Annotated in this window: 51 protein-coding genes, 1 pseudogene and 1 riboswitch (1 of these 53 running past the window's edge); of the genes and pseudogenes, 20 read left to right on the top strand and 32 right to left on the bottom strand. The window is 52.6% G+C overall.

The features are described from left to right. A protein-coding gene (fhuB, locus tag THS27_RS11850; protein WP_085591086.1) for a Fe(3+)-hydroxamate ABC transporter permease FhuB crosses the window boundary here: on the top strand, positions 1-102 show its end. The gene continues 1899 nt to the left of window position 1, outside the view; only the last 102 of its 2001 coding nucleotides appear in the window; the start codon falls outside the window, past its left edge; it ends in the stop codon at positions 100-102. 52 nt (positions 103-154) lie between these two features. On the opposite strand, the gene THS27_RS11845 is transcribed toward fhuB, so the two are convergent. Further along, on the bottom strand, positions 155-877 hold the full coding sequence (locus THS27_RS11845; protein ID WP_139835559.1) for a Crp/Fnr family transcriptional regulator: 723 nt from the start codon (positions 875-877) through the stop codon (positions 155-157). Positions 878-1036: 159 nt separating this feature from the next. On the opposite strand from THS27_RS11845, the gene THS27_RS11840 reads away from it, so the two are divergent. The 3 genes from THS27_RS11840 (at position 1037) to THS27_RS11830 (ending at position 3527) form a co-directional block, all read left to right on the top strand. Further along, entirely contained in the window at positions 1037-1468 is a 432-nt protein-coding gene (locus THS27_RS11840) for a pseudoazurin (RefSeq protein WP_085591084.1), read from the top strand. Between the two features lie 68 nt (positions 1469-1536). Continuing rightward, entirely contained in the window at positions 1537-2760 is a 1224-nt protein-coding gene (gene nirK, locus THS27_RS11835) for a copper-containing nitrite reductase (protein ID WP_085591083.1), read from the top strand. Between the two features lie 20 nt (positions 2761-2780). Next, positions 2781-3527: an SUMF1/EgtB/PvdO family nonheme iron enzyme gene (locus THS27_RS11830; RefSeq protein WP_085591081.1), complete on the top strand. Its 747-nt coding sequence runs from the start codon at positions 2781-2783 to the stop codon at positions 3525-3527. 117 nt (positions 3528-3644) lie between these two features. Here the strand turns inward: THS27_RS11830 and THS27_RS11825 are convergent, their stop codons facing one another. The 6 genes from THS27_RS11825 to THS27_RS11800 form a co-directional block, all read right to left on the bottom strand. After that, a complete protein-coding gene (locus THS27_RS11825; protein ID WP_085591079.1) occupies positions 3645-4439 on the bottom strand; it encodes an NAD(P)-dependent oxidoreductase in 795 nt (264 codons plus the stop codon). 43 nt (positions 4440-4482) lie between these two features. Beyond that, positions 4483-5769: a TRAP transporter large permease gene (locus THS27_RS11820; RefSeq protein ID WP_085591077.1), complete on the bottom strand. Its 1287-nt coding sequence runs from the start codon at positions 5767-5769 to the stop codon at positions 4483-4485. Further along, on the bottom strand, positions 5770-6315 hold the full coding sequence (locus THS27_RS11815; RefSeq protein ID WP_085591076.1) for a TRAP transporter small permease: 546 nt from the start codon (positions 6313-6315) through the stop codon (positions 5770-5772). An 86-nt stretch (positions 6316-6401) separates the two neighbouring features. Continuing rightward, positions 6402-7397 carry a TRAP transporter substrate-binding protein gene (locus tag THS27_RS11810; RefSeq protein ID WP_085591074.1) on the bottom strand — a complete coding sequence of 332 codons (996 nt, stop codon included), beginning with the start codon at positions 7395-7397 and terminating at the stop codon, positions 6402-6404. A 209-nt stretch (positions 7398-7606) separates the two neighbouring features. Continuing rightward, positions 7607-8527, bottom strand: coding sequence for a 5-dehydro-4-deoxyglucarate dehydratase (kdgD, locus tag THS27_RS11805; protein ID WP_085591237.1), 921 nt, complete (start codon positions 8525-8527; stop codon positions 7607-7609). A 487-nt stretch (positions 8528-9014) separates the two neighbouring features. After that, positions 9015-9917, bottom strand: a complete 903-nt coding sequence (locus THS27_RS11800) for an SMP-30/gluconolactonase/LRE family protein (RefSeq protein ID WP_085591072.1) — start codon at positions 9915-9917, stop codon at positions 9015-9017. Positions 9918-10206: 289 nt separating this feature from the next. On the opposite strand from THS27_RS11800, the gene THS27_RS11795 reads away from it, so the two are divergent. Continuing rightward, the gene (locus THS27_RS11795) at positions 10207-11130 is read left to right on the top strand and encodes a dihydrodipicolinate synthase family protein (RefSeq protein WP_085591070.1); all 924 of its coding nucleotides are present in this window, start codon (positions 10207-10209) and stop codon (positions 11128-11130) included. A gap of 164 nt (positions 11131-11294) precedes the next feature. Here THS27_RS11795 and THS27_RS11790 read toward each other — a convergent pair whose 3' ends face one another. Next, on the bottom strand, positions 11295-12011 hold the full coding sequence (locus THS27_RS11790) for a FadR/GntR family transcriptional regulator (protein ID WP_085591068.1): 717 nt from the start codon (positions 12009-12011) through the stop codon (positions 11295-11297). Positions 12012-12223: 212 nt separating this feature from the next. Between THS27_RS11790 and araD the strand changes: the two genes are divergently transcribed. Then, a complete protein-coding gene (araD, locus tag THS27_RS11785; protein ID WP_085591066.1) occupies positions 12224-13951 on the top strand; it encodes an L-arabinonate dehydratase in 1728 nt (575 codons plus the stop codon). A 124-nt stretch (positions 13952-14075) separates the two neighbouring features. Here the strand turns inward: araD and THS27_RS11780 are convergent, their stop codons facing one another. Beyond that, the gene (locus THS27_RS11780) at positions 14076-14999 is read right to left on the bottom strand and encodes an aldose 1-epimerase (RefSeq protein WP_168184877.1); all 924 of its coding nucleotides are present in this window, start codon (positions 14997-14999) and stop codon (positions 14076-14078) included. A 121-nt stretch (positions 15000-15120) separates the two neighbouring features. On the opposite strand from THS27_RS11780, the gene THS27_RS11775 reads away from it, so the two are divergent. Then, positions 15121-15852, top strand: a complete 732-nt coding sequence (locus tag THS27_RS11775; protein WP_085591062.1) for a FadR/GntR family transcriptional regulator — start codon at positions 15121-15123, stop codon at positions 15850-15852. Positions 15853-16075: 223 nt separating this feature from the next. After that, positions 16076-16870: an alpha/beta fold hydrolase gene (locus tag THS27_RS11770; protein ID WP_085591060.1), complete on the top strand. Its 795-nt coding sequence runs from the start codon at positions 16076-16078 to the stop codon at positions 16868-16870. 110 nt (positions 16871-16980) lie between these two features. On the opposite strand, the gene THS27_RS11765 is transcribed toward THS27_RS11770, so the two are convergent. Beyond that, positions 16981-17700: an HAD family phosphatase gene (locus THS27_RS11765; protein ID WP_085591058.1), complete on the bottom strand. Its 720-nt coding sequence runs from the start codon at positions 17698-17700 to the stop codon at positions 16981-16983. A 214-nt stretch (positions 17701-17914) separates the two neighbouring features. Here THS27_RS11765 and THS27_RS11760 point away from each other — a divergent pair, with 214 nt between their 5' ends. Continuing rightward, positions 17915-19504, top strand: coding sequence for an FGGY-family carbohydrate kinase (locus tag THS27_RS11760; RefSeq protein WP_085591056.1), 1590 nt, complete (start codon positions 17915-17917; stop codon positions 19502-19504). An 88-nt stretch (positions 19505-19592) separates the two neighbouring features. Here THS27_RS11760 and THS27_RS11755 read toward each other — a convergent pair whose 3' ends face one another. The 4 genes from THS27_RS11755 to THS27_RS11740 form a co-directional block, all read right to left on the bottom strand. Further along, the gene (locus tag THS27_RS11755; protein ID WP_085591054.1) at positions 19593-20288 is read right to left on the bottom strand and encodes a dienelactone hydrolase family protein; all 696 of its coding nucleotides are present in this window, start codon (positions 20286-20288) and stop codon (positions 19593-19595) included. A 258-nt stretch (positions 20289-20546) separates the two neighbouring features. Continuing rightward, positions 20547-22298, bottom strand: coding sequence for a glycosyltransferase family 39 protein (locus THS27_RS11750; protein WP_085591052.1), 1752 nt, complete (start codon positions 22296-22298; stop codon positions 20547-20549). Between the two features lie 27 nt (positions 22299-22325). Beyond that, positions 22326-22652 carry a lipid-A-disaccharide synthase N-terminal domain-containing protein gene (locus tag THS27_RS11745; protein WP_085591050.1) on the bottom strand — a complete coding sequence of 109 codons (327 nt, stop codon included), beginning with the start codon at positions 22650-22652 and terminating at the stop codon, positions 22326-22328. A 9-nt stretch (positions 22653-22661) separates the two neighbouring features. Continuing rightward, positions 22662-23471, bottom strand: coding sequence for a glycosyltransferase family 2 protein (locus THS27_RS11740; protein WP_246832942.1), 810 nt, complete (start codon positions 23469-23471; stop codon positions 22662-22664). A 416-nt stretch (positions 23472-23887) separates the two neighbouring features. On the opposite strand from THS27_RS11740, the gene THS27_RS11735 reads away from it, so the two are divergent. Next, a complete protein-coding gene (locus THS27_RS11735) occupies positions 23888-24544 on the top strand; it encodes a response regulator transcription factor (protein WP_085591048.1) in 657 nt (218 codons plus the stop codon). 6 nt (positions 24545-24550) lie between these two features. Beyond that, a complete protein-coding gene (locus tag THS27_RS11730; protein ID WP_085591046.1) occupies positions 24551-25972 on the top strand; it encodes a histidine kinase dimerization/phospho-acceptor domain-containing protein in 1422 nt (473 codons plus the stop codon). A 35-nt stretch (positions 25973-26007) separates the two neighbouring features. On the opposite strand, the gene THS27_RS11725 is transcribed toward THS27_RS11730, so the two are convergent. Together THS27_RS11725 and THS27_RS11720 are read right to left on the bottom strand one after the other, a co-directional pair. Further along, positions 26008-27564, bottom strand: a complete 1557-nt coding sequence (locus THS27_RS11725; RefSeq protein WP_085591045.1) for a cell wall metabolism sensor histidine kinase WalK — start codon at positions 27562-27564, stop codon at positions 26008-26010. Continuing rightward, positions 27561-28277 (bottom strand): response regulator transcription factor, encoded by a 717-nt coding sequence (locus THS27_RS11720; RefSeq protein ID WP_246832941.1) that lies wholly within the window; start codon positions 28275-28277, stop codon positions 27561-27563. The genes THS27_RS11725 and THS27_RS11720 overlap by 4 nt, the downstream gene beginning before the upstream one ends. A gap of 221 nt (positions 28278-28498) precedes the next feature. On the opposite strand from THS27_RS11720, the gene THS27_RS11715 reads away from it, so the two are divergent. The 3 genes from THS27_RS11715 to THS27_RS11705 are packed head-to-tail and all read left to right on the top strand — an operon-like array spanning position 28499 to position 33093. Beyond that, positions 28499-29701, top strand: a complete 1203-nt coding sequence (locus THS27_RS11715; protein WP_085591043.1) for an efflux RND transporter periplasmic adaptor subunit — start codon at positions 28499-28501, stop codon at positions 29699-29701. A gap of 2 nt (positions 29702-29703) precedes the next feature. After that, a complete protein-coding gene (locus THS27_RS11710; RefSeq protein ID WP_085591041.1) occupies positions 29704-31662 on the top strand; it encodes a MacB family efflux pump subunit in 1959 nt (652 codons plus the stop codon). Positions 31663-31677: 15 nt separating this feature from the next. Continuing rightward, positions 31678-33093: an efflux transporter outer membrane subunit gene (locus THS27_RS11705; protein WP_085591040.1), complete on the top strand. Its 1416-nt coding sequence runs from the start codon at positions 31678-31680 to the stop codon at positions 33091-33093. A gap of 28 nt (positions 33094-33121) precedes the next feature. Here THS27_RS11705 and THS27_RS11700 read toward each other — a convergent pair whose 3' ends face one another. After that, on the bottom strand, positions 33122-33934 hold the full coding sequence (locus THS27_RS11700; RefSeq protein WP_139835557.1) for a TIR domain-containing protein: 813 nt from the start codon (positions 33932-33934) through the stop codon (positions 33122-33124). 271 nt (positions 33935-34205) lie between these two features. On the opposite strand from THS27_RS11700, the gene THS27_RS11695 reads away from it, so the two are divergent. Next, positions 34206-34535, top strand: coding sequence for a hypothetical protein (locus THS27_RS11695; RefSeq protein WP_246832940.1), 330 nt, complete (start codon positions 34206-34208; stop codon positions 34533-34535). A 62-nt stretch (positions 34536-34597) separates the two neighbouring features. Here the strand turns inward: THS27_RS11695 and THS27_RS11690 are convergent, their stop codons facing one another. The 6 genes from THS27_RS11690 to THS27_RS11665 form a co-directional block, all read right to left on the bottom strand. Next, complete coding sequence (locus tag THS27_RS11690) at positions 34598-35440, bottom strand: fumarylacetoacetate hydrolase family protein (RefSeq protein WP_085591034.1); 843 nt, start codon at positions 35438-35440, stop codon at positions 34598-34600. 56 nt (positions 35441-35496) lie between these two features. Further along, on the bottom strand, positions 35497-36231 hold the full coding sequence (locus THS27_RS11685) for an SDR family oxidoreductase (protein WP_085591032.1): 735 nt from the start codon (positions 36229-36231) through the stop codon (positions 35497-35499). A 65-nt stretch (positions 36232-36296) separates the two neighbouring features. Then, the gene (locus THS27_RS11680) at positions 36297-36620 is read right to left on the bottom strand and encodes an L-rhamnose mutarotase (protein ID WP_085591030.1); all 324 of its coding nucleotides are present in this window, start codon (positions 36618-36620) and stop codon (positions 36297-36299) included. A gap of 137 nt (positions 36621-36757) precedes the next feature. After that, a complete protein-coding gene (locus THS27_RS11675; RefSeq protein WP_085591028.1) occupies positions 36758-37618 on the bottom strand; it encodes an amidohydrolase in 861 nt (286 codons plus the stop codon). Continuing rightward, positions 37618-38673: an aldo/keto reductase gene (locus THS27_RS11670; RefSeq protein WP_085591026.1), complete on the bottom strand. Its 1056-nt coding sequence runs from the start codon at positions 38671-38673 to the stop codon at positions 37618-37620. Before THS27_RS11670 ends, THS27_RS11675 begins: the two co-directional genes overlap by 1 nt. A gap of 147 nt (positions 38674-38820) precedes the next feature. Beyond that, positions 38821-39600, bottom strand: coding sequence for an IclR family transcriptional regulator (locus tag THS27_RS11665; RefSeq protein WP_085591024.1), 780 nt, complete (start codon positions 39598-39600; stop codon positions 38821-38823). A gap of 117 nt (positions 39601-39717) precedes the next feature. Here THS27_RS11665 and THS27_RS11660 point away from each other — a divergent pair, with 117 nt between their 5' ends. Next, positions 39718-41022: an L-fuconate dehydratase gene (locus THS27_RS11660; RefSeq protein WP_085591022.1), complete on the top strand. Its 1305-nt coding sequence runs from the start codon at positions 39718-39720 to the stop codon at positions 41020-41022. Positions 41023-41070: 48 nt separating this feature from the next. Here the strand turns inward: THS27_RS11660 and THS27_RS11655 are convergent, their stop codons facing one another. The 3 genes from THS27_RS11655 to THS27_RS11645 all read right to left on the bottom strand — a co-directional run bounded on the left by THS27_RS11655 (position 41071) and on the right by THS27_RS11645 (position 44371). Then, entirely contained in the window at positions 41071-42249 is a 1179-nt protein-coding gene (locus THS27_RS11655; protein WP_085591020.1) for a CmpA/NrtA family ABC transporter substrate-binding protein, read from the bottom strand. A 3-nt stretch (positions 42250-42252) separates the two neighbouring features. Beyond that, positions 42253-42840, bottom strand: coding sequence for an ANTAR domain-containing response regulator (locus THS27_RS11650; RefSeq protein ID WP_085591018.1), 588 nt, complete (start codon positions 42838-42840; stop codon positions 42253-42255). 139 nt (positions 42841-42979) lie between these two features. Continuing rightward, positions 42980-44371 carry an MFS transporter gene (locus tag THS27_RS11645; protein ID WP_246832939.1) on the bottom strand — a complete coding sequence of 464 codons (1392 nt, stop codon included), beginning with the start codon at positions 44369-44371 and terminating at the stop codon, positions 42980-42982. Positions 44372-44393: 22 nt separating this feature from the next. Here THS27_RS11645 and THS27_RS11640 point away from each other — a divergent pair, with 22 nt between their 5' ends. The 4 genes from THS27_RS11640 to THS27_RS11625 all read left to right on the top strand — a co-directional run bounded on the left by THS27_RS11640 (position 44394) and on the right by THS27_RS11625 (position 50597). Further along, entirely contained in the window at positions 44394-44651 is a 258-nt protein-coding gene (locus tag THS27_RS11640) for a hypothetical protein (protein WP_085591015.1), read from the top strand. Positions 44652-45062: 411 nt separating this feature from the next. Then, entirely contained in the window at positions 45063-47531 is a 2469-nt protein-coding gene (gene nirB / locus THS27_RS11635) for a nitrite reductase large subunit NirB (protein ID WP_085591013.1), read from the top strand. A 5-nt stretch (positions 47532-47536) separates the two neighbouring features. Further along, a complete protein-coding gene (gene nirD / locus THS27_RS11630; protein WP_085591011.1) occupies positions 47537-47887 on the top strand; it encodes a nitrite reductase small subunit NirD in 351 nt (116 codons plus the stop codon). Then, entirely contained in the window at positions 47877-50597 is a 2721-nt protein-coding gene (locus THS27_RS11625) for a nitrate reductase (RefSeq protein ID WP_085591010.1), read from the top strand. Before nirD ends, THS27_RS11625 begins: the two co-directional genes overlap by 11 nt. 175 nt (positions 50598-50772) lie before the next feature. On the opposite strand, the gene THS27_RS11620 is transcribed toward THS27_RS11625, so the two are convergent. The 6 genes and pseudogenes from THS27_RS11620 to THS27_RS11595 form a co-directional block, all read right to left on the bottom strand. Further along, positions 50773-51573 (bottom strand): acyl-CoA thioesterase, encoded by an 801-nt coding sequence (locus THS27_RS11620; protein ID WP_085591008.1) that lies wholly within the window; start codon positions 51571-51573, stop codon positions 50773-50775. Beyond that, positions 51570-53912, bottom strand: coding sequence for a 5-methyltetrahydropteroyltriglutamate--homocysteine S-methyltransferase (gene metE, locus THS27_RS11615; RefSeq protein WP_085591006.1), 2343 nt, complete (start codon positions 53910-53912; stop codon positions 51570-51572). The genes THS27_RS11620 and metE overlap by 4 nt, the downstream gene beginning before the upstream one ends. Before the next feature lie 105 nt (positions 53913-54017). Then, positions 54018-54241: riboswitch (cobalamin riboswitch) on the bottom strand. Positions 54242-54474: 233 nt separating this feature from the next. Next, positions 54475-55212 (bottom strand): amino acid ABC transporter ATP-binding protein, encoded by a 738-nt coding sequence (locus tag THS27_RS11610; protein ID WP_085591004.1) that lies wholly within the window; start codon positions 55210-55212, stop codon positions 54475-54477. Continuing rightward, positions 55209-56276, bottom strand: coding sequence for an amino acid ABC transporter permease (locus THS27_RS11605; RefSeq protein WP_139835556.1), 1068 nt, complete (start codon positions 56274-56276; stop codon positions 55209-55211). The genes THS27_RS11610 and THS27_RS11605 overlap by 4 nt, the downstream gene beginning before the upstream one ends. A 4-nt stretch (positions 56277-56280) precedes the next feature. Beyond that, positions 56281-57378, bottom strand: a complete 1098-nt coding sequence (locus THS27_RS11600; protein ID WP_210402890.1) for an amino acid ABC transporter permease — start codon at positions 57376-57378, stop codon at positions 56281-56283. A 48-nt stretch (positions 57379-57426) separates the two neighbouring features. Next, positions 57427-57671 (bottom strand): annotated as a pseudogene (locus tag THS27_RS11595) (amino acid ABC transporter substrate-binding protein); the annotation flags it as partial.

Below are 57671 nucleotides of genomic sequence, written 5' to 3'. Positions count from 1 at the left end.
CTGGCCCGCAACATGCTGTACCCCCAGCAATTGCCCACCGGGCTTATTGCCGCATTGATTGGCACGGCCTATTTCCTGATTTTATCTGCCCGCCGCCAATAACACAGGCCCAATGCCCATGCGCACGGCCACGGCCCCTAATGCCTGATCCGATTTACCCGTGATCGCGCGCCAACGCGACCAGGCCTTGGGGGTTACTAACAACAATATGTTTACGACGGCTTTTCACCAGACCGTGCTTTTCCCAGGCACTTAACAACCGGCTGATCGTGTGCAAGGTGGTTGCCGTCATTTCCGATAGATCCTGGCGGGTAATGGAAAAATCAACTTCGATTCCGTCTGCCACCTTGCGCCCGGTCTGGTTCACCAGCCGCAACAGCGTATTGGCCACGCGTTGTTCAACCTGTTGTGTTGCCATTTCAACCACGCGCATATTCAACTCGCCCATCCGCAGACCCAAAATTTTATACGTCTCGGATGAAAATCCGGGATAACTGACGACAAAATGGTCCCAGACGGTTGTGGGCCAGCTTAGAATAATTGCTTCCGACGCGGTAATGGCTGTTGCCGGATAGGTTTCGCGGCCAATCGCCCGGGCAATGCCGAACAACTGCCCACTGGGAATATGCAGCGAAATAATCTGTTCACCCGCCGGTGTTACCCGCACAACCCGAATATAACCATCCAGCACCATAAAAAAACGGTCGGCGGGGTCTCCCTCGTTAAAAACCGTTATGCCTTCGCCGTAACGACGCACCGTGGCCTGATCAAGGATTTCGCGAATCTGCTCATGTGAAAGCAGCGAAAACGGCGGAATATGGGTAAGCAGGCTTTCATCAAGCCGGGTCAGTGACCTCTGCGCAATATAATCGTCCATGACCTGTCCATCGCCCCCTTGCGAAATGGAAACTCTCATAAGCTGTTGTAACTGTCGCCACAAATTTCGCAACAAAGGTTGTGCTAGCGCAAAGTTTATATCCGTCCACAGCGTATTTTCACCCCAGGAAACGAAAAATAACTCCGAAAGGGTCTGAAAATGCTTCGAACAATTACCGCAGCAGTTCTTTTTACTGCATTCATGGGTGGAACCGCACTGGCCGACACCTTTGAGGTCAAAATGCTGAATAAAAACGGCGACCAAACCATGGTTTTCGAACCCGACTTTTTGCGGGTTGCGCCTGGCGACACGGTTAAGTTTGTCCCGACCGACAAAGGCCATAACGCCCAAAGCATCAAAAACATGACCCCGGCTGGCGCAGAACCATTTGCAGGACGCCTGGGCAAGGAACTTGACGTTACATTTGATACTAGCGGGGTCTATGGCATCGAATGCAAACCCCACTATGCAATGGGCATGGTGATGACAATCGTTGTCGGCGACGTCGCAAACGCCCCCGAAGATTTCCTGGCTGGTCGTATTCCGCCCAAGGCGAAGGCACGGTTCGAAGCCCAACTTGCAAAATTCTGATACGGCCCCTTTCACATACCACCATCACGTTGCACTCGCGCTGCAAAATTGAATTACTGGAGGCACCAATGCGTAAACTGTTTGATCCTGAAGTCCTGAAAATCAACCGTCGCAACATGCTGCGAGGCGGGTTTCTGGCAGGGGCCGCTGCTGCCACACTTGTGACAAGTGCCAACGCCCAACCCATCGCCGCCCGTCCCAAACTGGTAACCCCGCGCAATGTGCCCTTGCATCTGGCAAAAGCCGAAGCCAACAGCCAGGCGAAAGCAAAACCTGCCGACCTGACCGGCTATACCCGCGTCAAACAGGAACTTGTCGCCCCGCCCTTTGCCCCCAAACACGAACAGGTCGCAACCGGGAACCCGAAAATCATTGAAGTCACGATGACGATTGATGAAAGACTGCTGACTGTTGACGAAGACACCGGGGCCAGCATTTGGGCCCTAACCTATAACGGATCGGTCCCCGGCCCCATCATCATTGCCCATGAAGGGGATTATATCGAACTGACGCTGCGCAACCCTGCCAGCAGCGCAATGGAACATAACATTGATTTCCATGCCTCAACTGGTGCCCTTGGCGGCGGCGGGCTGACCCACGTTTACCCCGGCGAAGAAACCGTTTTGCGCTTTAAGGCAACAAAACCCGGTGTTTTCACTTATCACTGCGCACCCGGCGGTGCGATGATCCCCTATCACGTCACACATGGCATGAACGGTGCCGTGATGATTTTACCGCGCGACGGCTTAAAGGACCGCGATGGCAAGGCGCTTCGCTATGACAGCATTGCCTATGTCGGCGAACAGGATTTTTATCTGCCGCGCGACGAAAACGGTGATTATAAAACCTATAAGGCCGCAGGCGATGATTATGCGGACAGCATTGATGCGATGCGCACCCTGACGCCAACCCATTCTGTTTTCAACGGGGCGGTTGGGGCATTGACGGGCGATCATGCCTTGCGTGCCAAGGTCGGCGAAACGGTTTTGATCATTCATAACCAGGCAAACCGCGACACCCGGCCGCACATGATTGGCGGGCATGGTGATTATGTGTGGGAAACCGGCGCGTTTGGCGATGCCCCGCAAACCGGGCTTGAAACATGGTTCATCCGCGGCGGCAGTGCCGGGGCGGCCATGTATACGTTCAAACAGCCCGGCGTCTACGCCTATGTCAACCACAACCTGATCGAAGCCGCCCTTCTGGGCGCAACCGCACATTTTGTTGTCGAAGGTGAATGGGACAACAATTTGATGGAACAGGTTATTGCGCCACGCCCGATTAAGGCCTGAAAAACAGAACGGTATCACAGATGAAAACCGCCGCCAGCCCCCCTGGTTTCCTTGCAAAACGCATCGGCATTGCCGGGGTGCTGGCGGCCTTCATGTTGGTTGGCGCCGCCTGTAAAGATTACAGCATCGATTTACGATATGTTCCGCAAATGGCTGAACAGCCGGTAACCTTGCCCGACGGGCATAAAATTTATGTTCAGAAATACGAAATAACCATCGCTGAATGGAATGCCTGTCACAGCGATGGTGCCTGCAGCGAAAGCCTGCGTCCACCTGCCGGGCGCGACCCGGAAAAAGTGCCTGCAACCGGTTTGAACCACCTTGATATCGCACAATATCTTGATTGGGTGAATACCAGTTCCCGGCACATTTTTCGCCTGCCGACAAAACCGGAATGGGAATTTATGGCAAGCAGCGCCCTGCCAAAAAAGCACGACCCGATTTTTACCAATCCTGATTTAAGGTGGGCTTCGGCCTATCTCACTGAAGGGTTAACGCCGCGCTTTTTACGCGATCAGGGCAGTTTTTCAACAACTGCCGAAGGCATTGTCGACCTTGATGGCAGTGTATGGGAATGGACCAACGATTGTTATGCAGGCAACAACGCCCCAACAAATAATGACCGATGCCCCGCCTATATTGTGGCCGGGGAACATATCGCCGTTATTCCCTATCTTGTCAGGGACCCGGCACGAGGTGGATGTGCTGTTGGTGCGCCGCCAGCCCACCTTGGTTTCCGTCTGGTGACAGATACAAAACCCGAATAAATCACCCCCGCTATGAAATATTTGGGACACATACAGCTTGGGGCCTGCCATGGATTAAGGCAGGCCCCGATTTGTTTTGGCATTTAACACGCACGCCAGGTGCAAACCCTGTGGTGATCAATCCTCGAAATGGCCACGGGCGGCAAAGCCCCCGCCCTGATAAATCACAGCAGCATCGTGGCGGTCTTCTTCGGGGAATTTGGCCTCGACATCGGCGCGGAATGCTTCCGAGCTATCCTGCGGTTGCCAGCCGATAAATGCCGCATGATCATTTTTCCACCACACGGTTTTATTGGGCGAAACGCCGTACATCACAGTATGGCCGGTCATCGGCGCATTAAAAATTGCTTCAATCAACGAAATAAAATCACGCGGGCTCATCCAGGTGGACAGCATTCTACGGTCTTTGGGTTCAGGAAAGCACGAACCGATGCGCACGCTGACCGTTTCAACATCAAACTTGTCGTAATAATAACTTGCGAGGGCCTCGCCATAACATTTGGTTACGCCATACAGGCTGTCTGGCCGCAATTCAGCCTTTTCATCCAACATTTCTGTACGCTTGTGAAACCCGATAGCATGGTTGGAACTGGCAAACATAATGCGTTTTACACTGTGTTTGCGTGCCGCTTCGTAAATATTATAGGTGCCAAGGAAATTGGCCTGAAGCAAATCATCAAATGCGGCTTCAATTGAAATGCCACCCAAATGCACGATGCCATCGCAATCCCTGACCAGTTCATGCACAGCAGCGCGGTCTGACAGATCACATTTGACGATTTCTTCATTTGGCCCGGCATCGCCCATATCGACAATATCAGACAGACGCAGCACATCGGCATAACCCTTAAGGCCGTCGCGCAAAATTTTACCCAGATTACCAGCTGCACCGGTGATGAGAAGCCGTTTCATAACGATCCCCTGTTCGTAAATTTCAGTCAAATATCGGCAACAATCAGTTACCAAAAACCAGATTGGGCAATGTCATCGACACGGCAGGAACATATGTCGTCAATGCCAGCGCCACGAGAATTGCCAGATAAAACGGCCAGATCGTTAAAACCGCTTTTTCAATTTTTACTCCGCCAATGGCGCAGCCCACAAACAGGCACGATCCAACAGGTGGTGTACACAGACCAAGCCCCAAATTCATCATTAAAACCATGCCGAACTGGATCGGATCCATACCAAACTGCACCGCCAAAGGCAAAAAGATCGGCGTGCAAATCAGGATCAGGGCCGCCATATCCATGACCATACCTGCCACCAGCAACATAACGTTGATCAAAAGCAGGATCATGGTCGGGTTCTGGGTATAGCTGGTGATAAAACCGGCCAATGCCTCGGGCACCTGATAAAACGCCAGCATATAACCATAGGCGGCGGCACACCCCACCAGGATCATAACCAGCGCGGTTGTTTTCGATGCCTGGCGAACCGCAGTAACAAAACCTTCCCAGGTGAGTTCCCGATAAACAAGCCCGGTAACAACCATGGCATAGGCTACGCCAATCGCACCTGATTCTGTTACCGTGAAAATACCGCTTAACACACCGCCAACAATAATGACGGCGGTAAAAAAGCCCGGCAATGCGCGAATGGCGGTTTGGCCGACCACTTTCCAGCCGGGAAACGGCACTGATGGATACCCGTGGCGCACCGCGACAATCCAGGCGGCAAACCCCAACAACACGCACATCAGCACGCCAGGCACAACCCCGGCCATAAATAGCCTGGATATCGAAATACCGCCACCAGCCGCCACGGCATACAAAATCATATTGTGACTAGGCGGGATCATGATGCCTGCGATTGACGATGTTACAGTGACATTCACGGCATAATCAGCACGGTAGCCTTCTTTTTTCATGATCGGAATAAGGATCGATCCCAGCGCCGAGGTATCAGCAACAGCCGAGCCCGATATACCGCCAAACAGCATGGACGAAAACACGTTCACAATGCCAAGCCCGCCACGGCGACTGCCGACAAGGGCCGTGGCAAATTGCACCAGACGGTTGGCTATGCCCCCGTGCAGCATCAATTCACCGGCAAAAATGAAAAACGGAATAGCGAGCAATGAAAAAGTACCAACCCCGGATGACAGGCGCTGGAAGGCGACGAAATGCGGCAAACCTTCGTAAAAGAACGCCGAAAGGGCCGCCAGACCGAGCGCAAAGGCCACCGGCATACCGATGACAATACCCAGCGCAAACAGCCCCAAAAGAAGTGTCATGCCCATTTAATTCGCATCCTCGTCAAGCAGGTCGTCACTGTAAAAGGTACTTTCGGAAATTTTCTGCCAGCCACACAAAATGCGCAAGATGTGGACAATTGAAAAAAACACCATGCCGCAGCCGCATAAAACCATCGGGGTAAAACGCCAACCGTCCGAGATATGGATAATTGGAATGCTTTTGGTCCAGTTGAAACTGGCCAGTAAAAGGCCGCTATCAACCATGAAATACCCAAACACCGCCATACCGATATAACTGATGATGGCCAAAACAGCCGAAACCCGCGGCGGCATGGAATCCCGAACATAGGAAACAGCAAGATGGTTGTTTGCCCGAACCCCGGCAGCCGCCACAGGAAAGGTAATAAACACCATCAATAACAGGGAAACCTGCTCAACCCAGGTTGGCGTTGAATTCAGGACATAGCGCCCGAACACAAGCCAGGCAAAACTGGGGATCAGCAAAACCAGCGCGATACCGCCGATCAGATTAAGAATTTTTGCCAGAACCGCGCCAAGGCGATCAAGCATTCGGGTACATTGCGTCAGCATTGCGCCGCCATCTGGAAATGATAATTAATCAGGGAAGGAACAAAAGGGGCGGCGAATATTTCGCCGCCCCGGTTAATCAGACCATCTTATTTCTGGGCATCCTGGATCGCCTTGACCAGCGGAGCCACATCGGGATTTTCTTCCATGAACTTGTCATAGATCGGCTTCATTGCCGCCTGAAAAGCCGATTTATCCTTGATCTCGTTGATTTTCACGCCCGAAGCTTCAACTTCCTTGCGGGACTTTTCAGCCCCTTCCGCCCATGCAACGCGCTGAACTTTCGCTGATTCCATAGCGGCATCATTGACGATTTTCTTGTCTTTATCCGACAGACCATCATACAGCTTTTTGTTCATGCACAGGCATTCCGGCAAGATCAGATGCTGGGTGACCGAATAATATTTGGCCGCCTCATAATGCCCCGAGGAATCATAAGACGGATAGTTGTTTTCCGCACCGTCGATCACACCAAGTTTCAGGGATTGAAACACTTCCCCATACGGCATCGGTGTTGCGTTGCCGCCCAGGGCATCAACCATCTGCACATAAAGATCGTTGCTCATGACCCGAAACTTCAGGCCCTTCATATCCGCCGGAGTTTCGATCGGATGTTTGGTATTATAAAATGACCGCGCCCCTGAATCATAATATGCCAGCGGCTGCAAACCGACCTTTTCAAGGCCCGCCGAAATTTTTTCACCAACCGGTCCATCCATCACCTTATGCATGGAATCCATATTGTTAAAAATAAACGGCAGCGAAACGACGTTTGCTTCCGGTGCAACTTCGCCAAGCGGCCCAAGGTTAAATTCCGCCCAGTCCAGCCCCCCAAGACGAACCTGCTGAATCGCATCGGGCTGATCGCCCAGAACGCCGTTATTATATACCTTTGCCGACAGTTCCCCGCCCGACTTTTCCTTGATAATTTCAGCAAATTTTTCCATGCCGATGGTTACCGGGTATCCCGGCGGGTGGATATTCCAGCCGCGCCATTCACCGGCATAGGCCGAACCAGCAGCAAGTGATGCGCTAAACGCGCAAGCAGCAAGGGTCAGGGTCGTGGTCTTCAAGAATTTATTCATTATAGGAATCCTCCCGTGACGTTAATCGTCGGATAAACCTTCCCCGTGTTCGGGGCCTTCTTGTTGTGAGAAAAGCGTACAACTTGTAACTTGTAATTACAAGACAGTGTTTATACGTTTTCAAAACAAATGACGGGCCGGGTTTTTATTGTGGCACCGTCGGGGGGCAAACGGCAGCAAAACAGCCATTTAACCAATCTGGCAGCCTGTTAGTTCACCACCTCTGTGCCAAAGGCTGTCGCGATAACATCAGTCAGCATGGCTACTTCTTGCGCGCTTAAGTCTGTTAAAGGGGATCGTACTGGCCCGGTATCGCGGCCGATAACTTTCATTCCTGCCTTCACAATCGAAACAGCATATCCTTTGCCGCGATCGCGGATGGCCAGATATGGATAGAAAAACTCGCGCAACATTCTGTTCATCGTTGCATCGTCGTCGGCACATAGCGCATCGTAAAAGGTCAGGGCCTGTGCCGGTAAGAAATTGAAAATTGCAGATGAATACGTCGTCACACCAGCCGCCTTATAGGCCTTGGCATAAACTTCTGCCGTTGGCATCCCGCCAATGTAACTAAGCCGATCCCCCATCAGGGTGCAAATACGGGTTACAAGTTCCACATTCCCGTGCCCGTCTTTAAAACCGACAAGGTTTGGGCATTCCTCGCACAATTTCGCCAGCGTTTCCGCACTCAGGATCGAATTGTCACGGTTATAAACAATCACGCCAATATCAACCGACTGACAAACCTTTTTCACCCGGTCATAAAGCCCGGCCTGCTCTGCCCCAATCAAATATTGTGGTAGCAGCAACAAGCCGTCCGCGCCGGCAGCCTGACAGTCCCGCGCCAGTTCAATCGCCATTGCCGTTCCATATCCACACCCGGCAATGATCGGCGTTTTACCGGCAACATCCTTTGCTGCCTTTACGGTTTCAACCACTTCGCGATGGGTTAACGAAAAAAACTCGCCAGTGCCCCCTGCCGCAAACAACGCCGCCGCAGGGTACTGCGCCAACCATGAAACATGGGCGCGATACCCTTCAATATCCAGGCGTTGTTCCGCGTCAAACGGCGTGACTGGAAAGGACAACAGCCCCTGCCCGATCGCTGACTTTAATTCGGAAAAATCCATTTCCATCCCCAAATTTCTTGTTTCGTATTCTTGTAGGGAAATTTAACAACTCATCATATCTTTATGTCAATTGTTATATTATAGAACGATCTTTCCATAACCTGACAAATTTCACATAAAATAACTTTATATCAATTAGTTAAATGGAATTTATGCTTTGAAAGAACCCTGCATAAAGATTTCATCTTGTTAAATAGTATGATGATGAATCATTAACAACTACCCAGCCTACGTTTTTTCATCCCAGGCATTTCTCGCATAAATCCACACCAAAAAGCCGATTACACCACACAAACCACACTGTCCGACCGCATTGAATCATGCGTGATAAGTCCCCGCAATCGAACTGCCCCCAAGAAGGGGGCAACTTCTGCACAAAAAAGGCAGCAACCCGACAATTTTTGTCCGGTTGCTGGCCTTAACCATTGCAAATCCGCCCTGCATTCCCGGCAAAACCGGGTCTGGATAGGCAGACCTGTTTCAAAGATTATGCTTCGCGAAATTTAGTGACTGGCACACCTGCCACGTCGACACGTAATGAAAACACCATGCCTGCTTCGGGATAAGCGTCCAGCTTTTGCTGATCATAATTCTCCGTCAGGCTGGTCAGAAAGATTGTCTTCATATCCGGCCCGCCAAAACAGGGCATTGTCGGGCTAGGTGCCGGAACAGGTATAGACATCAACAATGTACCGTCAGGGGAAAAACGGTTCAGGTTTCCGGCGGAAACCCCTGCACTCCAATAACATCCCTCTATGTCGGTTGCCGCCCCATCTGGCCGCCCCAATGTGTCATCAAGGTCGAGAAACCGGGCACATTTGGCAATATCCCCTGTTTGCGGGTCAAACTCCCATCGGTTAACCCACGGCCCGCGCGAATCGGAATGATACATCGCACGTCCATCGGGCGACCACGCCAACCCGTTGGATATTTTAACACCGCCAACTTTATGCTCGACGGTGCCATCGCCCGTTACCCGGTACAACCCGGCCACAGGTTTCTTTTCTGCATTCTGATCCATCGTGCCAATCCAGAATGCCCCGTCTGGCCCGATTTTTCCATCGTTTGTCCGGCTCATCGGGTTATTCCCATCAACCGAAGCAATCTTTTCGCGCGCCCCGGTTTCGGGATCAAACAGGATAACGTCGCTTTTCAGCGCCACCACCCAACGTCCCTTGTCAGTCAGGCCAAAACACCCGACTTCACTTTCAAAACCCCAACTTTGCCGCGCACCATCGACCAACGACAAAGCATGGATTTTTTGATCCATGATATCAGCCCACAACAACCGGTTATTTTCCGCATCCCAGTTCGGGCATTCCCCCAGGACAAAACGTTCGCGCACAGCAATATCCACATCGGGTAGTTGCTGCTGTTTATGTACTGCCATTCCGCGCTCCTGTTTTCATCACATGTCATTACAATATATTTGCTTCTGTCATGCCCCCCGCACCGAAACTTGTCAATGTTGTTAGTTTATTTGAAACAACGTTCCGGTTCACAACCGGGTATCACCCTTACAAACGTCACGTTCCCAACAACGATCCTTCATTTTTATCTTAAACAAAATCAACAATATAACACTCGTTCTTTCGGCATATGCCGTCCTCCCGGGGAAAAGAGATTGCCAAGCGCAAACTTGTAATTTAAAAATACAACTAGACATCACGGAGGTAACAATGAAAACAAGTGCCGTCACCTCGGCAGATCTGGGGAAATCGATCCTTTCCGTCCCACCACTGGCGCGCGCTGCCGATTTCAGTGTGCCGGACGGAGAAAACAAAAAACTGGTCAACCACTTGAAAAAAGGCGGTGTCAGTACCTTCATGTATGGCGGCAACGCCAATTTTTACAACATATCGGTTGGCGAATACGATGGAGTTCTGACCCAGCTCGAAAGCTGGGTTGGCGAGGATGACTGGGTTATCCCATCCATTGGTGCCGATTACGGCAAGGCACTGGACCAGGTCAACATCCTGAAACATCGTGACTTTCCAACAGCCATGGCACTACCTTTAAATTTCCCGTCGACACCAAAAGGTGTAAACGAGGGTATCCGCCACCTTGCCGATGCGTATGGCAAACCGCTGATTGTATATGTAAAATCCGACAATTACCTGACACCGCGTCTGGTGGCCGATCTTTTGGCCGATGGTGTTGCCTGTGCGGTAAAATACGCCGCTGTGCGTGAAAACCCGTCAATTGACGCTTTCCTGACCGAACTGGTTGGCTATGCCGGTACAGATCGCATTATTTCCGGCATTGGCGAACGCCCGGCGATTGAACATTTGATGGAATTTAAATTAACCGGCTTCACATCCGGTTCGGTTTGTGTCGCGCCAGCACTGTCAACCGCAATGCTAAAAGCTCTTCAGGCCGGTGACGTCACCACAGCCGCCAGCATTCGCGATAAATTTATTGCACTGGAGGATCTACGCGACGGATTTTCGCCCTTGCGCATCCTGCACGAAGCTGTCCGCCTAGCTGGTATTGCTGATACAGGGCCAATGTACCCGTATCTGTCAAACATCGACGATCCCAAGGTATTGGCAGACCTTGAAGTTGCGTCAAAAGAACTTCTTGCTGCAAATAACGCTGCCTGAGCAAAATGCAGGCGTGCCAGGCCACTTTATCTGGCACGCCATGTTTACCAGGCACTTAACATGACCTTATGCACGGCGACAAAATGGCGTTACCAATAAAACCCGATGACCGCCCCTTCGGGCAAGCACCGGAGTAACGACCGGCTTTAAGCGCAACCTGTAAATTAACGGTCCCGTGCATGATCGGTAACGCGCTGACGGGCCTGCATCAAATGATACCGCATCAGCAAATCTGCCGCGGCAGAATCCCGACTTAGAATGGCGTCGAAAATTTGCTGATGTTCACTAAACACTTTTTGCATCCGTTCTTTTGAGCCCGTGCGCGTAATGCTCAGGGCGACCCCCATTGAACTGGCGATGATGGTATGAAGCGAATTCAGCATGGTAACAAAAATATCGTTGCCACTGGCCCGGGCAATAGCAAGGTGAAAGTCAAAGTCGGCCTCATTGGCAATACCGCCACTGCCAATGCCCTGCTCCAGCGTACGCAGGGCATATTCGATTTCCTTATGGTGGCGCGTTCCGGCACGTTCAGCGGCAAGGCGCGCCGTTTCCCCTTCAATGGCAATTCGGGCTTCAAAACAGCGCAACAAACCCGCAACATCACTGGCCTGGGCAAATTCTATCAATCCCTGGGGTGGACGCTTTTTAACAAACGAACCAACCCCCTGACGGGCAAATACCAGACCATCAGTTTGCAATTTGCGCAGGGCCTCGCGCACAACCGGGCGCGAAACCCCAAACGATGCGCAAATTTCGTTCTCCGATGGCAACTTTGCCCCTTCGGCAAGGTTGCCCGATACAATCTGTTCAAGAATTTGCCCGTAAAGCTGATCTGCCAGCTTTTCGCGTTTCTGAATTTTAAGTTTCAATCCCGCCATGGCGTGCCCCTGAACCAACTTGTCATCTTGTAAATTATCGTTGCAGGAAGTTAACGCCAAATGACAGGCGGGTAAAGCCCGACAATCAGAACAACGCCATCAAATACACGGATTTAAATTAATTTTGCCCGCACATAGCGAGTTCTGCTTGAACCATACCGCATTGACGATCACCATCCTGTTATAAAATTTTACAAGAATCGAGAGGGATCATGGAGAGGAAAAAAACGCCCGAGCAGCTGAGAAGCCATCGCTGGTTTGGTGTGGAGGACCTGCGCGCCTTTGGCCATCGGTCACGCATGTTGCAAATGGGATATTCGATTGACGACTTCAAAGGCAAGCCGATTGTCGCCATCGTCAATACCTGGAGCGACATAAACCCCTGCCACGCCCATTTTAAAAACCGGGTTGAAGATGTTAAACGCGGCATCTTGCAAGCAGGTGGTTTCCCGGTCGAACTTCCGGCAATTTCACTTGCCGAAACCTATGTTAAACCCACCACCATGTTTTACCGCAACCTGCTGGCAATGGAAACAGAGGAGCTGTTGCGATCCCACCCGGTGGACGGTGTTGTTTTGATGGGTGGTTGCGATAAAACCACCCCCGCCCTGCTCATGGGCGCCATCAGCATGAATTTACCCGCTATCCTGATGCCTGCCGGGCCAATGTTGCGCGGCAACTGGGGTGGTAAAACCCTTGGCAGCGGATCTGACGTCTGGAAATACTGGGCGGAAAAAGAAGCTGGCAATATCAGCCAGGCGCAGTGGGAAGAAATGGAAGCCGGTATTGCCCGGTCTTATGGCCACTGCATGACAATGGGCACCGCCTCCACCCTGACATCTCTTGCCGAAACACTGGGCTTTACCCTGCCCAATGCATCCTCTATCCCGGCACCGGATTCCGGCCATCCCCGGATGGCGGCCAATACCGGCAAACAGATTGTTGAAATGATCTGGCAGGACCGCAAACCATCGGACGTCTTAACCCGGGGTTCATTTGAAAATGCCCTGACGGTGCAAATGGCACTGGGCGGGTCAACCAATGCCATCCCGCATCTGATTGCCATGTCAAAACGGGCAGGTCTTGATATTGGCCTGAAAGATTTTGAAGCCGCATCGCGGCGCATGGGCGTAATTGCCAATTTGCGCCCATCTGGCGAATTTCTGATGGAGGATTTCTTTTATGCCGGCGGGCTGATCGGTTTGCTTAAAAACATCAGAACCCACCTTGATACCGATTGCATGACGGTCAATGGCAAAACCCTGGGCGATAATATTGCAGGGGCCCCGATTTATAATGCCGATGTCATCCGGAGTACGGAAAACGCCATTTACAGTGCTGGTGCCACTGCCGTTTTATATGGCAACATCGCCCCACGTGGCTGTGTGATGAAACCCAGTGCCGCCGATCCGCGCCTGTTAAAACACACCGGCCCGGCCCTGGTTTTTCGCGATTACAACGACATGAATGCCCAAATCAACCGCGATGACCTGGACGTTACCGCAGATCATATTCTGGTATTGCAAAATGCCGGGCCCGTTGGCGGGCCAGGGATGCCCGAATGGGGTATGTTACCCATTCCCAAAAAACTGTTGAAAGAGGGTGTCCGCGATATGCTGCGCATATCCGACGCCCGCATGAGCGGCACCAGCTATGGTGCCTGCATCCTTCATGTCGCCCCTGAAAGCTATATTGGCGGGCCGTTGGCTGCGGTTCAAACTGGCGACATGATTTCGGTCGACATTGAAAATCGCAGCATCCATGTCGAATTAAGCGATGATGAAATCAAATCACGGCTGACACAGTGGAACCCGCCCAGCCGCGATTATGGCAGGGGTTATGGCCGTATGTATGCCAACCATATCACCCAGGCCGATGAAGGATGCGACTTTGATTTCCTGACCGGGACTGCCCCGATTGAAGACCCTGAAATTCACTAACCCTGTGCTGCCACCCGATAAGCGTTACGGCACAGATTTTATCCGGCCTGAAACAGCAAACGGGCCCGTATCAACGGGCCCGTTTATCATTTCAACCCAATTAGCCAGCACTTATCAGGCACCTTCACACACGCGCTAGCAATTCAGGTGCCAACGTTACGGTGCCGATCAGGTTTTGGCCTTTTGCCAGCACCAGAACATCACCAAATTCTTTAAAATCCACCCGGTTATGAACATTTGGCACATGCGACACCGGCTCCAGGCACACAGCCCCGCCATCCCTGGGTAAATAAAGCTGCATATTGCGCAGCGTTGTTGACGCGCCAAGTGACAAAACCATACCAGCTTCGGGCCACAAAATTCGCGCGGCCCCATCCCAACCACTATAATGACAATCCAGCCCCCGATGGCGACGGGCGACCCTGGGCGCAGAAAAGTCACGACTTAAATCAACAACAGTGGCCGCAACCGGCAGCATATCGTCATCAGTGTTAAAGCACCCTTCGGCAATAAATTCGATTTCAACATCTTCCGTCGCATAAAACCATGGATGAAGGCCAATCCCATAGGGCATCGCACCTTGCCCCAAATGCTGCACGCCCAGTTCCCATTCCAGGAAACCATCCCGAACCCGAAATTCCTGCCAGGCCGCATAATCAAATCCGTTATTGTGAATGTCGGCATGGCGAGTTTCCAACCGCAAGGTCGTTTCGCCGCTTTTGCCAACCACCCATTCCTCGCGCGATGAAAAACCGTGAATGGCGTGCGGCCCCGGCGGACGATTTGCCGGTACGCCAATAACACGGTTATCAAACTCGAACTGCGAAAAGGCCATACGGTTGGCAAACGGCACCATTGGAAAACAGCCAAGATATGATGGATTACCCGATTCCAATGCAGATTGATCAGACGGGCGCAACAAATGCGCGTAACCGGCCCCATCTGGGCGGCACCATTCCAACCGGGTAATTGCCCCGCCAAATGGCAGAAAACCCAGTCGAAAATCACCGCTTTCCCAAAACATTTCCTGTATTGGCTTTTTTTGCATGGTAATCAGTCCCATATATCGTTAAATCATACTATGACTTTAGCCATAAACGATTTATCGCGTTTAAGCAAAAGGCCGCCTGTCAATTATATGGCATGCAAACGTCAGTTAAAGAGATTCCATGAACAATACCGCCCCGCAAAAAGCACAACGTAAAGTTTCACTGACCGAAAAGGTTATTTCCAGCCTGCGTCGTGAAATTGAAAGTGGCAATCTGACGCCAGGCTCGAAACTGCCGACCGAACCGGCCCTGACCGAACAATTTGGCGTAAGCCGAACCGTAGTCCGCGAAGCTATTGCAGCCCTTAAGGCCGACGGTTTGCTTGAACCGCGCCAGGGCGCAGGCGTTTTTGTGCTGGCCCCGGCACCGCGTAAAAATACCGGATCGATTTTTGATGTTGATTTTGCGCAGATTTCCGATGTTCTGGAAATTCTGGAATTACGCATGGCCGTCGAAATCGAGGCCGCGGGCCTTGCCTGCGCCCGAAGCTCGGTTGCGCAACAGGCTAAAATTTACGAAGCACTACGCGAAATGGAATTTCAGGTTCAGTCCGGCAGCCCGGCAGAAAAAGCTGATTATGAATTTCATCGCGCGATTGCCGATGCGACCAATAACCGCCGCTATGGCGAGTTTCTGGAATATCTGGGCGACAAGACCATTCCTCGCGCCCAGTTACGCCGCAAACCGACCGAGGCCGAAGACCAGAAAGCCTATATGGAAAAAATTCTGGCTGAACACCATCGCATTTACGATGCCATATCGCTGCGTGATGCCGAAGGGGCCCGTGAAGCCATGCGCGAACATCTTAGCCAAAGTCAGACCCGTTATCAAAGCCTGCTGCGGAACAGATAAGTTTATCGTTACGTTGTCACCAACGGCACCGCTCACGCTTCTTAACCCGGTAAAGCCCGACACATCACCATATGGGCGGGTTTTTGTTGTCCGCCCAAAAACAACAATCAGCACCCTGTAACGGGCGTTGTCATATCTTTACCAATCATCGATTATAATAAAGATTAATCTTTATTGGCCCATAGTCATGGGCATCCCATTGCCCGCCACGGAACCCGCCTTGATGACAGTAAAACATCTTGCCGAACATCACCTTGCCCGCGATGACGCAACCCTTGCCTGGACGGAAGAAAGCACCGGGCCCGCCGTGATCTGGGCGCATGGTCTTATGTCGAACAGTTATTCACTGGAACAAAAAGGCATATACAATTTCGCGCCGATTACTGCCGCTGGATCGCGGCTGGTACGTTATGATGCGCGCGGACATGGGCGTTCTATGGCCGAAGCCGTTGCTGCCCATTTTACCTGGCGCCATCTGGCGGGCGATTTTCTCGCTGTTGCTAATCAGGCGTCACCGGATCAACCGGTTTGTGCAATTGGCTGTTCAATGGGCACAGCGACCATTCTTCATGCTGCAACAACGACGCCTTCGCGATTTTCCAAACTGATTTTAACGGCACCACCAACCGCATGGGAAACCCGCAAGGCGCAGGCATCGGTATATGAAACATCCGCAGCCACAATTGAACGCGACGGACAACCCGCCGTTGATGCGTTGGTTGCAAATATGGCCCCGCCCCCCATTTTCACCGACCTGCCCGAATTTCCGGTTGAAGTTAACAGAAATCTGTTACCTTCCATCCTGCGCGGCGCGGGGCAATCCGACCTGCCATCCGCCGACGCTATTGCCAAATTGGCCCTGCCGGTATTGATACTGGCCTGGGAAAGTGATCCCACCCACCCCATTGCCTCGGCCGAACGCCTTGCCGGCATCATTCCCGGTGCAAAATTGCATGTCGCCAAACATGTAAATGATGTGCGCAACTGGGGACAGTTGATCGCTGATTTTCTGGCATAAACGAAACAAACGCCATTATTAATGACTGCCGTCTATCGCTATGACACGCAGCATCGTTAATATGACACCCACCCGTCACGCCGCAACGCGCGTCCCACAATACAAAACCGTTAACGGGCAATAGCCACGGCAATATCAACCATATTTTCAAATACCTGGTGGGCACCTGCCTCGATCAGGCGTTGCGTGGCGACATCACGGGTTCCCTCATAATGCCCCCCGCCAACAAACCCCCAGCATGTCATTCCTGCTGCAATTGCAGCCTGAACACCTGCAACGGAATCCTCAATCACCAGGCACCCTGCGGGATCAAACCCCATATCATTGGCGGCATGTAAAAACAGGTCCGGTGCGGGTTTGCCATTTTGGACAAAATCGGCACTATAGATGCGACTGCCAAACCAGTGCCCCAAACCCGTAATACGCATGGTGGTTTCAAGGCGCTGGACTGAACTGCTTGACGAAATGCAAAACGGAATACCGCGCTTTTTCAGGGCTGCCAAAACATTATCAATATCGGTAATTTTGTACAGTTCGGTTTCATAGCGCACAAACAGCCGATCATAAAAATACGGTTTGAATTCCGCGCTTACATCGCGGCCTGTTTCATTATGGATATGTTCAATCGGCGCTGCACTGGAACGACCGGTAAATCGGCGGGCAACTTCCTCGCCTGATAACGGCGCCCCAAAATGGGCCAGAACATCAACCAGGGTCGATAACGAAATGGGTTCGCTATTCACCAGCACACCATCGCAATCAAACAGGACCGCCTTGATCGCGGCGGGCAGTTCAATGCGCGACGCAGGGGTCACGGGTTTGCTTTGCATTTGTTTCTCGGACGTTATTTTTTTAATTCTTAAACCCTATCCAATCGAGAATATTCGCGTCAACAAAAATGAACATTTGACCAATTGATGGTCTTTTGTTCAATTTGCCCGATAACAGCGCAAGAAGGCAGACTATCCTTCTGTTGGGCGCACCGGATCGGGTATAAGCGTGGTTCGGGAAAACAACGTCAAAAGGCGGGAGGATATAATCGCCATGACCCTGAAAGATAAAGCAATTATTGGTGTCGATGTGGGAACCGGCAGTGCGCGTGCTGGCGTGTTTGATGGCACTGGCAAACTTTTGGGCAGCGCATCCCACCCGATCGCAATGAATCGCCCGCGCCCTGATTTTGTCGAACAGGATTCTGAAAATATCTGGCAATCGGTTTGTAAATCGGTTCAGGATGCCCTGATAAAATCCGGCGTCGATGGCAGCAAAGTATCGGCAATCGGTTTTGATGCCACCTGTTCACTGGTTATTCGCGGTGCCAATGATCAACCCTTGCCGGTTTCCCCTGATGGACCGGCAAACTGGGATGTCATTGTATGGATGGACCATCGCGCCACCCGCGAAGCCGAACAATGCACCGCCACCGGATCAAAAGTTCTGGAATATATCGGTGGCACCATGTCACCGGAAATGGAAATCCCCAAACTGATGTGGCTAAAACGCCATAGTCCTGCCGTCTGGAGCAAAATGACCGCGGCCTACGACCTGGCCGATTTTCTGGCCTTCCGCGCAACCGGCGACAATGCCCGGTCCTGCTGCACCGTCACATGCAAATGGACGCACCTTGCCCATGAAGATAGCCCGTGGAACCAGGATTTCCTGTCATCCGTCGGGCTTGACGATTTTATTGAAAAAGTCGGCATAGACGGCCCCGCGGTTGCTGTCGGCACACCGGTTGGCAAACTGTCGGCCAAGGCAGCAACGGAACTGGGCTTAAATACCGATTGCATGGTTGGTGCCGGCCTGATTGACGCCCACGCCGGTGCGCTGGGCACGCTTGGCGCGCATTTGGGTCGCAATCTTGATCAACGCTTCGCCATGATTGCGGGGACATCGACCTGCCATATGGCCTTGTCGGCTGAACCACGCTTTATCAAAGGCGTTTGGGGGCCTTATTTTGGTGCTGTTGCCCCGGGGCTGTGGCTGAACGAAGGTGGGCAATCAGCCACGGGGGCCTTGCTGGACCATATTTGTGCCATGCATCCCTTTGCCCGCGACATGGGCCGTGATGCCCACCGTCTGGCAGGCGAAAAACTGTTGCCCCGTATGATGGAAAAGGCCGACCTGGCCCCGCGCCTGCATATGTTACCCGATTTCCACGGTAATCGTTCGCCCCTTGCCGACCCCGAAGCACTGGGGGTGATTAGCGGCCTGTCACTTGACCAGAGTAAAGACAGCTTTCTCGACCTGTATTGGGCAACTGCCTGTGCTATCGCCTATGGCACCCGCCATATCATCGATGCGCTTAATGCAACCGGCTATGACATTCGTTATATCCATCTTAGTGGCGGCCACACGGCAAGCCCGGTTCTGGTCAAACTTTACGCCGATGTCACAGGCTGCGAAGTTGTCATGTCCGAATGCCCTGAACCGGTACTTTTGGGTTCGGCCATGCTAGCGGCAGCAGCACTTGACCCGGAAGGCGGGCTTAAGGCAGCTTCAAAATCAATGGCGGCGGCTGACACGGTTAAAACACCCGATACCAGCGCCAAGGCAGACCACGACCGCCGCTATGCCATTTTCCACAAATTACATGCCCATCGTCAGGAAATTGACGCACTGAGCGAAGGTTAAGCAAAGACAATAACCCATAGCAAAAACCAAATACCCCCCGTCCTGACTGGAAGGGGGGTATTACATTAAACGGTAATATCAAATCCGCTCAGGCAAGGTTTTGTTTCAAAAACTCTGCTGTCCGGGCATTTGCTGTTGCTGCATCTTTTTCATCATAATGGTTGCCGCCCTTGCGACAAAAAGCATGGTTACGATCCGGGTACTGATAAATCGTGGCGTCGGTTTTATCTTTAACGGCGGCTTTGATTTTATCCTGCGCCTCGGTCGGAATAAATTCATCCTGCCCGGCCAGATGCATGATCAGCGGCTTTTTAATATTTCCGACTTCACCCAGATAATTATCAATTCCGGCACCATAATAGGATGCAAAGGCATCACCATCGGTACGCGTAGCGGCCAGATATGTCATCATCCCGCCCATGCAATAACCAACAACCGCCGCTTTTTCGGTGGCGTCAGGCAAGGCGCGTGCTGCCGTCAAGGTTGCCTGAATATCTTCTGCGCCCTTGTCGGCATCAAATTTCTGCAAATAGCCAAATGCCTTTTGCCATTCATCATCGGTTTTATCGGTCAGTTCAATACCCGGTTCAATCCGCCAGAACAAATCAGGGCAAACGGCAATATAGCCCAATTTGGCATATTCATCGGCAACACCGCGCATCACCGCGTTCACACCGAATATTTCCTGAATGACCACAACAACCGGGGCTGGCAATATTGCCGGTTTGGCCACATAGGCATTAAATGTACCATCAGGTGTTTCAATACTAAGATTCTGGCTCATAGGGCCTCCTTGTTGTTTTGGCATTATCGTTAGCGCAACGATCAAAGACCCGGGTTTTCCGGATCATTCGCCGTAAATGACGGCGCGGCCGATACGCGATTGCCTTTGAGGTAGGTCAGTAAAACCGGATGCGCCAGTACCGTGCCGAAATTTCACATTTTCGGCACATCACATTTGAAATGGTCCCAAAATAAAACAGGCAGCACCCCCTGGCACTGCCTGTTTACAAATGGATCGGACGGTTGCGAAATTAAAATCCTAACGCGCCAGAACACCTTCCGGGTCACTTTTAACGGTGCCCGCGTCCCAAATTACCAGATGGTCATTTTTGTAATCAAACCGTGCGAGGGGCTGTTTGGAACCCGTTATGGGGTTGTCACGCCGGGCAATAATTTCGCCATTCGGATGGGCATCAACCCAGTCACGTACTTCATCAGCCGCCAGCAACACCGGAATTGGCTTCTCAAGCCGCCCTAAAAACTGGAACTGTGCATGATACTTGCCCCAATAGGCAACATCATGCCCTGCCTGCTGCTGGCTTTTCAAATACACGGCCATCGGGCGCATATTGTAATCGGTTTGCAAACGGGGTGCCGCAATCATAAACACCATCGCTACCAGCAACAAATTAACCCCGGCAATAACACCGACGGTGGCAACGCGCCGTGCCTGCAACAGCACCAAAGCAATACCGGCTGCCAGCAAGAATGCCCCCCACCAGCCATCGAGTGTACCAACCCATGCCGGAATCTTGTCAAAAAAGCCCGGCAGGAACGGTGCAGCCAAGCCTGCCACACCCAGTATGATCACGAATACCGCTAACGGAACCTGATCAATTCGCCGGGTTGGCAAATCGGCAATAACGCGGGCAAAAATCAGCGACACCAACGGTAAAACCGGCAAAATATAATGAACGCGCTTACCTGAGATCAGGCTAAAGGCCACCAGCAAAAAGACCGCGACCAGAAGACAGAACCGTAACCCGGCATCCAAATCTTTACGCCAGCCAAACCCGATTACCGACCGCCACAGCCCGCCCCAGAACATCCACGGCAGCAACATGGCCGGTAAAGCAACCAGGTAATAATAAAATGGTTCAACATGGGCAAAGCTATCGACCATACGGCCCGCTGTTTGCCCCCAGAAAATGGCATTACGGTAAACATCGCCGCCAAAAACGGCAGCAGGCACCGCCCATAAAAGGGCAATAACCGCACCAAGCAGGACCGAAAGCCCCATCCCCGCATACCAGCGCTTATAGGCACCGCGCCCGGTGAATGTGTTGCCACCACGATCCATGCCCAACGCGTTATTTGTAACAGGGCCGGACGAAGAAGCAGTCTTGCTGCCCCCCCCGGCCCGGGCCGCTTTTTGCCCGCCAACCGATAAACCAGACCAGCTTTTGTGCCAGAGCGGCGCAAAAACCGCCGCAGGCAAAACATAAAGCAAAATCACCGGCCCCTTGGCCAAAACGCCAAGGCCGATTGCGATGCCCGCTATAATCCAGCCTTTTTTTGCAGCGCCATCACGGGCAACAAAAACGCCATACCACCCCAGCAAGGCAAAAAAGCATTGCAACATGTCAAAATAGGTTAGCGTGCCATACCCGGCATAATACGTCCCCCCGACCAGAAACATCGGTGCCACATGTGCAATCGTTGTTTTGTCAGGCCAGATACGTTTGGCGAGTACTGCCACCATGATCAGGTTAAGCCCGGCAAATAACGGGGCAATCAGGCGGGCCGTAAAATCATTGACGCCGAAAACCGCCCAGCTGGCATTGATTAACCAAAACAGCAAAGGCGGTTTATGCGCATATGGTTCACCGTTCAGATGCGGCACCAGCCAGTTATGATGCACCCACATTTCCCACGCCACCGACAGGTAACGGGTTTCATCAACGGGTAATAACGGCCGGGCACTAACCCCTACCACCGCGATCAGAACCCACAATATCAGGATCACGCCAAACGAAGCCGTTTTTGCGCCGCTACGATTGTTCAGGGTCATGTAAAATCCGTAAATTTGATTGCGGGGTTATTCTGCCACGATCGTCGAAATGGTTTCCGTCTGGGCGTTACGTTTTTCGCGGTGAATAAAATACAGATTCCGCGCATAAACAATCAGCCCAAAAGACTGCCCCAGAATAATGATCGGTTCCGCCCTTTTCAGGCCATAGACCATCAGGCAGATACCGCCAAGGATGCTGAGATACCAGAATGCAACCGGAACGATGCTTTTGGCATGTTTTTCACTTACCAGCCACTGCACCAGGAACCGCCCGGAAAACATGACCTGACCCACAATGCCCAGCACAAACCAGACATCCATATGGGCGAACAAACGTGCAAACCATTCATGCATTGCCGCCCCCTATTCCTTTGATTTCACAACAGGTGTTTTGGCGCGTGCCTGCAGCCACATCACACCCATAATATCAACGATACCAACCCAAAGCCGGTTCATCATGCTGTAGTTTGACGTTCCTCGCAACCGGGGCCGGTGATTAACCGCAACCGAATACACCTTGCCGCCATCGCGTAACATCAGGGCCGGCAAAAAACGGTGCATGTGATTAAAGCGCGGAAATGCCAAAAAGTCATCCCGACGAAACAGCTTGATGCCACATCCGGTATCAGGTGTTTCATCTTTTAACAAACCACCACGTACCTTGTTGGCAATACGGGACTGAACACGTTTCATTGCCGTATCATGACGGTTGGCCCGCCAACCGGCAATCAGCGCACGGGCATTAACACCCTCGGCACGATACCGTTCCAGCATTTGCGGAATATCGGCCGGGTCATTCTGACCATCACCGTCAAGTGTCACAATCAAATCGCCCTGGGCATTTTTAACCCCGGTCAAAACCGCAATCGACTGGCCACAGCTTTTCTCGTGGCAAATCAAATGCAATTCCGGCACCGATGCGCGCAATTTGCGCACAATGGTCGTGGTTTCGTCGGTGCTGCCATCATCAACATAGATAATTTCAAACGCAACATTGCCACGCAACGCTGCGACAATTTCGTTCACCAGCGGCTCAATATTTTCAGCCTCGTTTTTAACCGGCACCACAACCGAAAGTTCCGGTACAGAACCGTCCATCGTTTCAGGCTGGTTGGCAACCGCCGCCTGTGACAGGGCCGGGTCTTCGGGCAGTGCGTTTTTTTCAAATGTCATTCTGATGAACCGTCGTGGCGATCAACGCATTTTGTGTATCGCGCCCCCAATCGGGGTACAGATGCGCCAATGTCCTTATTCTGTTGAAACGTCAAATATTTATGCACAAACAACTATTCACAAATACAGTAACAAATTCGCCATTTTCACGAATGGTCCTGCAATAAGGGCCAGTTGGCCATTGTATTACGATCTGATGTGAAAATAACGACGTCGTCCCGCATTGCCGTTAGCGGTGTTGATAATATTTTCCGACCCGTACCGCAAGGAAACTCTTGGTCTGATATGATCAGGGTGGCCGGGCTTCTGGCAGGGAAAGCTGACAACTAACTGAAGCCCTGACAAATTGTTTGCACGATTTTCTCTGTTCCTTGTGGCACTGTACAAACAGGTAAAACAGAAGCCCGTCAGGTAACATGCGCATATTGCTGATAGAAGATGAACCATCGCTGGCACAGGCGATCAAGGATCATTTAATGGCCCAGGGCGAAGCTGTGGACTGGTTGCCAGCCCTTCTTGATGCCGAAGATACCCTGCGTAGTACCCGTTACGATATTATCCTGCTGGATCTGAACCTGCCGGATGGCAATGGAATCACATTTTTACAGAATATTCGCAAACGCGGCGATGTCACCCCGTGCGTTATCCTCACAGCACAAGACCAGATTTCCGATCGTATCGCCGGGCTGAATGCCGGGGCGGATGATTATTTGGTCAAACCTTTTGATCTGGGGGAAATGATCGCACGGCTGGGGGCGGTTTCGCGGCGGTATTCGGGCAATCCAAATCCTTTAATCGAAATCGGTAACCTTGCAATTGACCAGGCCAGTCGCCTTGTGTTTGTTTCGGGCCGTCAGATTGATCTGACCGCACGCGAATGGGCTGTATTTGACCAGCTTTTGCGACGCCCTGGTGCCATCCTGTCCAAGCGCCAGCTCGAAGATGCCCTGTATGAATTCGGTGCCGAGATCGAAAGCAACACAGTCGAGGTATATATCAGCCGCCTGCGCAAAAAAATCGGTCCTGAACCCATCCGAACTGTGCGCGGTGTCGGCTACCGCCTAGAGGGATAAAAGCGGATGGCATTGCTAAAAATGAAAAACAGCCTGATCATTGCCATTGTCACGCGGGTTACAGTGGTAATGACGCTGGCCTGGCTTTTGGGATGCGTCCTTGCCTTGCTGGTGATGCAAGATGAAATGGGCGAAGCCTTTGACAGCGGATTGCAGCAAACAGCGCACCGTATTTTACCCCTTGCCGTTGATTATTTATTCGAACATAGCGATGCAAACGCCCCGCACCGCATGCCAACCGGAAGCCGCGTAACAGCGGACGAATTTGTCGCCTATCAAATCCGCGACCCTGACGGCAAAGTTCTGGTGCAATCCTATGAAGGGGGGACCGATGCGTTCTCTGCCCCGTTAAGACCGGGTTTTTCCGAAGATGACAGGTTTCGCTATTATACAGAATCAACCCTGCGCAACAGCCTGTATATTCAGGTTGCAGAACCGCTTGCCCATCGCCGCGAAGCCCTGCGCGAAAGCACATCCGCGATCCTTGCCCCGCTGCTTGTTCTCATCCCGCTTGGCATCATTGGTATCTGGTGGAGTGTCCGGCGCGGATTGCGCCCTGTGACCCTGCTTCAGGATGACATCCGCAATCGCGGCAGTGGCAATATGGCCCCGATTGACCGCCCCGAACTACCCGACGAATTACATCCGATTGTGACAGCCGTTAACAACCTGTTGGCGCGTCTTAAATCTGCTCTGGCAGCAGAACGTAATTTTGCCGCCAATTCTGCGCATGAATTACGCACCCCGATTGCTGCGGCACTGGCACAAACCCAGCGCCTGCGTGCCGAAATATCGGATGATCCCGCCAATAGCGATCGCGCCAGCCAGGTCGAAAAATCGTTGCAACACTTAAAACGTCTGTCGGAAAAACTGTTGCAGCTTTCCCGCGCTGAAGCTGGCGTTGCCGTTGTGGGCGAAATGCAGGATTTATCCCCCGCGTTATCCCTCGTTATCGAGGATTTCAGCCGTGATACCCGCTATGCGCATCGCCTTGATGTTGATTTAGTCAATGCCGGGCAATTGATGGGGAAAATCGACATTGACGCCTTTGCCATCTGCCTGCGCAACCTGATCGAAAATGCCCTGATCCACAGCGACGAAGATGCCGCTATTCATATTTGGGCGTCGGCCGATCACCCGGCGCATATTCACATTGTCAATCGCTGCGCACGCGTGCCCGATGATGTGTTGATCAAATTAACAGAACGGTTTGAACGCAATAATCCTGCCGCACGAGGATCAGGACTGGGTTTGGCAATTGCCGATACCATCATGCAGCAGGCCGGTGGTCAGCTATTGTTGCAATCCCCGGCCACCGGCGAAGTTGATGGCTTTGAAGCCATCGTAATTTTACCGCAACCTGATGGCGTATTACCGCAAACAACCAAAGACGAACCTTCTGGTCCGCCGTCACGAACCAACATATAAAAACATACCAAAATGCGGTTTGCTGTCGCGCATTATTAATCGTCGCTACCCACAGGGCGCACAATAAAAGGCAATGTTATATACATTACCAACCCACCCTCTTCGCGATTGCGGGCAAAAATGGTCCCGCCATGGGCAACAATGGCGCGTTGGGCAATCGAAAGGCCAAGCCCGAAACCGATTTTACTGGCATTAAACCCGGCAACATCGCGTTTTTCGCTTACAGGGGCAAAACGCATATGGCGCGCCATATCATTCCCCGCATCACTTTGCGCTGACACCACCCCGTTCGCCCCCACATCGCGGGTAAAGGGGTCAAACACAATCTCGATCATGTCTGGTGCAATGCCCGGCCCGCAGTCCGCAATCATAATATCGAAAACTTGCCTGTCAAAATCGGCGGTAGCGGTAATTTCTACCTGCTGACCCACGGGGGTGTGATGCAACGCATTGCGGATCACATTTTCAAAAGCCCGGCGCAACAATTCGGCATTTCCCAGCACCACGGGTACTGCCCCGAAATGCGACCGGCGCACTGCAAGGTTGGTTTTTACGGTAACACCCAGACCTTCGGCCTCGAACCTGGCATCGGCAATGACCCGGCCCAACAAATGATCCAGATCCAGATATACCGGTTGATGTGCCGCCCCGCTTTCAACCCGCGACAGGGTTAAAAGCCCACCTACCAGTTCATCAAGGCGAATGGTTTCCTTTTCGATCCGGTCAAACGAACTTTCGGCCCGTTCCGGTTTTTGCCGGGCCAGCGCAACCGCCATTTGCATCCGCGCCAACGGTGATCGCAATTCATGCGATACATCGTTCAACAAGCGGTCGCGTGCGCCGATCAGTTGCTGCAACTGGCCTGCCATATGGTCAAAATCGCGGGCCAGATCGGCAATTTCGTCGCGGCGGCGGCCCATTTTCGGGCGCAAACGATGCGACATTTCACCCGATGCCAGTTGTTCAAAGCCCTTACGCAATTGCAAAATCGGCCGGGTTAAATACCACGCCAAAAGCGCACTAAAAATAAGCCCGCCAACCACCCCGGCCACAATCATGGGCATGGGCACATTAAAATGCCGGTCCCGTGGGATTTGCGCCACAATGTCGCTGGCATCAAACGACATTTGTATCCATGTTTCGTCAGGCAATTGAATGGTGCGGACAATACTGCCGGTTTCCCATACCTGATGCGCCACCAGATACCCTTCGCGCAATTGTTCGGGTGTTAAACGCCGGGTAAGGTTCCCTGTTTTTTCCGACCATTCCGCCAGTTCCTGTGCGGTGGGCAGCGTATCGTTGCGTTTATTTTGCTGGGCGGCAACCGCGGCACTGACGGGTTTATAGGCAAACCGTTCCCTTTCCGCCCGGGGCCAGTCCTTTACCAGTTGATCAAGTGCCGCCACACCGCCACGTTCGGCGGCACGGGTCGCCATCTCGACATATCCGGGTACGGTTGCCGATAAATAACCGATCAGGTACAGGGTTGGCGGATGGCCGTAAAACTGAAAAAGCAGCCATATCCCCTGAGCTATACCCACAAACGTAATGGCAAAGCCAACCAGAATTTTCCAGAAAAGCCGTCCCCTCATGGGTTTTGCCTCAGCCGGTAACCAAACCCGCGCACGGTTTCAATCAGGGTTGCATCACCGCTTACCTGCTGTAATTTCTGGCGTAGATTGCTCATATGTACATCGATGGACCGGTCATAAACTTCACGTGGACGGCCCAGCACAGTTAACGATAACTCATTTTTTGAAAGTGCCCTGTCACGGGCACGCATCAGGGTTTCCAGCAAATTAAATTCTGAAACCGTCAGGTCCAGCTCTGTTCCGCCAAATGCGGCCATTCTGCGCGCCGGGTCCAAGGTGACCTGGCCTTGTTGCAACGTTTCTTCCCGACCTTCAGCCCCGCTACCTTTTGGCACCCCGGCACCTTCATCACCCCCGACGCGCCGCAAAACTGCGCGAATACGGGCCACCAGTTCGCGCGGATAATAAGGTTTGGGAATGTAATCATCCGCGCCCAGCTCCAGGCCTACCACCCGGTCAACGTCATCACCCTTGGCGGTTAACATAATAATCGGCATCCGGCTTTGGGCACGCACCTGGCGCAAAACCTCTATCCCGCCAATGCCGGGCATCATAATATCAAGCAACGCCATCGCATAATCGCCTGACAGGGCATGGGCAATCCCGTCGCGGCCATTATGCACAACGGTAATTTCAAAACCTTCCCCGTCAAGATACTCTGCCAGCATCTCGCCCAGTTCAGTGTCATCATCAATCAGAAGTATTCGACTCACGGCGGCCTTCTCCAAATCTGATTGTATCATACCGGGCAAAATCGCCGCGAAAAGGCCACAGATGCGACCTTTACACATCCCTTACACATGTTTTTCATCCTGCTCACCCCATGGCACATCAATGAATGCTATCTAGGTTCAGGATAAAGATGGAAACGAACGTCTTGTTCGTGCCTTTCGCCCCACACCGACGCTTTAAGAATTCAGCATAACGGATTCCCATGAAAAAACTGCTCGCCCATCGCACCACCATAATTGTCGTTATCATTCTGCTGGCCGCTGGCGGGTGGTTTGGCCGCAATTATCTGTTTCCGCCCGAAACAGCCCCCAGCTATGTTACCGCCAAGGTAACGCGTGGTGATCTGGAAAGCACAGTTCTGGCAAGCGGGGCGCTGGAATCCTATCAGCTGGTGTCGGTCGGGGCGCAGGTTTCGGGGCAAATTCAAAAACTGCATGTCGCCCTGGGCGATGTCATCAAGCAGGGCGACCTGATCGCCGAGATCGACCCGTCCACCCAGCAAAATGCCCTGAGCGACGCGAAAGCCAACCTGGCCAATATTCAGGCGCAACTGGCCTCAAAAAAAGCGACCCTGCGCCAGGCACAACAGGCCTATGAACGGCAGCAAAAAATGCGCCGCCTTGATGCCAGCCCGCAGGAAGACCTTGAAACCGCCACCGCCACCCTTGCCGTCACCAAGGCCGAAATTAACGCGCTGAATGCCGAAATCGACCAGGCGAAAATCGCCGTTGATACCGCCCAGATCGACCTTGATTACACCCAGATCAAAGCCCCGATGGATGGCACGGTTGTGTCCCTGCCCGTCAAGGTCGGGCAAACGGTGAATGCGGTGCAAACCACACCTACCATCATTAAACTGGCCCAGCTTGATACCATGACGGTCAAAGCCGAAATATCGGAAGCCGATGTTATTCGCGTCAAACCGGGGCAGAAGGTTTATTTCACCATTCTGGGCGACCCCGACACCAAATATCACGCCACCCTGCGCGCAATTGAACCCGCCCCCGATGAAATTGACGACAATGACGATGGCATCGCCGATGACGAGGCGGTTTATTACAATGCGCTGTTTGATGTGCCCAACCCCGATGGCGTTTTACGCATCGCCATGACCACCGAAGTCACCATTATTTTAAAATCGGTCAAAGACGCATTGATCATTCCCTCATCCGCCCTGATCAGCGGGAAGGATGGCAAACAATATGTGCAAATCGCCACTGCCAACAGCGACGGCGACAAACAACCAACAATCAAACAGGTGCCTGTCACGGTTGGCCTTAACACCAATGTCAAAGCCGAAATTACATCGGGCGTTGCCGAAGGCGACAGTGTTGTCATTGGCGCCGCCAGTGGCGTTGCCATTGACGGTACTGGTAATCGTCGCCCACGGGGGATGATGTTCTGATCATGGCTGCACCGTTAATTGAAATCACAAACCTGTGGCGCGAATATCCCGCAGGTGACCAGAAAATTGCCGTGCTTAAAGGCGTTAACCTGACCATCGAACGCGGTGAAATGGTTGCCATTATGGGCGCGTCGGGTTCAGGCAAATCAACCTTGATGAATATTCTGGGCTGTCTGGACCGGCCAACACGCGGCACCTACCGTGTTAATGGCCGCGCCACCGACGCGCTGGAACCCGACGAACTGGCTGCCCTGCGCCGTGAATATTTCGGCTTTATCTTTCAACGCTATCATTTGCTGTCCGATTTAACCGCGCTCGGCAATGTGGAAGTCCCTGCTATTTATGCCGGTTATTCACCCAGCCAGCGCCATGCCCGGGCCCAGGACCTGCTCGATAAAGTGGGACTGGCCGATCGCACCCATCATCGCCCCGGCCAGCTTTCAGGCGGGCAGCAACAACGTGTCAGTATTGCCCGTGCCCTGATGAATGGCGGCGATGTGATCCTGGCGGACGAACCCACCGGCGCGCTGGACAGCAAAAGCGGCGAGCAAACCCTGGCCCTTTTGCGTGACCTTCATGCCGATGGCCATACGGTAATTCTGGTCACGCACGACCCAAATGTTGCAGCCCACGCCGAACGGGTGATCGAAATTCTGGATGGTGAAATCATCCGTGATGAACGCCAGACCGCAGCAAGTGGCAATGAAACCGCCACGCCCGCCCCCATTGCCAAAAAACCGTCGGGCAACCGCCTGTGGGCCGAATTTGGCCGCTTTGGCGAAGCCTTTAAAATGGCACTGGTGGCGATGGCAGCGCACCGTTTGCGCACATTCCTTACCATGCTGGGCATTATCATCGGCATTGCCTCGGTGGTGTCTGTCGTTGCCCTTGGCACTGGGTCGCGCGAAAAGGTGCTGGCTGACATTAGCTCTATTGGCACAAACACCATCGACATTCGACGCGGGCAGGATTTTGGCGACCGCGATGCCGATAGTATCCGTACCCTGACTGCCGATGATGCCACCGCGCTGGATGATGAATATTATGTCGATAGCGTCACGCCAAGCGTTTCTGCCAGTGTCACGCTACGCTATCGCAATATCGAGGTCACATCCGCCGTTACCGGTGTCGGGGTGAATTACGACCGCGTACGCGGGTATGAAATGGATCAGGGCATCTGGTTTAACCAGCGTTCTGTTCAAAACCGCGATCAGGATGCGATTATCGATAATAACACGCGCGACAAACTGTTCCCCAATGGTGAAGATCCGCTGGGCAAAGTCATCTTGTTAGGTTCGGTCCCTGTGCGCATCATTGGCGTCACAAAAAAACACGACAGTGCCTTTGGCCGGGGTGATACCCTCAATGTCTGGCTACCCTACACCACCGTCATGACACGTCTGACCGGCCAAAATTACCTGACCAGCATCACCGTGCGCGTCGCCGATGCGGTGGATACCAAACTGGCCGAACAAAAAATTGGCGACTTTCTTGAAAAACGCCACGGGATCCGCGATTTTTTCACCATCAATACCGATACCATCCGCCAAACCATCGAAACCACCACGGCAACGCTCACCCTGCTTGTATCCTCCATTGCCGTTATCTCGCTAATTGTCGGCGGCATTGGCGTTATGAATATCATGCTGGTATCGGTTACCGAACGCACCGGCGAAATTGGTGTGCGCATGGCGGTGGGCGCCCGTCAGGGTGATATTTTGCGCCAGTTCCTGATCGAAGCAGTGCTGGTTTGCCTGATCGGCGGGGCGCTGGGCGTTTCGCTGGCCCTGTTATTCGGGGTGCTGTTTGATATGTTGGGAACTCCCATTCAAATGATCTATTCCACCACCTCAATTATTGCGGCCTTCGCCTGCTCCTCCATGATCGGGGTGCTGTTTGGCTTTTTGCCCGCGCGCAGTGCTGCCCGCCTGAACCCTGTCGATGCCTTGAACCGGGACTGATGGAGAATTTTGATAATGTTTAAATCCACCCTCAAGACCGGAACCATCCTGTCGCTGCTGATCCTTGCGGGTTGCTCCAGCCTGAAAGAAGTCAGCTATACCAGGCCCGACGTTGGTGTGCCCAATGGCTGGTATTCGGCAAATGCCCGCGACGACATGGATGTGAACGGCAATAACAAGGCGACCATCCCCGGCAAGGACGCCGCCTTTGCCCCCTCCAACTGGTGGCATAACTTTAACGACGATGCGCTAAACCAGCTTGTCGCCAATGCCCTTGCACGCAATAACGACCTTGCCGCCGCCACCATCAAGGTCCGTCAGGCCCAGTTGCAAGCGGGCATTGCCAAAACCGACCTGTTCCCTGACCTGTCTGCCACCGCCAACAGCTCCACCTCGCGCAACCTCGATACCGGCAATATCTCGCGCAGCTATGGCACCACAACGGGTGTCAGCTACGAGGTAGATTTGTGGGGGAAACTTGGCAATGATTATGACGCCGCAAAATGGGAAGCCCTGGCAACCGAAAAAGACCGCGCCAGCACGGCCTTAACGCTCACCGGCACCACCGCCAAACTGTATTGGCAAACGGTATACGACCAGCAACGCCTGGCAATTGCCCAGGCCAGTATTGATTATGCGCGCAAAACGCTGGAACTGGTAAACGTGCAATATGAAAGCGGAGCGTCAAGCTCGCTGGAACTTTATGAATCCCGCCGCAGCCTTGAAAGCCAGCAGGCCGATTATACCCAAATTGCACAAAGCCTGAAGGCCAACAAAAACGCGCTTTCGATCCTGTTTGACCAGCCACCGCAAAACATGGAAATCGCCCGCAAAACCCTGCCCGATGGCGGCCTGCCAATTGTCGCCTCGGGCCTGCCCGCAGCCTTGCTGGACCGTCGACCCGACATCAAAGCCGCCGAATTGCGACTGCGCGAAGATGTATCGCAGCTTAATTCCACCAAAACCAGCCTGCTGCCCACCCTGAACCTGACCGGCGAACTCGGTACCAGCAGCGACCAGTTGCGCAATTTCCTGCAAAACCCGATTGGCACGCTGGGCGCCAGCCTTGCCCTGCCGTTCCTGAACTGGAACGAAGGCCAACTAAATATCAAGGTATCGCAAGCCCAATACGAACAGGATATCGCGACCTATCGCCAAACCCTGTATCAAGCATTCAGCGACGTTGAAACCGCCTTATCCGCCCGCGATCACTATCTGGAACAGGCCAAAAATCTGCGCGCCGCCCTTGATAACGCGCGCAACGCCGAACGCATCTATGAAACCCGCTTTCGCGCCGGAGCCGTCTCCATACAGGATTGGCTGGACGCGCAGGAAAACCGCCGCACCGCCGAAGAATCCCTCCTGCAAAACCAGCTCAACCAGATCTTAAATCTGGTGACGCTGTATCAGGCGTTGGGTGGGGATGATTAGTCAACGAATGATTAAAGCCCCACTGCAATCAAATTTTATTTAGATCAACGTCATAACCTGATTTTTTCATCTCTTTTGCCAACTGATATTTCCATGCTTCACCTTCACCAAAATCGACATAAACAACTCCTGAAATATCGTTCGGCTTTTCTATATCACCTTTAACCAAAGCACACACATTAGAACGCCCAATCTTGCCGATCAAAAACCCATGCTCGAACACTACATTTTGCCGAGCCCGAAAGTTCATATTGCCTTTATCTTTCGATGAGGCTCCTAAGTCGCATGGAGTATACAAAACGATGCCAAACCCAACATCAGAATATCGTTCAATTTTCTCTATAATTGTTTTCCCTTCATTAGCTTGCTCATGTAAAATAATAGCCTCAAATCCAATCCTTTCGATAAAACGAGCGACCTCAGATTTTGCCGAAACATCATGACCATGAACAACAAAAACCTTACTCTTGTCTCCATCATTAGCATTACTCATGCCTCCTCCATTGGAGGTTTTCTCCGTAGAAGTGACCGCACCAATCTCTAACTTACTTTCTGAAATAATTTTTTTTGTAATATCATTAGTACCGAAATCCCCCATAAAGACAGAACTAGGAGTATAAAAAATTAAAACACCCGCCGGAACTCGATCATTCCTGGCAGAAGTTAAATCACCTATCTTAATTTTAGTTTCTTTCACCAATATTCTTTTGACATCATTTCCAGACAAAAAATAACCATCAAAATAAAATGATTCGCCCTTCAAATATGGAAAAATTATATCATTTTTAATCTCATCAATATCTGTTTTATCAAATTCGAAAATTTTTTTCTCATCGTCCATACCCTGGATCATAACATGATAAAACAACAACACTTCCTCCAAATCTCAGAACTCAACATTAAGTCAAAAAACGTATCAACACATTTTATTCAATATTTATCCAAACAAATACACTGTCAATGTCAAAATATTAGTCAGAACCGGTTGTCTCTCCACGATTGCCATCCTTTGGAGATCCAACACATCAATTCCGAATTCGATGGAATCAAAAAACTAAGACCGCTATCCCATCACAATACGCAAAGGTGAGTTACATTTTGATGAAGTTGACTTGCCTACAACAAAGCGCACGGTGCATCCTGAGGCCGTGCCGTTTGATGTAACGGCCAATTATCCGGCGTCGCGCGTTCGCCTTACCCACATTCCAGCCGGGATGCGCGAAGTTACCTGGCATACGGTGCCAGAGCCCGTGCTGACTGTGAGGCTGGATGGATCTGTGACATACAAGGCAAGCGACGGAGAAATCCGTCACGTTGGGGCGGGGAGCTTTGTTTTAGTGGAAGACAACCACGGCAAGGGTCATCTTTCGCGCCATTCGCCAGAAGCGCAAACTGTTATCTGGATATCACTGCCCAACAGCTTCGATATGCCGCCTGAATAAAAAAGCCGCCATCAACGACGGCGACTTTTTAAAATGTCAGTCTTTATACAGTATAGAGTATATTACCCGGCAATCGTCGTTTGTTTCTGGCTCCCCAGGCCTTCAATGCCAAGTTCCATAACATCACCAGCCTTGAGGTAAACCTGCGGGTTCTGGCCCATGCCAACGCCCGGAGGGGTGCCGGTCGAGATAATGTCGCCCGGTTGCAGGCTCATGAACTGTGACAGGTAATGGATCAGGAACTGCACGCCATAGACCATGGTTGTGGTGCTGCCGTTCTGGTATTTATGACCATTGACCGTCAGCCACATCGGCAGGTTTTGCGGATCTTTTACTTCGTCGCGGGTGACGAGGTAGGGGCCGACCGGGCCGAAGGTATCGGCACTTTTGCCCTTAACCCACTGGCCGGAACGTTCGATCTGGAATGCGCGTTCTGACAGGTCATTGACCACGCAATACCCTGCAACATGGTCCATCGCGTTGGCTTCATCGACATATTTGGCTTCTTTGCCAATGATAACGCCCAGTTCAACTTCCCAGTCGGATTTTTCCGAGCCGCGCGGGATTTCAACATTGTCATACGGGCCGCATACAGCCGAGGTCGCCTTAAAGAAGATCACCGGTTCGGGCGGGACGGCCATGCCGGTTTCAGCGGCATGGTCGGAATAATTAAGACCGATGCAAATGAATTTGCCAGGGCGGCCAACACAGGCACCAATACGCGGATCGCCAGAGACTTCCGGCAGGGTTGCCACATCGATGGCGGCGATTTTATCGAACGTTTCCTGCGAGATGGTCGAAGGATCAAGATCGGCAATCACGCCGGAAAGATCGCGAATGGTGCCATTGGCATCAAGAAGACCGGGTTTTTCAGCGCCAACCGGCCCGTAACGTAAAAGTTTCATTGAACATTTGTCCTTTTGGTTTTTTGTGAGTTTAAAACCGGAGAGACCCGAATGGATCAGTTTACCCAGCCACCGTCAATCACATGAATGGTGCCAGTGGTATAGCTTGCTTCGTCCGAGGCCAGATAAGTGGCAAGAGCGGCAATTTCGCCGGGCTGGCCAATGCGGCCAATCGGCTGGCGGGCGACAAATGCCTTGCGGACTTCGGCAAAATCGCCGCCCTGCGACGACATACGCTGTTCCAGCGACGGGCTTTCGACTGTGCCGGGGCAAATGGCGTTACAGCGAATGCCCTTGCCAACAAAATCAGCCGCAACCGATTTGGTCATGCCAATAACCGCCGCCTTGGTGGCCCCGTAAATAAAGCGCACCGGAACCCCCTTAACCGAGGATGCCACCGACGACATATTAACAATAGACCCGCCGCCATTTTCCAGCATGGCCGGTAAAAAGGCGCGCATCATGCGGTATTGCGAACGCACATTCAGGTTAAAGCTGAAATCATAAGCATCTTCGTCGCAGTCAAGAATACTGCCATGATGCACAAACCCGGCACAGTTAAACAAAATATCCACCGCCCCGGTTTCCTTGCCAAAGGCAGCAATGGCGGCACCATCGGTTACATCAAGTTTGCGGGTTTCCATGCCCGACAGGGTCGCCAGCGCATCTTCGTTAATATCGGTGGCAATCACCTTTGCCCCTTCGGCGACAAACATTTCTGCTGTTGCGCGGCCAATGCCCTGCCCTGCGGCGGTTACTACGGCGGTTTTCCCTGCCAGTCTTCCTGCCATTTCGCTCTCCTGCGTGTGTGGTCATTTTTGTTTGCTTATTTAACGGGCGGTGTTACGGCGCACCGTCAGGCCATATAAAAAACTTCTTCCATTTCCGCCCACCATTCGCCTTCCTTGCGGGTCACAAGCGGCGACTGGCACGGGTCGGTCAGTTTCCACCAGTCCTGTGTTACCGGGTCTTTGGCAATGTCGGCCATGTCGGCTTTAAAATCGTCACCGTCATATTCCATATGACCAAACAGCAAATCAGCGTGCTGATAGATCACGTAATTATGCACGTGATGGTTACGCAACGTTTCCAGCACACCAGGCCACGGCTCCGCATGGAGCTTTTTATATTCTGCCAGTTTTTCCGGCTTCACATGAATGACCATGCCAACACGTTTCATTACGGCCTCATTTACTAACGGGTATGAAAACACGACAGTTAAAAGAAAAAAGGGCGGTTGATTGTGGACCAACCGCCCAAAACCCCGGTGGCTAAGGGTGTAGCGCGCCACCGGGAGGGAGCTTTGTAATCCGGCAATTATTGTAATTGATAAAAATGCGCTGCGGTTTTTGCAGCAATCTTTTCTGCCTCACTCGGCGCAAAGGACCCCAGCCACTCGCGGGTCATTTTCACCCAGTCGGCATAATCCGCCGCCAGCCCCAGCACCGGCCAGTCGCTGCCCCACATCAAGCGGTCTGCGCCAAAAACACGCGGCAAATGGTCCAGATACGGTTTCAGATCATGCAGGCCGGCCCCCTCGCCTGCTTCGGTCAGAAGGCCGGAAACCTTGCAATATACGTTTTTTAACGGGGTAAATTCCCCCATCATCCGCGCCCATTCCACATAGGCATCCGGGCCATGAATGCCATTGCGGATTTTGGGTTTGGCGGCATGGTCAATAACGATGCGCAGGCTGGCATAACGCCGGGCCAAAATTTGCAAATTGCCCAAATGGCGCGGATGCACCAGGGCATCAAATGCCAGATTGCGCGCCATCAGGGCTTCAAATACCGGGGCAAATTCGGCACGCAGCATCCATGCCGGGTCTTCGATATCCTGTATCATTGGCCGCACAGCGACAAATTTGTCATGTTTGGCCCAGCGGGCAATATCGGCAATGGCGGCGTTCGGTTCTTCAAAATCAACCCAGCCAACCACCCCGGCTATAAAATCGTGCATACTTGCCAGCGACAGCATGAAATCGGTTTCAGCCACACTGGGCGCGGCCTGTACCAATACGGTTTTGGCAATGTTTTGCCCGGTCAGGATCGGCTCAAGATCATCGGGCAGAAAATCGCGATACAGGGCCGTTACATCCGGTGTTAACCAGCCATAATCCCCGCGATCAATTTGCCAGAAATGCTGGTGAGCATCGATCAGGGCAATATTATTTGCCATTACGCAATGCCTCCGGGGGCGGCACCGCCTGTCAGTAAATCTTCGCCCGGTACTGGCACATCGGCCCGCAACAGGCCCTGTTCACGTAAATCATTCCATAATGCGGACGGAATTTGCAATTCAGCCCATTCGACCGCCTGCTTCACATGGCGCGGCGAGCTGGCACCGGGAATAACCGACACAACAGCAGGATGCGTTAGCGGAAACTGAATGGCAGCAGCAGGCAGCGGCACATTATGGTCGTTGCAAATCTGTTCAATTTTTTGCGCCCGATCCAGAATATGCTGCGGGGCATCTTCATAATCATATTTCGCCCCCGGCTTGGGGCCTGTCACCAAAATACCTGAATTAAACGCCCCGCCAACAACAACCGAGGCATTACGCCGCAAACATTCCGGCAGGAAAGTTTCCTGCGCTTCCTGTTCCAAAAGCGTATAACGCCCGGCCAGCAAAAACACATCCATATCGGTGGATTTCAGGGCTTCAAGGCAGACTTCCCATTCATTCACGCCAAGGCCATACGCGCCAATCAACCCGGCCTTTTTAAGCTCGTCCAGCGCCCGTGCGCCCCCCTCCATCGCGTCGCGCATCAGGCGCGGGTGGGCATCCTTGCCATGGGTCAGGCTACCAATATCGTGGATATAGGCAATATCAATGCGACGCAGCCCCAAACGCTGCCAGCTATCCTCGACCGATCGCATCACCGCGTCATAGCTGTAATCGTAGACCTCAACAAACGGCAGTGCATCGACAAACGGGCGGTCCTGGGGAATGTCGCCCTCAATGCGGTGCAAAAGGCGGCCAACCTTGGTCGACAGAATATAGGGTTCACTTTGCGCGCGCAAAAAGTCACCGGTGCGCCGTTCGCTCAGGCCATAACCATAGCGCGGGGCAGTATCAAAATAGCGAAATCCGCAATCCCAGGCGACCTGCAAGGTTTCGCGCGCCTGATCATCATCAAGCGGACGATACATGTTTCCCAACGGCGCGCCGCCAAACCCAAGGACGCTGACATCTAAACCGGTATTACCAATTTGGCGCTTCTGACGGGCCATAAATTTAATCCTCCCATGCTCGCATTTTCGCGACAGGTCAGGATCGTTTCATATTTAAATTATCATTTCAATTGTATTTTACGACAAAAAGAACATTTGAGGCCAAACCGCAAACCGGTGCCCGGCAAGTGAGGTATTCAAAATGCCTTACAAGCCGCCGTGCGATCCGGTTAGCCGGGTAATTTCCTGTGCTGTTTCCAGAATAAAGGGTACGGTATCGGCCACCTTGTACGGGGTACCAGGACCACCCAGATAGGGGATGGTCAGGCTGGCCAACAGATCCCCGCCTTCACCTTGCAAAACAGGTGCGCCAACATCAACAATACCAACGGTGGCAGTGCTTTGCACCTCGACATAGCCGCGCGTCCGTATGGCTTTTAGCTCATCTTCCCAAATTTCCGCGTTAAAGGACGCGCCCAGGCGTTCGCCAAAATATTCCATCAATGGTGCGCGACGTTCGGGTGACATCCATGCCAGCAAAACCTTGCCCGACCCGGAATCCGCCAAACTGCGCCGATAACCAACACGTACCGAAAAGCCAATCGCCTCCGGGCTTTCCACCCGGGCAATAACCACCATCTGGTCGCGCGACGGCACCGCCAAATGGCACGATTGCCCCACCCGCGCCGCCAGCCTGCGCATTTGCGGCAAAGCGGCTTCCAACAGGGTTGAAACCGGCGACACCTGCATGCCAAGTTCGAACAAATGGTTGGTAATATGAAAAAGTTCCGACCCGTCCTTGCGCTCCAGATAGCCTTTTTGCTCCAGCACCGAAAGCATACGGAAAATCTCGCTTTTGGAGCGGCCAAGCGCACTTGCAATTGCGCCCATGCTCATCGGACGACGTTCTGCGGCCAGAATTTCCAAAATCTCCAACCCCTTTTCCAGGGCCGGAGCCTTGTATATGCGTTTGGTATCGTCGGACATATTTTACCCTTGTTCCTCAACTGCCGCAGCTTTTCGTAAAAACCGGGACTTGCCAAGCACGAAAATACACCATATTTAAAACAGTGTTCCATTTATAAAATAACGAGGCAGCAGGGCATGAATCCGGTCATTACAGGGATCAAGGCAATCGACATACGGTTTCCGACGTCACGTCAGCTTGACGGGTCGGATGCCATGAACAAGGACCCGGATTATTCCGCTGCCTATGTCATTATCGAAACCGACCAGCCCGGTCTTTCCGGCCACGGCCTGACCTTTACCATCGGCCGGGGCAATGATGTCTGTGTTGCCGCCATCAATGCCATGTCGCACCTGCTGGTGGGCAAATCGCTAAACGACCTTACCAAAAATATGGGCCAGACCTGGCGCGATTTAACCGGCGACAGCCAGTTGCGCTGGCTTGGCCCGGACAAGGGCGTCATGCATCTGGCAACAGGGGCCGTTGTTAATGCGATCTGGGATATGTGGGGCAAGGCCGCGGGTAAACCCGTCTGGCAGCTTGTCGCAGAAATGACCCCGGAACAATTTGTTGAATGCGTTGATTTTCGCTATCTGACCAATGCATTAACCCGCGATGAAGCCCTTGAAATTCTGCGTGCGGCCGAACCGGGCAAACAGGCCCGCATCGATGAAATGCGCCATCAGGGTTACCCGGCCTATACCACATCGGCAGGCTGGCTGGGCTATAGCGATGAAAAACTGCGCCGTCTTTGCCAGGAAGCCATTGATGCCGGTTGGACCCATATCAAGCTGAAAGTCGGGCTTGATGTGGAAGATGACCGCCGCCGTCTTGCCATTGCACGTGATGTGATTGGCCCGGATCGCAAATTAATGGTCGATGCCAATCAGAACTGGGAAGTTGACCAGGCCATTTCATGGATGAAGCAACTGGCCGAATTTGACCCCTGGTTTATTGAAGAACCCACCAGCCCAGATGATATCCTGGGTCACAAACAAATCCGTGACGGCATTTCGCCCATCCGCGTTGCCACTGGCGAACATTGCCAGAACCGCATTATTTTTAAACAATTCCTGCAAGCTGACGCAATTGACGTTGTGCAAATTGACAGTTGCCGGGTCGGTGGCGTCAACGAAATCATGGCGATTTTGCTGATGGCAAAAAAATTCAATAAACCCGTCTGCCCGCATGCAGGCGGTGTGGGCCTGTGCGAATATGTCCAGCACCTCTCCATGATCGATTATATCTGCGTTTCGGCCTCGCTCGAGGATCGGGTTCTGGAATATGTTGACCATTTGCATGAACATTTCGAAACGCCCTGCATCATCCGCAATGGACGCTATATCGCCCCGACGGCCCCCGGTTTCTCGATCACCATGAAACCGCAAAGCATTGTTGATCACACCTTCCCGACCGGCATTGTGTGGCAGGAAGCGCCATAAATCCGCAAGCCACGATCGGCCAACCGGGCTTTCATTGCCGTGAATGCATCATCCGCGCATGTCAAAAAGGGTGCCATCCAGAAAGCTGTCGGGCCCAACCAAAGCACGATCCCCGGCATTAGCAAGCCCTTCTACCCGCCAGTCTTCGGCGGGTAAGGCGACATCCAGGCTGGCGACGGCGCGGCGGTATATATCGGGGCGATAAACGTCGCGAACAACATCGTTGAAATTAACCTGGTGACCAACCTGCCCCCAGCGCTGCATTTGCCGCCCCACCCAAACACCTTGCGACAACCACGGGAAGGTGGCGGTATAGCGATAAAAAACATGGCGATCCGGTGCATCAACCGGATCATCGCCGGGTTTTAACACCGGGCGTCCCTGCAAGGATGCCCGTAAAATATCAAACGATGCCCCTACATAATGCTCTTCTGACAGCAACTGCGCCAATTCAGTCCGGTTTTCCCCCTGATCGGCCCATTCGGCAGCACGCACCAGGGCACGAACCAGAGCATCGAGTGTTTCAGCATTGGATAACGCCCAGTCTTCCCGAACACCCAGCACTTTTTCCGGGCTGCGCGCCCATATGTCGTCTTTCAGGGCAACAATAACGCCATCACCGTGAAATACAGCGCGCTGGTTCCAGGGTTCCCCCACACAATAACCGTCAACCCAGCCATTACGTAAACTGTCGAACATGCGAGGCGGGGCAATAACGCCAATATTAACGTCATTATCGGGGTCAATCCCTGCTGCAGCCATCCAGTAACGCAGTTCATAATTGTGGCTGGAGAACGGAAAAACCGTTGCAAAAGACAAAACCGGCCGACCAGCCGCCCGGTCACCGTCAATTACTTTTTTAAGGGCGCGTGCAGACAACCCACGTGGTCCACGCATCGCTGCCGGGTCTGCTTCCAGCATGCGCTGATAAAGCCGGGTGGAAACCGTAATCGCATTCCCGCCACGGCCAAGCGCCATTGGCACGACCAAATGTTGCGATGGCATCCCGCCAAGACCAAGACGCGCCGCAAGGGGAATACCTGCCAACAAATGTGCGGCGTCAAAAAGCCCGTAAGACAGCTTGTCGCGAATGGCCGCCCACGACATTTCGCGCACCAGAACAAGGTCTATATTTTCATCTTCCGCAAAACCTTTGGCACGGGCAACAACGGGCAAGGCACAATCAATTAACGGTACGAAACCAAGGCGAACCTGCATAAGAGACATGAATTAGAACTCCAACTGAAAAGCAGTAATCACGCTTTGCGCAATTTCATAAATCTTGCGGTTCTGTTTCATGGCGTTTTTGCGCAGCAGGTTATATGCAGCCTCCTCGGTCAGGCCTTTTTCCTGCATCAGCAATCCTTTTGCCCGGTCGATCAGCTTGCGTTCGCTTAGTTTTGCCATGGCCTCGTCGCGTTCGCGGCGCAATTGATGAAAGGCATTAAAACGTGAAATTGCCATTTCAACAATCGGCCGGATGCGGTCCTGCCTTAAACCGTCAACAACATAAGCACTTACCCCGGCTTCGACAGATTCACGGATCATGCTGGAATCACTTTGATCAACAAACATCGCAATCGGCCGCGAAATCGCCCGCGACACCTGAAACATCTGTTCAAGCGTATCGCGATCGGGGTTTTCAAGGTCGATGATAATAATATCAGGGGCCAATGCCTGAATGCGTTCCACCAGGTTAAACGACGTGCCAATACGGCTTACACGGGTATAGCCGCCTTCAACAAGGCCGCGCTCGACAATGGCGGCGCGGTCCGGGTTTTCGTCAATCACCAGAATACTAAAGTCTGCAAGGTTCATTTAAAGCAACCCAAATCCCTGACGACCACGATCATTCTCCCCAATGCGCCCTTACCTGCCTTGTCTCAACCGGGAAATGCCACCCCGACTGACAGCATGACCGGAATGCGACATTGGCCGCATTCCGGTATTCAATTTTCTATTCTGCCGGAATGGCCTGTGCACCCGCAGGCACGCCATCACGTTCCCGGACGGCTTTTTCAAAGCGTTCTTTTTCCTCGGCCACGGTTTTTTCCGAAAAACGCACCAAAAGGGCCGCAAAGGAACAGATAATAACGGCAATGCCCAAATACATCAGGCCCTGTTGATAGGTCAGGGATTCAGATTTAAACAAAAACCCTGCGGCAACGGCACCGGCATTTCCACCGGCCCCGACAATACCGGCGACCGATCCCAGTGCCTTGCGGTTAATAAAGGGCACGATCCCGAAGGTTGCACCTTCCGACATTTGCACGAACAACGAAAACACCACCATCATCGACACCGCAATGACCAGCGCATCCATCATTGAAAATGCGACAAGGGCGATACCTTCGATAAACAGGGCCAGAAACAAAAACCTTACCCGGCCGGAAAGGCCGCCTGCTGCGGCAAATTTATCGGAAAACATGCCACCAAGCGTGCGGGCAAAGATGTTCATCAGGCCAAACAAACCGGCGATCAGCCCGGCTGTTTGCAGGCTAAGCTCGAACCGGTCAAAGAAATAAATCGCCGCAATATTGTTGATGGTCAGTTCGACACCAAAACATGCGCCATACACCAAAAACAATGCCCAGACGCGAAAGTCGCTGATTGCGGCCAACATCCCTTTGGTCGCACCCGAATGGTCGTCTTCGGGCGACAACGCGCCATTTTTACGCATATCGGCATAATTGCCGTCGGGCGCATCGGTGGTAAAAAACCAGTACAAGGCCGCAACGACCAGCATGATGACACCGGGAAACACCATTGCCAGACGCCAGCCCATGGTTTCAGACACACCAAAACCAAGCACCATCGCCAAAATTAACGGCATCACCATTTGCGTGATACCTCCACCCAAATTACCCCAACCGGCTGTGGTGGCATTTGCGGTGCCCACGATGTTAGGCGCAAACATGGTCGATGTATGATATTGCGTAATCACAAACGATGCCCCGATCGAGCCAATGGCAAGACGGGCAAGAAGGAACGTTTCGTAGCTATCTGCAAGCCCGATCAGCATAACCGGCAAGGAACCGATCACCAGCAAGGCAGTGTAGGTTTTGCGCGGACCGATTTTGTCGCAAAGCGGACCAATCAGCAGGCGCACCAAAACCGTAATGGCTACCGATGCAATAATGGTATTTCCGATCTGCCCCTTGGTCAGGCCCAGGTCATCACGCACAAGTGGCATCAGCGGAGCAATGCCAAACCAGCCAAAAAAACACAGGAAAAATGCAAGCCAGGTAAGATGAAAGGTCCGCATCTGCACCGTTTTAAGGCTGAACAAATTAATACGCGGAGCTTTGTTCTTGATTTCCATAACAATGAAGCCCTTCGTTCGGGTCATATGCAATCAGGTTCCCGATTGCATGACCGACGGTTATTTCCCCAAGGGCCGCATGCTTCACCAAATGGAGTTCGCTGGCGGCCCGTCATTCGTTTCGGTCAGGGCAGCGACATCGTTGCGCGCCAAAACCAAACGTCTGATCGCCCGCCATTGGACGAAGAACTGTGAGATACCCGTCATTGGGTCTGCTTTCATCCAAGCGCCTCACAAATTGCAGCGGTGCAAACTACGCGCCAATTTTTTCGCAATGCAGTATTTTTTGACTAACCATTTGAAATAGATAGTGTTTCAAATGAGATGCGCACCAGCTTCCCCATCACCCCACTCCGGGGTAGTTTAATTTTCGCATATTTTTTATACACATTAACATATGAGTGTCTATTTTATGAGCATTAATAAATTTTACGTCACGCAGCGGTCAATTCCGGGTAGCTGAAAGTTCTTTTTACATCATGCACTTATTAAAAATTTAACCAAAAAAAGCATTCTGGCACGCAACTTGTATAGAAATAGATTAAGTGCGCGGGCAAAGCTGCCTGCTGCCCTGGCCGAAATGCCAGACCCTGATATTGAATCCAATGACGGGTTCACCGGATAACGACGTCCGTTGCGACATTGCCTTTTTACAGGCAATGCGCACCGGGCGTTTTTTTTTGCCAATTCGCTTCCCGCGACCAGGAGCCAGAGACAAATGAACCACGTCCCTGCTGCACTTTTAAAGAAAACCCGTCTTGTCGTTATCGGCAATGGAATGGCCGGTATGCGCACTGTTGAAGAAATTCTTGCCCGTGCGCCGGACAAATACGACATCACCGTTTTCGGGGCTGAACCCCGTGTTAACTATAACCGCATCATGCTTTCGCCACTTCTGTCGGGCGAAAAGAAATTCGACGACATCGTGATCAACACAATGTCCTGGTATCAGGAAAATAATATTCACTTGTTATCTGACGACCCTGTGGTTGAGATCGACCGGGATCGTAAAATTGTCATATCAAAAAGCGGATCAAAAACCGCCTATGACCAGCTTTTACTGGCAACCGGATCTGACCCGATCATGATCCCGGTACCCGGACACAAACTGCCGGGAGTTGTCACATTTCGCGATGTTGATGATGTCGATGTCATGCTGAAGGCTGCCCAAAAGGGCGGACCTGCCGTTGTCATTGGCGGGGGACTTTTGGGGTTGGAGGCCGCTTCCGGCCTGCAAGCACGCGGCATGTCGGTGACGGTCTTACATTTGGCTAACCACGTTATGGAACGCCAGTTGGACCCGTCGGCTGGCTATCTTTTGGCACAAGAACTGGGCCGTCGCGGCATCGACGTGATAACCGAAGCCAACACCGCCGAAATTATTGGCACAGACAGCGTCACAGGTGTTCGTTTGAAGAACGGACATATGATCCCGGCTGACCTGGTGGTCATGGCGGTTGGTATTCGCCCCAACGGGCGCCTGGCCGCAGACGCGGGAATAGCCGTCGAACGCGGCATCGTTGTTGACGATGTGATGACCACCAGCGATCCGGATATTTTTGCTGTTGGCGAATGCGTACAACATCGCGGTCAGTGTTATGGCCTCGTTGCACCATTATTTGAAATGGCAAAATCCTGCGCCGATCATTTAACCGAAATCGAAACCGGCGGCTATGCTGGTTCTGTCACCTCGACCAAGCTGAAAGTTACCGGTGTTGATGTTTTTTCGGCGGGCGATTTTTCCGGTGGCGGCGAAACCGAGGAAATCGTGTTTCGCGATGCCGGACGCGGCGTTTACAAACGCATTGTGCTGGAAGACGGGCGGATCAAAGGTGCCGTTCTGTACGGTGATACGTCCGACGGCGCCTGGTATTTTCAACTGATGAAAGACGGGCAGGATGTTACCGACCTGCGCGATACTCTTGCTTTTGGTCAGGCTTTTGCCGGAGGGGCCACTGCAAACCCTTTTGATGCCGTTGCCGCCCTGCCCGATGATGCAGAAATTTGCGGTTGCAACGGCATTTGCAAAGGAACCATTGTTTCCGCGATTACGGAAAAGGGCTTAACCTCCCTTGAAGAGGTTAAAGGCCATACCAAAGCCTCCGCGTCCTGTGGCTCATGCAGTGGTTTGGTAGAAAACCTGCTGGCCGCAACACTGGGCGGCGATTACGAGGCCGCCGCAATCAAACCGGTCTGCCCCTGTACCGACCATGATCATGACAGCGTGCGTCGGCTAATTATTGCAAAAACCCTTAAATCCATGCCCGCCGTAATGCAGGAACTGGAATGGAAATCGTCCGATGGGTGCCATATATGTCGCCCGGCCCTGAATTATTACCTGCTGGCCGCATGGCCCGGCGAATATGTTGACCACGCAGCATCGCGATTTATTAATGAACGTGTTCATGCCAACATTCAAAAAGATGGTACCTATTCGGTGGTGCCGCGCATGTGGGGCGGCCTTACCAACCCGCGCGAATTACGCGCCATCGCCGATGTCGCCGACAAATTCGACATTCCCACCGTCAAAGTAACCGGCGGGCAGCGCATCGACCTTTTGGGCGTTAAAAAAGAAGATTTACCTGCCGTCTGGGCCGACCTGAACGCGGCTGGCATGGTGTCAGGCCATGCTTACGGCAAATCGCTGCGAACGGTCAAAAGCTGCGTCGGGCAGGAATGGTGCCGTTTTGGCACGCAGATGTCTATGGGCATGGCCGTCGAACTTGAACAAATGACCTGGGGATCATGGATGCCCCATAAATTCAAAATGGCCGTTTCGGGATGCCCGCGCAATTGTGCCGAAGCCACAATCAAGGATTTTGGTGTGGTTGCCACCGATGGCGGGTGGGATTTGCATGTTGGCGGCAATGGCGGCATTCATGTCCGCGCAACCGAACTTTTATGCAAGGTAACGACCGGCGACGAGGTGAAGGAATATTGCGGCGCCTTTATTCAGCTTTATCGCGAAGAAGCCCGGTATCTGGAACGCACGGCACCATGGATAGAACGGGTCGGCCTGAAACATGTTCAGGAGCGGGTTGTCGATGACACCCAAAACCGTGTTGCCCTGTTTGCCCGGTTCCTTGAAAGCCAGAAAACCGCACAAATTGACCCATGGGCAGAACGCGCCAGCCAGGGCGTTGATTCCCATGAATTTAAATCCCTGTCCCTGATCGCAGCGGAGTAACGGCAATGTCAGATATCGTAACCTGGGTAAATGTCGGCCCCCTTTCCAATATTCCGCAGCAAGGCGCGCGCACATTTCAAACCGAAACAGACCGCATCGCAATTTTTCGCACCCTTGATGATCAGATTTACGCCCTGCTGGACCGCTGCCCGCACAAGGACGGACCATTGGCACAGGGTATTGTCCATGGGCGCTTTGTCACCTGCCCGCTACATAATATGGTTTTTTCGCTGGAAACCGGCGAGGCGCAAGGCACAGACGATGGCTGCGCAGCGCGAGTGGACGTGCGTGTTGTAAATGATACCGTCCATATCGGCCTGAACGCACAACAAACGGGATTGCGCCATGCAGGGTGAGGTTAAAACCACTTGCCCCTATTGCGGCGTTGGCTGCGGGTTAATCGTCTCCCCCACCCGGGATGGCTGGGCGGTTGGGGGCGACCCTGACCACCCGGCCAACCGGGGCCGGATCTGTTCTAAGGGGGCAGCCCTGATTGATACTGTTACGGCCGAAACAAAACGTGATTTTCGATTATTAAGCCCGGAAATCGATGGAAAAATTGCCGACTGGAAAACCGCAACCAACGAAACCGCAAGAAGGTTGCGCCAGACGATTGACCAGCATGGCCCGAAATCGGTGGCGTTTTATGTTTCCGGTCAATTACTGACCGAGGATTATTATGTCGCCAACAAACTGATCAAGGGTTTCATAGGATCCCCGCATATCGATACAAATTCACGGTTATGCATGGCATCAACCGTGGTTGGCCATAAACGTGCTTTTGGGGCCGATGTCGTCCCCGGATGTTATGAAGATTTGGAAATTGCCGATCTGGTTATACTTACCGGGTCAAACCTTGCCTGGTGTCACCCGGTTCTAAACCAGCGTTTACGCGCCGCAAAAGAAAAACGCGGCACCAGAATTGTCGTAATCGACCCGCGCAAAACAGCCAGTTGCGATATCGCCGATTTACACCTGCCGATCAAACCGGGCAGTGACGTGGCCCTGTTTAACGGGTTGCTTGCATGGCTTGAGCAAAACGGGCAGTGCGACCCGACCTATCTTTCACGGCATGTTAGCGGATATGAAGACGCCATTGCCGCCGCCCGTGCCGAGTGCCCCGATATTGCCAGCACCGCCAAAAAATGTGGGCTTGATGACCCGGTAAAAACCGATCAAACGGCATCGGGACTGACCAAACTGGAAACATTTTTTCAGTGGTTTGCAAAGTTTGAGCGCACGGTTACGGTGTTTTCGCAGGGCGTAAACCAGTCCAGTAGCGGGTCGGACAAGGTTAATGCGATTATAAACAACCATTTGGCGACCGGGCGGGTTGGCAAACCTGGGGCAAGTCCGTTTTCTGTAACCGGCCAGCCCAATGCCATGGGGGGCCGCGAAGTTGGCGGCCTTGCCAACCAGCTTGCCGCCCATATGGACCCGAACAATGTAAACGATGTTAACCGGGTGAAACGGTTTTGGAAATCCGACATTTTGAAAGCTGGTGAAGGGTATAAGGCCGTTGACATGTTTCGCGCCATTGAAACCGGCGAGATCAGGGCAGTTTGGATTATGGCGACCAACCCGGCAGTCAGCCTGCCCGACGCCAGCCGTGTAAGGCTTGCGTTATCACGGTGCCCGCTTGTGATTGTTTCAGACACAGTCAACGACACCGACACATTACGTTATGCCCATATTAAACTTCCGGCGGCGGGCTGGGGCGAAAAATCGGGCACGGTTACCAATTCGGAACGCCGGATATCGCGCCAGCGCCCATTTCGCAACCAACAGGGCGACGCCAAACCCGATTGGTGGATTATAAGCCAGGTTGCCACGGCTATGGGATATGGCAAGGCATTCAAATACCGCGACCCGGCCGAAATTTTTGCAGAACATGCGGCATTATCGGAATTTGAAAACGATGGCGTACGGGCCTTTGACATTGGCATTTGGCGCAAAACAAAAAAATCGGCCTATGACGCAATGGAGCCGTTTCAATGGCCTGCCTCGCGCAAACATCAACCAAAGGATGGTGCCCACCGCCTTTATGGCAACGGCATTTTCACAACGTCGAATGGTCGTGCCAGAATGCTGGCCGTTCAGCATAAATTGCCCCTGTCCCAAACAAGCACCGATTTCCCGCTGATTGGCAATAGCGGCCGTTATCGCGACCAATGGCACACCATGACCCGCACCGGAACGGCAGCACGGTTATCAGCCCACCGTCCCGAACCGCTGCTTGAGGTCAATCCTGTCGACGCCAGGCGATACGGACTATGTGATGGCGGATTGGCCCGGATCAAAAGCCTGCAAGGCACCGCTTTGATGCGGGTTTCAATAAGCAATGCCCAAATGCCGGGCGAGGTTTTTATGCCGATGCACTGGAACGATGTCTATTCTTCTGCCGGTGGTATTGGTCGGCTGGCCACGGCCAATGTTGACCCCTATTCCGGCCAGCCGGAAACCAAATATATTCCGGTTTCTATCGAACCGTTCACAGCACTATGGCAGGGGTTGCTGTTTTCAAACGCCCCGGTAGACCTGTCCCACCTGCCTTATTGGGTCGCTGCAAGTGGCCCGGGTTGCATGATTTATGAAATTGCCAGCGACAAACCCTGCCTGTTTAAATCAATGTTGACCGCTGCGGCCAATATCGGGTCGGATAACACCGTTGAACAAATCATTGAATATAGCGATGGCAAAAAGGGCATTCATCGTTATGCCCGCCTTGTGGGCGAATGCATTACCGGCGCACTTTTTGTTGGTCCGAAACGACCCACCCTGGGCCGGGACTGGATATCGACCCTTCTTGGCAATGCCGCGATCAGCACTTCGGAACGCAATGCTTTGTTAGCCGGGCGCATGCCCGACGCTACGGCAGTCAACGACCGTTTAATCTGTTCGTGCTTCTCGGTCGGGTTAACGGCAATCACGCGTGCCATTCACACCCAAAATGCAATGACACCCGCCGATATTGGCCGTTTGCTTCAGGCGGGAACCGGTTGCAGGTCCTGCCTTCCCGAAATCAGCGAGCTTGTGAGCAACACACTGCCCCGCGCCGCAGAATAACGCCTGCCATGTAACACCTTACCCAAGGGTTATTTGGTCTCGGCCAACACAAACAGCTTTCCCGGCAATCGCCTATCGATCATTTTTTAGCCGGAAATACCCGTGATTTTAACAATCGGAAAATGGCTGGCGCATGATGAACGCCAGCCCTCCTTTCCCAATAAAAGCGCGATTATTATGCTGCGCGGTTATGAAACGGTATTGGGCGATGATCGTGATCAATGGCCACCATCACAAACTCGCCAACACCACATTGCCGCCTTTGATCTGCGTGTAAATTTTCGGCCCATAGCTGGACCTCAACCCGGATCGAGCTTTGCCCAACGTCAATCACCCGCGGCACGGTAATGGCAACTTCACCACTGTGAATATGACTGGTGAAATCAACCCGCTTTGCACCCGCCATCACAACTGTTTGCCGACACTGGCGGGATGCAGCAACGAAGGCAGCTTTTCCCATGGCCGCAAGTGCATTGCCCCCATATAAACTGCCATAATGGCTGGTTTTCTCGGGAAAAACAATTTCGACCATCGCCGGATGTATCGGTATTTCGTCGGCCCCGGTTACCCCGGCATTGTCTGGCAAGGGCGGCAATTTGCCGCCCCGCGCCCCAAGTTCGGCCCCGATCGCCACCATGTTAAATCCACCACGGCAACAATGGTTACGCACGCCACTTAACGGGTTTTCAGCGATCATATCGACCTCTACCGACAATGACCGACACCCGACCCGAACCACAGACCCCGTCAGTTCAACAATGTCCCCGATTTGCGCCGGTGCATTAAAATCAATGCGGTCACACGATGCCGTGACAAAATCGACATGCCCGTGGCGCGACGCCGCAATAAAGGCAACCTTGTCCATAAAGGAAAGGCCAACACCCCCAAACAACGTGCCATGATGATTTGCAGCACCCGGAAACACGATATCAACCATCCGGGTTGGCCCGGAAAACACCGGGTGATCCGGGCTCATTGTGCGGCCTTCGCAAGGTTCTGACGCAATAACCGTGCTGCTTCGACCATATTTACAAGGGCCGGGCGCACTTCATCCCATCTACGGGTTTTAAGGCCGCAATCCGGGTTGACCCAAATCTGGCTTGCCGACAGTTGCCGGGTTGCTGCCACCAGCAAATCAACCATTTCATCAATGGTTGGCACACGCGGCGAATGAATATCATAAACCCCCGGGCCAATGTCATTGGGATAGGCATAATCGACAAAGGCATCCAGCAGTTCCATTTTTGAACGCGATGTTTCAATCGAAATAACATCCGCATCCATCGCACCAATTGCTTCTATGATGTCATTAAATTCGGAATAGCACATGTGAGTGTGGATCTGGGTTTCATCACGCACGCCCGATGCCGACAATCGAAAACATTCAACCGCCCAGTCCAGATAGGTTTTCCAGTCCGCCTTACGCAGCGGCAATCCTTCGCGCAAGGCGGGTTCATCTATCTGGATCAGGCCGATACCGGCTGCTTCAAGGTCAGTAACCTCGTCGCGCAGGGCCAGTGCGATCTGGGCGCAGACATCGCGGCGCGGTAAATCATTTCGCACAAACGACCATTGCATCATGGTGACAGGCCCGGTCAGCATCCCCTTCACCGGCCTGTCAGTTAACGACTGGGCATAATGCGACCATTTAACTGTCATGGCATCGGGACGCGATACATCACCATAAATGATGGGGGGTCGAACATATCGCGACCCGTAACTTTGTACCCAGCCATGTTTGGTAAAGGCATATCCCGCCAGTTTTTCGCCAAAATACTGTACCATGTCGTTGCGCTCGAACTCGCCATGGACCAGCACATCGATGCCAATTTCTTCCTGCCAGCGAATGGCGGCACTGGTTTCTTCACGAATAAAGGCATCATAGGCATCGGGTTCCATGTTGCCCCTGGCAAAGGCCGCACGGGATTTGCGCACATCTGTTGTTTGCGGGAAGGACCCAATGGTTGTGGTTGGAAAAGCAGGCAGCCCCAGTTTGACGGTTTGCAAACGACGACGCACATCAAACGGGCTGTTGCGATTATCCATACCCGCAGAAATACCCAAAACACGTTCCGTCACCAGACGATCATGAACTTTCGCTGACGTGCGACGTGTGGCAAGTGCAGCCGATGCCTCACGAAATAGCGATGCGACCGCCCCTACGCCTTCACCAAAAGCCCGTGAAAGGGTTTTAAGTTCCTGTATTTTTTGAACCGCGAATGAAAGCCAGCTTTTAAGGTCCGGGTCCAGATCGCTTTCCTGCTCCAGATCAATCGGCACATGCAAAAGCGAGCATGAAGGTGCCAGTTCAAACAGGTCATTGCCGCGCGCCGCAATGGCCGGGGCAATCCAGTCGTAAATTGCCTGAAGATCGGCCCGCCAGATATTGCGCCCGTCAATTACGCCAAGCGAAATAACCTGGTTTGGCGCAGCACCGTTAATCACGGCATCAAGCTGCTCAGGTGCCCTGACCAAATCAACATGCAACCCGGCCACCGGCAATGACAACACTGTCGGTAAGTTTTCTCCCGGTTTACCAAAATACGTCGCCAGCATCAGTTTCAATTTTGGAACGGCCTTGCCCAGTACCTCGTACGCCTTTTTAAAAGCCGAACGCTCGGTGTCATCAAGGTCAAGGACCAGGCAGGGTTCATCAATTTGGACCCAGTCAGCGCCACTATCTCTAAGCTGGCAAAGCACTTCCGCATATACGGGCAACAACCGGTCCAGCAAGGACAGCGGGTCAAACCCCGGGACCGTTGATTTTGCCAGTTTCAGAAACGTAACCGGCCCCAACAAAACCGGGCGGGTTTTAAAACCAAGTGCTTTTGCTTCGCGAAATTCGTCAACCGCTTTGGTCGAGGCCAGGGTGAAATGCTGTTCGGGGGACAGTTCCGGCACCATATAATGATAATTGGTGTCAAACCATTTGGTCATTTCAAGGGCTGGAATGCCTTTATAGGCCGTTTTACCACAGCAACTTTCTTCCTGTGTATCTCCCCGTGCCATGGCAAAATAGGTGGTGGGTTGAATCAACCCGCCCTGCCAGTCATAGACATCGGGAATTGCACCAACCATGACATAAAGATCAAGCACATGGTCATACAGGGAAAAATCGTTGCTGGGCACATGATCAACACCAAGGCTTTTTTGCCGTGCCCAGTTGGCACACCGCAAGGCCGATGCCTTTTCCTGCAAAGTGGCAAGATCGGACATGCCGGACCAGTAATCCTCCAATGCGAATTTCAATTCGCGCCGTGGGCCGATCCGGGGTGTTCCCAGAGTTGAAACAGGAATGGAAAAATTCTTCGACATAGACTTACCCCAATAAATGGGGGCAAAGGCCAGGCAAAAGCACGCACCCCTGACCGGAAAAACACCGGCAAGAGTACAATACTCCACCGGGGCACCCCGCCCGAGGACGTAACATAAAGTCGCGGCAGGTCTCCTGGCTCACGGGTCACGGCTTTTATCCGGCCTTCCCGAAACGCCTGAACGTCTCAGTGGCCATGCATGGATAAAAGCTCGCCGCTTACAGTTGCGGGGGCAGCTTCGGCATTGCCGTTTCTTCAAACGGCGCACCGAATTCCCTCTTAGCTTCCGCCTGACAATCAAACGAAAGAACCATCGACACGGCTACAGTGCCTCTAAACGCCACAACTGTCAACACAGACATAAAGATTTCTTTATGTCTTATTAAAAAGAAAAACGGTGCCACAAACCAAATATGTGGCACCGTCTTCTTTCATCGTATTTGACGGTACATTTTTATATCGGGGCACCGAAAATCAGGCTCACTTTCGTATTCACGATATCTTTAATTTCCGAAAATACCGGGGTCACCACGACCTGCTATTTGGTTATCGGCCTTATCGGATCAGGCTTTTACCAGTCGCGACAGGAACCGCTGGCTTCTTTCGTCCTGCGGATTGTCAAAAAAGGCATCAGGCGTGGCCGTTTCAACAATTTCACCGGCCTCCATATAAACAACCCGGTCAGCAACCCGGCGGGCAAAACCCATTTCGTGGGTAACAACCACCATCGTCATACCGCCCTCGGCCAGGGCCACCATGGTATCAAGTACTTCGCCAATCATTTCAGGATCAAGGGCCGATGTCGGCTCGTCAAACAGCATGATTTTCGGTTTCATGCACAAGGCACGGGCAATAGCAGCGCGCTGCTGCTGCCCGCCCGATAGCTGACCGGGGAATTTGGCCGCCTGCCCCAGAATCTGCACACGGTCAAGATAGTCCCGCGCGCGTTCCTCGGCTTCCTTGCGACTGGTTTTGCGCGACAGAATTTGCGGCAAGGCACAGTTTTCAAGCACGGTCAGATGCGGAAACAAGTTGAAATGCTGAAACACCATGCCTGCTTCACGGCGGATTTCATCCAGATCCCGCAAATTATCGCCCAGTTCAATACCACGAATGACAACATGGCCGGAATCATGGGATTCAAGTTTGTTCAAACAGCGGATCAATGTGGATTTTCCCGACCCTGAAGGGCCACAAATTACCACCCGTTCGCGTTCGGAAACGCAAAAATCAACATCGCGCAATGCGTGGAAGGCCCCGTAATATTTGTTCAGGCCCTGAACATCGATGGCATAGGTCATGAATGATTCCTTGAATTTATGCCGGCTTCAAGATGGCGGGAATATGCGGCAATGCCATAACAAATGACAAAATAGATACCGGCCACAAACAGATAGGCTTCTGTCGATGGCCCCGGCCACGCCGGATCAGTTGCTGCACTGCGCGCCGCACTTAACATGTCGAACACGCCAACGATCAAAACCAGTGCCGTATTTTTAACCATCACGATGGCCGTATTGGTCAAAGGCGGAATAACCTTCTGGATCGCTTGTGGCAAAACGATATGCCAGACCATTCTCCAGTAAGGAATACCAAGGGCCTGTGATGCCTCGATTTGGCCAGATGGCAAACCTTGCAAACCACCGCGAATGACCTCGGCAAGGTAAGCCGCAGCAAAAACCGTTAAGGCCGCAAGGGTTCGCCCCAGTTTATCGATCGTCCAATCGGGCGGCAGAAACAGCGGCAGCAGAATAGCCGCCACAAACAAAAGCCCAACCAGCGGCAGCCCTCGCACGATTTCAATAATGAAAATCGACACATTACGCATAACGGGCAAAGACCCGCGCCGCCCCAATGCCAAAACAATGGCAAAAGGAAATGCCAGCCCCAGCGACAATACCGCCAGCAAAAGCGTAACAGGCAGCCCTCCCCATTTGGATGTCGGCACATAGGCAAGGCCCAGAATGCCACCATTCATTAGCACCAGCATCACGGCAATGCCTGCTGCCCACAGCACCAACAACCGCCCACCCCACATCTTTGGTGAAAGGGTTGCCAAGACCAGCATCACAATCACGATCACCACAATAATGGCCCGCCATTGTTCTTCCGGTGGATACAAGCCGAACAAAATGAAATTCAGCTTTGCCGAAATAAACGCCCAGCAGGCACCACCGGCCCGACATTCGGCAGGCGATGCAACCGTCCAGTGCGCATCAAGTACCGCCCAGTTAAACGCCGGAACAAGACCAATCACGATGCCTAGCGACAGCACCGTTAACAAAATCGATAGCCAGTCGCCAAATAACAGAGTGAACAGGCGATGAATGGCAGACCGTTTAGCTGGTATATTTGGATTTGCCATGTCCTTAACGCTCCACCAACGCAATTTTGGCATTAAACCGGTTCATGATCAGCGAAACGGTCAGCGAAACGGTCAAAAATACACCCAGCATGACCATAATGCTTTCCAGTGCCTGCCCCGTCTGATTGATAACGGTATTTACAACCAGGCCCAGTTCCGGATAGCCCACCGCCACCGCCAACGTGGTGTTTTTCACCGTTGAAAGATATTGGGATGTCATTGGTGGAACGATGATGCGCAGAGCCTGCGGCAGAACAATGCGAAACATAATTTGTCGGTCGCGAAGGCCCAGTGCCCGGCCCCCTTCCCATTGCCCTTTGTCTACCGCCTCGATCCCGCCGCGAATGATTTCGCCGGTGAATGCCGTTGTGTATAGCGCCAGGCCGATGGTGATTGCCGCAAATTCCGGTGACAAATACATGCCACCTCGAAAATTCAGCCCATGCAACGCGGGGCTTTCAAGACCAAGCGGCACATCCGCCAACCACCAGATAACAATGCTACCCAAAAACCATATAGCCGCATATGCAGGTAACCGCCGCAGCAACCTGATATGGCGAAACCGGCGATGCCCAACCCGGATGACCGCTATCAGCAACAGGATCGAGGCCGCGATCACCCAGCCGCCACCCGGCCCCATGACAAGGGTTGGCGCATAAACCCCGCGCAAGGATAAAAACACCCCCGACACCCGCTGAAACGCATCGCGCGGTGCAGGTAACGACGAGGTTACCAACCCGTAAAAGAACAATAACTGCACAATAAGCGGAATATTGCGAAACAGCGTGACATACCCGACGGCCAGACGTGACAGCAAAGGGTGCTTTGAGAGTTGCGCCAATGCCAGAAAAAGACCGCCAATCGTTGCCAGGACAACAGCGATAACCGAAAGCCAAAGCGTATTGGCCACGCCGACAACAAAAGCCCAAAGAAAGCTGTCCGACGGGGTGTAATGGATAATACTTTCGGAAATAGGAAACCGCGCCGGATGAAACAAAAAATCAAATCCGGTACGAATGCCACGCTCGGCCAGATTGCTAACTGCATTTCCGGCCACCCAGTACAGGAGCCCCAGCAGACCACCCAAAAGGGCGATCTGCATGATCCAGCTCCGGAACCGGTCCGAATACCAAAGGGACTGCAACATGGCTTATTGAAACGCCAGAGGAAGCATCAAACCGCCGTCCTTAAACAGGGCATTGTAACCACGTTCAAGTTTCAGCGGGCTATCCTTGCCCACATTACGATCAAATATTTCCCCGTAATTACCCAGCGCCTTGACGATCTGATAGGCAAAGTCATCCTTTAAGCCAAGGGCGGTACCATTTCCCGGGTCCTTGCCCAGAAACCGCACAATGCGCGGGTCCTTGCTGTCTAGGTGTTTAGTCCCGGCAT

The sequence above is a fragment of the Thalassospira sp. MCCC 1A01428 genome, from assembly GCF_002115825.1.
Lineage (GTDB): Bacteria > Pseudomonadota > Alphaproteobacteria > Rhodospirillales > Thalassospiraceae > Thalassospira.
Note: the sequence above shows the minus strand (reverse complement) of the source record. Positions and strands in the feature narration are given on the sequence as shown.

Bases quoted from the DNA above. Each gene is read 5' to 3' on its own strand.
- THS27_RS11845 (WP_139835559.1), bottom strand. From the start codon at position 877: ATGGACGATTATATTGCGCAGAGGTCACTGACCCGGCTTGATGAAAGC.
- THS27_RS11840 (WP_085591084.1), top strand. From the start codon at position 1,037: ATGCTTCGAACAATTACCGCAGCAGTTCTTTTTACTGCATTCATGGGT.
- nirK (WP_085591083.1), top strand. From the start codon at position 1,537: ATGCGTAAACTGTTTGATCCTGAAGTCCTGAAAATCAACCGTCGCAAC.
- THS27_RS11830 (WP_085591081.1), top strand. From the start codon at position 2,781: ATGAAAACCGCCGCCAGCCCCCCTGGTTTCCTTGCAAAACGCATCGGC.
- THS27_RS11825 (WP_085591079.1), bottom strand. From the start codon at position 4,439: ATGAAACGGCTTCTCATCACCGGTGCAGCTGGTAATCTGGGTAAAATT.
- THS27_RS11820 (WP_085591077.1), bottom strand. From the start codon at position 5,769: ATGGGCATGACACTTCTTTTGGGGCTGTTTGCGCTGGGTATTGTCATC.
- THS27_RS11815 (WP_085591076.1), bottom strand. From the start codon at position 6,315: ATGCTGACGCAATGTACCCGAATGCTTGATCGCCTTGGCGCGGTTCTG.
- THS27_RS11810 (WP_085591074.1), bottom strand. From the start codon at position 7,397: ATGAATAAATTCTTGAAGACCACGACCCTGACCCTTGCTGCTTGCGCG.
- kdgD (WP_085591237.1), bottom strand. From the start codon at position 8,527: ATGGATTTTTCCGAATTAAAGTCAGCGATCGGGCAGGGGCTGTTGTCC.
- THS27_RS11800 (WP_085591072.1), bottom strand. From the start codon at position 9,917: ATGGCAGTACATAAACAGCAGCAACTACCCGATGTGGATATTGCTGTG.
- THS27_RS11795 (WP_085591070.1), top strand. From the start codon at position 10,207: ATGAAAACAAGTGCCGTCACCTCGGCAGATCTGGGGAAATCGATCCTT.
- THS27_RS11790 (WP_085591068.1), bottom strand. From the start codon at position 12,011: ATGGCGGGATTGAAACTTAAAATTCAGAAACGCGAAAAGCTGGCAGAT.
- araD (WP_085591066.1), top strand. From the start codon at position 12,224: ATGGAGAGGAAAAAAACGCCCGAGCAGCTGAGAAGCCATCGCTGGTTT.
- THS27_RS11780 (WP_168184877.1), bottom strand. From the start codon at position 14,999: ATGCAAAAAAAGCCAATACAGGAAATGTTTTGGGAAAGCGGTGATTTT.
- THS27_RS11775 (WP_085591062.1), top strand. From the start codon at position 15,121: ATGAACAATACCGCCCCGCAAAAAGCACAACGTAAAGTTTCACTGACC.
- THS27_RS11770 (WP_085591060.1), top strand. From the start codon at position 16,076: ATGACAGTAAAACATCTTGCCGAACATCACCTTGCCCGCGATGACGCA.
- THS27_RS11765 (WP_085591058.1), bottom strand. From the start codon at position 17,700: ATGCAAAGCAAACCCGTGACCCCTGCGTCGCGCATTGAACTGCCCGCC.
- THS27_RS11760 (WP_085591056.1), top strand. From the start codon at position 17,915: ATGACCCTGAAAGATAAAGCAATTATTGGTGTCGATGTGGGAACCGGC.
- THS27_RS11755 (WP_085591054.1), bottom strand. From the start codon at position 20,288: ATGAGCCAGAATCTTAGTATTGAAACACCTGATGGTACATTTAATGCC.
- THS27_RS11750 (WP_085591052.1), bottom strand. From the start codon at position 22,298: ATGACCCTGAACAATCGTAGCGGCGCAAAAACGGCTTCGTTTGGCGTG.
- THS27_RS11745 (WP_085591050.1), bottom strand. From the start codon at position 22,652: ATGCATGAATGGTTTGCACGTTTGTTCGCCCATATGGATGTCTGGTTT.
- THS27_RS11740 (WP_246832942.1), bottom strand. From the start codon at position 23,471: ATGACATTTGAAAAAAACGCACTGCCCGAAGACCCGGCCCTGTCACAG.
- THS27_RS11735 (WP_085591048.1), top strand. From the start codon at position 23,888: ATGCGCATATTGCTGATAGAAGATGAACCATCGCTGGCACAGGCGATC.
- THS27_RS11730 (WP_085591046.1), top strand. From the start codon at position 24,551: ATGGCATTGCTAAAAATGAAAAACAGCCTGATCATTGCCATTGTCACG.
- THS27_RS11725 (WP_085591045.1), bottom strand. From the start codon at position 27,564: ATGAGGGGACGGCTTTTCTGGAAAATTCTGGTTGGCTTTGCCATTACG.
- THS27_RS11715 (WP_085591043.1), top strand. From the start codon at position 28,499: ATGAAAAAACTGCTCGCCCATCGCACCACCATAATTGTCGTTATCATT.
- THS27_RS11710 (WP_085591041.1), top strand. From the start codon at position 29,704: ATGGCTGCACCGTTAATTGAAATCACAAACCTGTGGCGCGAATATCCC.
- THS27_RS11705 (WP_085591040.1), top strand. From the start codon at position 31,678: ATGTTTAAATCCACCCTCAAGACCGGAACCATCCTGTCGCTGCTGATC.
- THS27_RS11700 (WP_139835557.1), bottom strand. From the start codon at position 33,934: ATGGACGATGAGAAAAAAATTTTCGAATTTGATAAAACAGATATTGAT.
- THS27_RS11690 (WP_085591034.1), bottom strand. From the start codon at position 35,440: ATGAAACTTTTACGTTACGGGCCGGTTGGCGCTGAAAAACCCGGTCTT.
- THS27_RS11685 (WP_085591032.1), bottom strand. From the start codon at position 36,231: ATGGCAGGAAGACTGGCAGGGAAAACCGCCGTAGTAACCGCCGCAGGG.
- THS27_RS11680 (WP_085591030.1), bottom strand. From the start codon at position 36,620: ATGAAACGTGTTGGCATGGTCATTCATGTGAAGCCGGAAAAACTGGCA.
- THS27_RS11675 (WP_085591028.1), bottom strand. From the start codon at position 37,618: ATGGCAAATAATATTGCCCTGATCGATGCTCACCAGCATTTCTGGCAA.
- THS27_RS11670 (WP_085591026.1), bottom strand. From the start codon at position 38,673: ATGGCCCGTCAGAAGCGCCAAATTGGTAATACCGGTTTAGATGTCAGC.
- THS27_RS11665 (WP_085591024.1), bottom strand. From the start codon at position 39,600: ATGTCCGACGATACCAAACGCATATACAAGGCTCCGGCCCTGGAAAAG.
- THS27_RS11660 (WP_085591022.1), top strand. From the start codon at position 39,718: ATGAATCCGGTCATTACAGGGATCAAGGCAATCGACATACGGTTTCCG.
- THS27_RS11655 (WP_085591020.1), bottom strand. From the start codon at position 42,249: ATGTCTCTTATGCAGGTTCGCCTTGGTTTCGTACCGTTAATTGATTGT.
- THS27_RS11650 (WP_085591018.1), bottom strand. From the start codon at position 42,840: ATGAACCTTGCAGACTTTAGTATTCTGGTGATTGACGAAAACCCGGAC.
- THS27_RS11645 (WP_246832939.1), bottom strand. From the start codon at position 44,371: ATGACCCGAACGAAGGGCTTCATTGTTATGGAAATCAAGAACAAAGCT.
- THS27_RS11640 (WP_085591015.1), top strand. From the start codon at position 44,394: ATGACCGACGGTTATTTCCCCAAGGGCCGCATGCTTCACCAAATGGAG.
- nirB (WP_085591013.1), top strand. From the start codon at position 45,063: ATGAACCACGTCCCTGCTGCACTTTTAAAGAAAACCCGTCTTGTCGTT.
- nirD (WP_085591011.1), top strand. From the start codon at position 47,537: ATGTCAGATATCGTAACCTGGGTAAATGTCGGCCCCCTTTCCAATATT.
- THS27_RS11625 (WP_085591010.1), top strand. From the start codon at position 47,877: ATGCAGGGTGAGGTTAAAACCACTTGCCCCTATTGCGGCGTTGGCTGC.
- THS27_RS11620 (WP_085591008.1), bottom strand. From the start codon at position 51,573: ATGAGCCCGGATCACCCGGTGTTTTCCGGGCCAACCCGGATGGTTGAT.
- metE (WP_085591006.1), bottom strand. From the start codon at position 53,912: ATGTCGAAGAATTTTTCCATTCCTGTTTCAACTCTGGGAACACCCCGG.
- THS27_RS11610 (WP_085591004.1), bottom strand. From the start codon at position 55,212: ATGACCTATGCCATCGATGTTCAGGGCCTGAACAAATATTACGGGGCC.
- THS27_RS11605 (WP_139835556.1), bottom strand. From the start codon at position 56,276: ATGGCAAATCCAAATATACCAGCTAAACGGTCTGCCATTCATCGCCTG.
- THS27_RS11600 (WP_210402890.1), bottom strand. From the start codon at position 57,378: ATGCAGATCGCCCTTTTGGGTGGTCTGCTGGGGCTCCTGTACTGGGTG.